Source organism: Aromatoleum sp. (assembly GCF_035254505.1).
Taxonomy (GTDB): domain Bacteria; phylum Pseudomonadota; class Gammaproteobacteria; order Burkholderiales; family Rhodocyclaceae; genus Aromatoleum.
This window is the reverse complement of sequence record NZ_DATFAO010000111.1, coordinates 1-57,671: the sequence shown is the minus strand read 5'-3', so window position 1 is coordinate 57,671 and position 57,671 is coordinate 1. Positions and strand designations below refer to the sequence as shown.

The 57,671-nt window shown below is 65.8% G+C and carries 47 protein-coding genes, 1 tRNA gene and 1 pseudogene (1 of these 49 running past the window's edge); 29 read left to right on the top strand and 20 right to left on the bottom strand.

The window, feature by feature from the left end:
* Positions 1-558 carry the 5' portion of a TetR/AcrR family transcriptional regulator gene (locus VJ673_RS24415; RefSeq protein ID WP_324128789.1) on the bottom strand. Its footprint begins 51 nt before the window's first position, so 558 of the gene's 609 nt are visible here — the first part of the coding sequence; it begins with the start codon at positions 556-558; its stop codon lies off the left edge, out of view.
* Positions 559-720: 162 nt separating this feature from the next.
* Between VJ673_RS24415 and VJ673_RS24410 the strand changes: the two genes are divergently transcribed.
* From VJ673_RS24410 to VJ673_RS24395, 4 genes are all read left to right on the top strand, one after another.
* Positions 721-1,929, top strand: a complete 1,209-nt coding sequence (locus VJ673_RS24410; protein ID WP_324128788.1) for an efflux RND transporter periplasmic adaptor subunit — start codon at positions 721-723, stop codon at positions 1,927-1,929.
* A gap of 10 nt (positions 1,930-1,939) precedes the next feature.
* Positions 1,940-5,104, top strand: a complete 3,165-nt coding sequence (locus VJ673_RS24405; RefSeq protein WP_324128787.1) for an efflux RND transporter permease subunit — start codon at positions 1,940-1,942, stop codon at positions 5,102-5,104.
* On the top strand, positions 5,104-6,510 hold the full coding sequence (adeC, locus tag VJ673_RS24400) for an AdeC/AdeK/OprM family multidrug efflux complex outer membrane factor (protein WP_324128786.1): 1,407 nt from the start codon (positions 5,104-5,106) through the stop codon (positions 6,508-6,510). The genes VJ673_RS24405 and adeC overlap by 1 nt, the downstream gene beginning before the upstream one ends.
* Positions 6,511-6,789: 279 nt before the next feature.
* Positions 6,790-7,962: a DesA family fatty acid desaturase gene (locus VJ673_RS24395; protein WP_414635689.1), complete on the top strand. Its 1,173-nt coding sequence runs from the start codon at positions 6,790-6,792 to the stop codon at positions 7,960-7,962.
* 40 nt (positions 7,963-8,002) lie between these two features.
* Here VJ673_RS24395 and VJ673_RS24390 read toward each other — a convergent pair whose 3' ends face one another.
* Complete coding sequence (locus VJ673_RS24390) at positions 8,003-9,274, bottom strand: ABC transporter substrate-binding protein (RefSeq protein ID WP_324128784.1); 1,272 nt, start codon at positions 9,272-9,274, stop codon at positions 8,003-8,005.
* Between the two features lie 121 nt (positions 9,275-9,395).
* Here VJ673_RS24390 and VJ673_RS24385 point away from each other — a divergent pair, with 121 nt between their 5' ends.
* From VJ673_RS24385 to VJ673_RS24370, 4 genes are all read left to right on the top strand, one after another.
* Entirely contained in the window at positions 9,396-11,948 is a 2,553-nt protein-coding gene (locus VJ673_RS24385) for a hybrid sensor histidine kinase/response regulator (protein ID WP_324128783.1), read from the top strand.
* A gap of 198 nt (positions 11,949-12,146) precedes the next feature.
* Positions 12,147-13,787: a sensor domain-containing diguanylate cyclase gene (locus VJ673_RS24380; RefSeq protein ID WP_324128782.1), complete on the top strand. Its 1,641-nt coding sequence runs from the start codon at positions 12,147-12,149 to the stop codon at positions 13,785-13,787.
* On the top strand, positions 13,784-14,185 hold the full coding sequence (locus VJ673_RS24375) for a c-type cytochrome (RefSeq protein WP_324128781.1): 402 nt from the start codon (positions 13,784-13,786) through the stop codon (positions 14,183-14,185). Before VJ673_RS24380 ends, VJ673_RS24375 begins: the two co-directional genes overlap by 4 nt.
* Positions 14,186-14,230: 45 nt before the next feature.
* A complete protein-coding gene (locus tag VJ673_RS24370) occupies positions 14,231-15,568 on the top strand; it encodes a cytochrome C (protein WP_324128780.1) in 1,338 nt (445 codons plus the stop codon).
* A gap of 61 nt (positions 15,569-15,629) precedes the next feature.
* Here the strand turns inward: VJ673_RS24370 and VJ673_RS24365 are convergent, their stop codons facing one another.
* Genes VJ673_RS24365 through VJ673_RS24355 form a run of 3 tightly spaced genes read right to left on the bottom strand, consistent with a single transcriptional unit; the run spans position 15,630 to position 20,324 of the window.
* On the bottom strand, positions 15,630-16,685 hold the full coding sequence (locus tag VJ673_RS24365) for a 2-oxoacid:ferredoxin oxidoreductase subunit beta (protein ID WP_324128779.1): 1,056 nt from the start codon (positions 16,683-16,685) through the stop codon (positions 15,630-15,632).
* A complete protein-coding gene (locus VJ673_RS24360; protein WP_324128778.1) occupies positions 16,682-18,538 on the bottom strand; it encodes a 2-oxoacid:acceptor oxidoreductase subunit alpha in 1,857 nt (618 codons plus the stop codon). Before VJ673_RS24360 ends, VJ673_RS24365 begins: the two co-directional genes overlap by 4 nt.
* A gap of 1 nt (position 18,539) precedes the next feature.
* A complete protein-coding gene (locus VJ673_RS24355; protein ID WP_324128777.1) occupies positions 18,540-20,324 on the bottom strand; it encodes an FAD-dependent oxidoreductase in 1,785 nt (594 codons plus the stop codon).
* A 212-nt stretch (positions 20,325-20,536) separates the two neighbouring features.
* Here VJ673_RS24355 and VJ673_RS24350 point away from each other — a divergent pair, with 212 nt between their 5' ends.
* The gene (locus VJ673_RS24350) at positions 20,537-20,809 is read left to right on the top strand and encodes a PepSY domain-containing protein (protein WP_324128776.1); all 273 of its coding nucleotides are present in this window, start codon (positions 20,537-20,539) and stop codon (positions 20,807-20,809) included.
* Positions 20,810-20,837: 28 nt separating this feature from the next.
* On the opposite strand, the gene VJ673_RS24345 is transcribed toward VJ673_RS24350, so the two are convergent.
* Genes VJ673_RS24345 through VJ673_RS24335 form a run of 3 tightly spaced genes read right to left on the bottom strand, consistent with a single transcriptional unit; the run spans position 20,838 to position 25,142 of the window.
* Positions 20,838-22,034 (bottom strand): efflux RND transporter periplasmic adaptor subunit, encoded by a 1,197-nt coding sequence (locus VJ673_RS24345; protein WP_324128775.1) that lies wholly within the window; start codon positions 22,032-22,034, stop codon positions 20,838-20,840.
* A gap of 4 nt (positions 22,035-22,038) precedes the next feature.
* On the bottom strand, positions 22,039-24,411 hold the full coding sequence (locus tag VJ673_RS24340; protein ID WP_324128774.1) for an ABC transporter permease: 2,373 nt from the start codon (positions 24,409-24,411) through the stop codon (positions 22,039-22,041).
* Complete coding sequence (locus VJ673_RS24335) at positions 24,405-25,142, bottom strand: ABC transporter ATP-binding protein (RefSeq protein WP_324128773.1); 738 nt, start codon at positions 25,140-25,142, stop codon at positions 24,405-24,407. The genes VJ673_RS24340 and VJ673_RS24335 overlap by 7 nt, the downstream gene beginning before the upstream one ends.
* 235 nt (positions 25,143-25,377) lie before the next feature.
* On the opposite strand from VJ673_RS24335, the gene VJ673_RS24330 reads away from it, so the two are divergent.
* The 3 genes from VJ673_RS24330 to VJ673_RS24320 are packed head-to-tail and all read left to right on the top strand — an operon-like array spanning position 25,378 to position 27,076.
* Complete coding sequence (locus VJ673_RS24330; protein ID WP_324128772.1) at positions 25,378-26,091, top strand: RNA polymerase sigma factor; 714 nt, start codon at positions 25,378-25,380, stop codon at positions 26,089-26,091.
* 14 nt (positions 26,092-26,105) lie between these two features.
* Positions 26,106-26,693, top strand: a complete 588-nt coding sequence (locus tag VJ673_RS24325) for a ferritin-like domain-containing protein (RefSeq protein WP_324128771.1) — start codon at positions 26,106-26,108, stop codon at positions 26,691-26,693.
* A complete protein-coding gene (locus tag VJ673_RS24320) occupies positions 26,690-27,076 on the top strand; it encodes a c-type cytochrome (protein ID WP_324128770.1) in 387 nt (128 codons plus the stop codon). Before VJ673_RS24325 ends, VJ673_RS24320 begins: the two co-directional genes overlap by 4 nt.
* On the opposite strand, the gene VJ673_RS24315 is transcribed toward VJ673_RS24320, so the two are convergent.
* Positions 27,073-30,171, bottom strand: coding sequence for an efflux RND transporter permease subunit (locus VJ673_RS24315; RefSeq protein ID WP_324128769.1), 3,099 nt, complete (start codon positions 30,169-30,171; stop codon positions 27,073-27,075). The genes VJ673_RS24320 and VJ673_RS24315 overlap by 4 nt on opposite strands.
* A gap of 10 nt (positions 30,172-30,181) precedes the next feature.
* On the bottom strand, positions 30,182-31,372 hold the full coding sequence (locus tag VJ673_RS24310) for an efflux RND transporter periplasmic adaptor subunit (RefSeq protein ID WP_324128768.1): 1,191 nt from the start codon (positions 31,370-31,372) through the stop codon (positions 30,182-30,184).
* Between the two features lie 147 nt (positions 31,373-31,519).
* On the opposite strand from VJ673_RS24310, the gene VJ673_RS24305 reads away from it, so the two are divergent.
* From VJ673_RS24305 to VJ673_RS24270, 8 genes are all read left to right on the top strand, one after another.
* A complete protein-coding gene (locus VJ673_RS24305) occupies positions 31,520-32,779 on the top strand; it encodes an Hsp70 family protein (RefSeq protein WP_324128767.1) in 1,260 nt (419 codons plus the stop codon).
* A 137-nt stretch (positions 32,780-32,916) separates the two neighbouring features.
* Positions 32,917-34,458: a DUF4118 domain-containing protein gene (locus VJ673_RS24300; RefSeq protein ID WP_324128766.1), complete on the top strand. Its 1,542-nt coding sequence runs from the start codon at positions 32,917-32,919 to the stop codon at positions 34,456-34,458.
* A complete protein-coding gene (locus tag VJ673_RS24295) occupies positions 34,455-35,162 on the top strand; it encodes a response regulator (protein ID WP_324128765.1) in 708 nt (235 codons plus the stop codon). The genes VJ673_RS24300 and VJ673_RS24295 overlap by 4 nt, the downstream gene beginning before the upstream one ends.
* Before the next feature lie 19 nt (positions 35,163-35,181).
* The gene (locus VJ673_RS24290) at positions 35,182-37,059 is read left to right on the top strand and encodes a potassium transporter Kup (RefSeq protein ID WP_324128764.1); all 1,878 of its coding nucleotides are present in this window, start codon (positions 35,182-35,184) and stop codon (positions 37,057-37,059) included.
* Positions 37,060-37,230: 171 nt separating this feature from the next.
* Entirely contained in the window at positions 37,231-39,453 is a 2,223-nt protein-coding gene (locus VJ673_RS24285) for a CheR family methyltransferase (protein ID WP_324128763.1), read from the top strand.
* Positions 39,454-39,528: 75 nt separating this feature from the next.
* Positions 39,529-39,666, top strand: a complete 138-nt coding sequence (locus VJ673_RS24280; RefSeq protein ID WP_324128762.1) for a hypothetical protein — start codon at positions 39,529-39,531, stop codon at positions 39,664-39,666.
* Positions 39,667-39,746: 80 nt separating this feature from the next.
* A complete protein-coding gene (locus tag VJ673_RS24275) occupies positions 39,747-40,118 on the top strand; it encodes a hypothetical protein (RefSeq protein ID WP_324128761.1) in 372 nt (123 codons plus the stop codon).
* A 109-nt stretch (positions 40,119-40,227) separates the two neighbouring features.
* A complete protein-coding gene (locus VJ673_RS24270) occupies positions 40,228-40,557 on the top strand; it encodes a hypothetical protein (RefSeq protein WP_324128760.1) in 330 nt (109 codons plus the stop codon).
* Positions 40,558-40,620: 63 nt separating this feature from the next.
* Here the strand turns inward: VJ673_RS24270 and VJ673_RS24265 are convergent.
* Positions 40,621-40,697: transfer RNA gene (locus tag VJ673_RS24265), tRNA-Met, on the bottom strand.
* 77 nt (positions 40,698-40,774) lie between these two features.
* Positions 40,775-41,692: a LysR substrate-binding domain-containing protein gene (locus VJ673_RS24260; protein ID WP_324128759.1), complete on the bottom strand. Its 918-nt coding sequence runs from the start codon at positions 41,690-41,692 to the stop codon at positions 40,775-40,777.
* A 127-nt stretch (positions 41,693-41,819) separates the two neighbouring features.
* Between VJ673_RS24260 and VJ673_RS24255 the strand changes: the two genes are divergently transcribed.
* Positions 41,820-43,064: an MFS transporter gene (locus VJ673_RS24255; RefSeq protein WP_324128758.1), complete on the top strand. Its 1,245-nt coding sequence runs from the start codon at positions 41,820-41,822 to the stop codon at positions 43,062-43,064.
* Here VJ673_RS24255 and VJ673_RS24250 read toward each other — a convergent pair.
* The 4 genes and pseudogenes from VJ673_RS24250 to VJ673_RS24240 form a co-directional block, all read right to left on the bottom strand.
* Entirely contained in the window at positions 42,987-43,847 is an 861-nt protein-coding gene (locus tag VJ673_RS24250; RefSeq protein WP_324128757.1) for an HPP family protein, read from the bottom strand. The genes VJ673_RS24255 and VJ673_RS24250 overlap by 78 nt on opposite strands.
* Positions 43,847-44,209 (bottom strand): CZB domain-containing protein, encoded by a 363-nt coding sequence (locus VJ673_RS24685; RefSeq protein WP_414635691.1) that lies wholly within the window; start codon positions 44,207-44,209, stop codon positions 43,847-43,849. The genes VJ673_RS24250 and VJ673_RS24685 overlap by 1 nt, the downstream gene beginning before the upstream one ends.
* Before the next feature lie 57 nt (positions 44,210-44,266).
* A pseudogene (locus VJ673_RS24680) lies at positions 44,267-44,614 on the bottom strand (methyl-accepting chemotaxis protein); the annotation flags it as partial.
* 447 nt (positions 44,615-45,061) lie between these two features.
* Entirely contained in the window at positions 45,062-45,517 is a 456-nt protein-coding gene (locus tag VJ673_RS24240; RefSeq protein WP_324128755.1) for an Rrf2 family transcriptional regulator, read from the bottom strand.
* Between the two features lie 192 nt (positions 45,518-45,709).
* Between VJ673_RS24240 and VJ673_RS24235 the strand changes: the two genes are divergently transcribed.
* Together VJ673_RS24235 and VJ673_RS24230 are read left to right on the top strand one after the other, a co-directional pair.
* A complete protein-coding gene (locus tag VJ673_RS24235; RefSeq protein WP_324128754.1) occupies positions 45,710-45,895 on the top strand; it encodes a hypothetical protein in 186 nt (61 codons plus the stop codon).
* A gap of 6 nt (positions 45,896-45,901) precedes the next feature.
* Complete coding sequence (locus VJ673_RS24230) at positions 45,902-47,101, top strand: NnrS family protein (RefSeq protein WP_324128753.1); 1,200 nt, start codon at positions 45,902-45,904, stop codon at positions 47,099-47,101.
* Between the two features lie 33 nt (positions 47,102-47,134).
* Here VJ673_RS24230 and lptG read toward each other — a convergent pair whose 3' ends face one another.
* Together lptG and lptF are read right to left on the bottom strand one after the other, a co-directional pair.
* A complete protein-coding gene (gene lptG, locus VJ673_RS24225) occupies positions 47,135-48,214 on the bottom strand; it encodes an LPS export ABC transporter permease LptG (RefSeq protein WP_324128752.1) in 1,080 nt (359 codons plus the stop codon).
* A complete protein-coding gene (lptF, locus tag VJ673_RS24220; protein WP_324128751.1) occupies positions 48,211-49,290 on the bottom strand; it encodes an LPS export ABC transporter permease LptF in 1,080 nt (359 codons plus the stop codon). The genes lptG and lptF overlap by 4 nt, the downstream gene beginning before the upstream one ends.
* A 109-nt stretch (positions 49,291-49,399) precedes the next feature.
* Here lptF and VJ673_RS24215 point away from each other — a divergent pair, with 109 nt between their 5' ends.
* The 4 genes from VJ673_RS24215 (at position 49,400) to VJ673_RS24200 (ending at position 54,913) form a co-directional block, all read left to right on the top strand.
* Entirely contained in the window at positions 49,400-50,899 is a 1,500-nt protein-coding gene (locus VJ673_RS24215; RefSeq protein WP_324128750.1) for a leucyl aminopeptidase, read from the top strand.
* A 17-nt stretch (positions 50,900-50,916) separates the two neighbouring features.
* On the top strand, positions 50,917-51,354 hold the full coding sequence (locus VJ673_RS24210; RefSeq protein ID WP_324128749.1) for a DNA polymerase III subunit chi: 438 nt from the start codon (positions 50,917-50,919) through the stop codon (positions 51,352-51,354).
* The gene (locus tag VJ673_RS24205; RefSeq protein WP_324128748.1) at positions 51,351-51,968 is read left to right on the top strand and encodes a hypothetical protein; all 618 of its coding nucleotides are present in this window, start codon (positions 51,351-51,353) and stop codon (positions 51,966-51,968) included. The genes VJ673_RS24210 and VJ673_RS24205 overlap by 4 nt, the downstream gene beginning before the upstream one ends.
* 98 nt (positions 51,969-52,066) lie before the next feature.
* On the top strand, positions 52,067-54,913 hold the full coding sequence (locus tag VJ673_RS24200) for a valine--tRNA ligase (protein ID WP_324128747.1): 2,847 nt from the start codon (positions 52,067-52,069) through the stop codon (positions 54,911-54,913).
* Between the two features lie 76 nt (positions 54,914-54,989).
* Here the strand turns inward: VJ673_RS24200 and VJ673_RS24195 are convergent, their stop codons facing one another.
* Both VJ673_RS24195 and VJ673_RS24190 read right to left on the bottom strand, forming a co-directional pair.
* On the bottom strand, positions 54,990-55,220 hold the full coding sequence (locus VJ673_RS24195; RefSeq protein WP_324128746.1) for a sulfurtransferase TusA family protein: 231 nt from the start codon (positions 55,218-55,220) through the stop codon (positions 54,990-54,992).
* 54 nt (positions 55,221-55,274) lie between these two features.
* On the bottom strand, positions 55,275-56,717 hold the full coding sequence (locus tag VJ673_RS24190) for a M48 family metalloprotease (RefSeq protein WP_324128745.1): 1,443 nt from the start codon (positions 56,715-56,717) through the stop codon (positions 55,275-55,277).
* Positions 56,718-56,798: 81 nt separating this feature from the next.
* Between VJ673_RS24190 and moaC the strand changes: the two genes are divergently transcribed.
* Together moaC and VJ673_RS24180 are read left to right on the top strand one after the other, a co-directional pair.
* Positions 56,799-57,299 carry a cyclic pyranopterin monophosphate synthase MoaC gene (moaC, locus tag VJ673_RS24185; protein ID WP_324128744.1) on the top strand — a complete coding sequence of 167 codons (501 nt, stop codon included), beginning with the start codon at positions 56,799-56,801 and terminating at the stop codon, positions 57,297-57,299.
* Between the two features lie 111 nt (positions 57,300-57,410).
* On the top strand, positions 57,411-57,671 hold a 261-nt coding region (locus tag VJ673_RS24180; protein ID WP_324128817.1), incomplete at its 3' end, for a transposase.

The following is a 57,671-nucleotide window of genomic DNA, read 5'->3' as shown; positions in this document are numbered from 1 at the left end:
CACCGTCGCCTTGTCGATTTCCGGATTGCGGATCGCGCGGCACATCAGCCCCTCGAACATCGCAGCGAGCACCTCGACCATCGCAGCGAGAGTGGCGTCATCGTCCTTGTGGCCGGTCGCCTGGCGCATGTGGCGCAAGGTCAGGCACAGGCTCTCGCGGCAGGCGACGTCCGCGTCGTGCACGATCTTCGCAACGCGCGGATTACGAGAAGCCTCCGCGACGATTTCGAGGTTCAGTCCCGCGTAATGCGGCTCGAGATTGTCCTCCACGCCCGTCGTCACGCACTCCAGCATCGCCTCCTTGAGGTTGCACGCGGATCTCATTTCCGCCGTCAGTGTCAACAAATGCTCAAGGTCGCGTGCGACGATGGCAGCGATGATCGCCTCCTTGTTCTCGAAGTAGTGGTAGATATGACCGGCGCTCATCCCTGCAGCCTTCGATATCTGCGAGATGCTTGCGCCGTGAAAGCCGTGAGACCGGAAACAGTCGGCCGCGGCGGACAGGATCTGTTCGCGGCGCGCTTCCGCGCGAGGCTGATCGACATGTTCTGCAGACATTGAAGCTATCTCCAAAGGAACGCAACGCGTCCTCACTTTCTGTTGCACTGCGAGGGAGCCTAACATAGAATGAGCGTTCAATCTAGAATGATCATTCTACCTTCGACACAGGCCGCGCCCATAAGACGTGCCGTCCGTGCCGACCCCAACTCGAGGCGATTTATGCAGATCCCCACCCTGCCCTCCAGAACGCTGGCCCTCTCGATCGCAAGCGCGCTGATCCTCGCCGCCTGCAGTGGCGACAAGCAAGCGGCGAACGCACAGGGCGCCGGTGGCCCGCCCCCCGCTCCGGCCGTCACTGTCGTCACCGTCCAGACCGAAGCCGTGCCGATGATGGCCGAGCTGCCCGGCCGCACGGCACCCTGGCTGATTGCCGAAGTCCGTCCGCAAGTGACCGGCCTCGTCAAGCAACGCGATTTCGTCGAGGGCAGCGAGGTGAAGGCCGGTCAGGTGCTGTACCAGATCGACCCGGCGACCTATCAGGCCGCCTACGACAGCGCCAAGGCGGCACTCGCACGCGCCGAAGCGAACCTCTACGCGGCGAAGATCAAGGCCGAACGCTACGCCGAGCTGGTGCAGATCGAGGCCGTCAGCAAGCAGGCCAACGACGACGCGGCCGCCGCGCTGAAGCAGGCGCAGGCGGACGTCGCGGGCGCCAAGGCCGCGGTCGACAAGGCGAAGGTCGATCTCGATTTCACGCGCGTCACCGCTCCGATCGCCGGCCGCATCGGCCGCTCCACCGTCACGCCGGGCGCACTCGTCACCGCGAATCAGGCCGCAGCCCTCGTGACCGTGCAGAAACTCGATCCGATCTACGTGGATGTCACACAGTCGAGCGCCGACCTGCTGCGCATGCGCGCCGACCTCGCTGCCGGCAAACTCAAGCGCACTGCGGGCGATACGGTTCCGGTCAAACTCGTGCTCGAGGACGGTTCGCAATACGGCGCCGAAGGCAAGCTCGCCTTCTCCGACGTCACCGTCGACCAGGGGACCGGCAGCGTGACCTTGCGCGCCGTCTTCCCTAACCCGAAGGGCGAACTCCTGCCCGGCATGTACGTGCGGGCGCGCCTCGCGCAAGGCGTGAACGCCGACGCCGTGCTCGTGCCGCACGCGGCGCTGAGTCGCGACCCGCGGGGCAACGCGCAGGTGATGGTCGTGAACGGCGAAGGCAAGGTCGAAGCCCGCACCGTCACGGCCGACCAGTCGCAAGGCGACAAATGGGTCGTCACGGCGGGCCTCGCGAGCGGCGAGCGCGTGATCGTCGAAGGCCTGCAGCGCGTGCGCCCGGGCGCCGCGGTCCAGGCGCAGGAAGCGGGAGCTCCGACCACGAACGCCACCAGCGGCGCCCAGCCTGCCCAGGCAAAGAACTGAGGAGGCGACCATGGCCCGTTTCTTCATCGATCGCCCCATCTTCGCGTGGGTCATCGCGATCGTCATCATGCTCGCCGGCGCGCTGTCGATCCTCAAGCTGCCGGTGTCCCAGTACCCGTCGATCGCGCCCCCGGCAGTCGCCATTAACGCGCGTTACCCCGGCGCGTCCGCGAAGGCAGTCGAGGACTCCGTCACGCAGGTCATCGAACAGAAGATGACCGGCCTCGACGGCCTGCTCTACATGGGATCGTCGAGCGACTCCTTCGGCAACGCCACGGTGACGCTGACCTTCAACGCCGGCACCAACCCCGACATCGCCCAGGTGCAGGTGCAGAACAAGCTGCAGCTCGCGCTGCCGCTGCTGCCGCAAGCCGTGCAGCAGCAAGGGGTTCAGGTCGCGAAGTCGGCGCGCAACTTCCTGATGGTGGTGGGCTTCGTCAACGACGGCGGCCAGCAAAGCGCGACCGACCTATCGGACTTCCTCGTCTCCAGCGTGCAGGACCCGCTGTCGCGCGTGCCCGGCGTCGGCGAAGTGACCGTGTTCGGCGCGCAGTACGCGATGCGGATCTGGCTCGATCCGGCGAAGTTGACCAACTTCCACCTCACGCCTTCGGACGTGCGCAACGCGATCCTGGCGCAGAACACGCAGGTGTCGGCCGGCCAGCTCGGCGGCACCCCGTCGCTACCGGGTCAGGGCTTCACCGCCAACATCACGGCCCAAAGCCGGCTGAAAAGCGTCGACGAATTCCAGGCGATCCTGCTCCGCACCTCGGCGCAGGGCGGCGAAGTCCGCCTCGGCGACGTCGCCCGTATCGAGATCGGCGCTGAGAACTACGGCACCGTCGCGCGCTACAACGGACAGCCCGCAGCCGGCATCGGCGTCAAGCTCGCGGCCGGCTCCAATGCGATTGCGACGGCAAGCGCCGTGCGCGCGAAGCTCGACGAAATGCAGCGCTTCTTCCCGCCCGGCGTGAAGGTCGTCGTCCCCTACGACACCACGCCCTTCGTGAAGATCTCGATCGAGGAAGTCGTCAAGACCCTGATCGAGGCGATCGCGCTGGTCTTCCTCGTGATGTTCCTCTTCCTGCAGAACATCCGCGCGACGCTGATCCCGACGATCGCCGTGCCGGTCGTGCTGCTCGGCACCTTCGGCGTGATGGCCGCGGCCGGCTTCTCGATCAACACGCTGACGATGTTCGGCGTGGTGCTCGCGATCGGCCTGCTGGTCGATGACGCGATCGTCGTCGTCGAGAACGTCGAACGCGTGATGACCGAGGAAGGCCTGTCGCCCAAGGCGGCAACGAAGAAGTCGATGGGGCAGATCACCGGCGCACTGGTCGGCATCGGCCTCGTGCTCGCCGCGGTGTTCGTGCCGATGGCCTTCTTCGGCGGCTCGACGGGCGTGATCTACCGCCAGTTCTCGATCACGATCGTCTCGGCGATGGCGCTCTCGGTGCTGGTCGCGATCGTCTTCACGCCCGCGCTATGCGCAACGATGCTCAAGCCCGTGCAGAAGGGTCACGAGCATGGCGAGGGCGGCCTGTTCGGCGGCTTCTTCCACTGGTTTAACACGATGTTCACGCGCAACACGCAGCGCTATGAATCGGCCGTCGGCCGCATCGTCCATCGCAGCGTGCGCTTCCTCGCGATCTACGTCGCGATCATCGCGGTGCTGGGCCTGCTCTTCCTGCGCCTGCCAACCTCCTTCCTGCCGGAAGAGGACCAGGGCTTCATGTTCAACCAGGTCATGCTGCCGGCTGGCGCGACGCAGGAGCGCACGCTCGAAGTGCTGAAGAAGGTCGAGCAGCACTTCATGGAGACCGAGAAGGACACGGTGAAGTCCCTCTTCACGGTCGCCGGCTTCAGCTTTGGCGGCAGCGGGCAGAACATGGGCATCGGCTTCGTCAACCTCAAGCCGTGGGACGAACGCAAGGGGCCGGGCATGAACGTCAAGGCGGTCGCCGGCCGCGCGATGGGCGCCTTCTCGCAGATCCGCGAAGCGATGGTGTTCGCCTTCGTGCCGCCCGCCGTCGTGGAGCTCGGCACCTCGAACGGCTTCGACGTCCAGCTGCAGGACCGCTCGGGCCTCGGCCACGACGCGCTGGTCGCCGCACGCAACCAGTTCCTCGGCATGGCCGCGCAGGACAAGCGTCTCGTCGGCGTGCGTCCGAACGGCCAGGAAGACATGCCCGAGTACCAGCTCGACATCGACCACGCAAAGGCCTCCGCGCTCGGCGTGTCGGTCGCCGACATCAACGACACGCTGTCGACGGCTTGGGGCGGCGCCTACATCAACGACTTCCTTGATCGCGGGCGCATCAAGAAGGTCTATCTGCAGGCCGACGCGAACGCGCGCATGAAGCCCGAGGACCTCGAAAAGTGGTACGCGCGCAACAGCCAAGGCCAGATGGTGCCGTTCTCCGCCTTCACGCACGCGAAGTGGACCTACGGTTCGCCGCGCCTGGAGCGCTACAACGGCCAGCCGTCGATCGAAGTGCTCGGCCAGGCGGCGCCGGGCCTGTCTTCGGGTGAAGCGATGGCGGCCGTCGAAGAAATCATCGCCAAGCTGCCTCCCGGCATCGGCTATGAATGGACCGGCACCTCATACGAGGAACGCCGCAGCGGTGCGCAGGCGCCGGCGCTCTATGCACTGTCGCTGCTCGTCGTGTTCCTGTGCCTGGCAGCGTTGTACGAGAGCTGGTCGGTGCCTTTCGCGGTCATGATGGTCGTGCCGCTCGGCGTGCTCGGCGCCCTGCTCGCGGCGACGGGCCGCGGCATGTCGAACGACGTGTATTTCCAGGTCGGCCTGCTCGCGACCATCGGGCTGTCATCGAAGAACGCGATCCTGATCGTCGAGTTCGCGAAGGCACAGATGGAAGAAGGCAAGGACCTCGTCACGGCGACCCTCGAAGCCGTGCGCATGCGGCTGCGTCCGATCCTGATGACCTCGCTCGCCTTCGGCCTCGGCGTGCTGCCGCTCGCGATCTCGACCGGCGCGGGCTCCGGCAGCCAGAACGCGATCGGCACCGGCGTGCTCGGCGGCACCATCGCCGCGACGGCGCTGGGCATCTTCTTCGTGCCGCTCTTCTACGTCGTGATCAAGCGCATCTTCAAGGACAAACCCGCGCAGGATGAGGGAGACCTCCCCGCGCCCGCTGCCCAGGAGGCCAGCTGATGACTTCGCTCCGTACCCTCACGGTCGCCCTGGCCGCGACGCTGGCCGGCGCCTGCACGCTGATCCCGGACTACCTGCGCCCGGCCGCACCGGTGCCGGCCGCCTTCCCCGATGCCGCAACGACGGCGCCGGTCGCCAACGCCCCCGCGGCGGGCGCGATTGCCTGGCGCGACTACTTCGCCGATTCGCGGCTGCGTGAGCTGATCGACCTCGCGCTGCAGAACAACCGCGACCTACGTGTCGCCGCCCTCAACATCGAGAAGGCGCGCGCCCAATACGGCATCCAGCGCGCAGATCTCTTCCCGTCGATCGGCGCCAGCGCAGGCGAGACCGCGCAACGCCTACCCGGTGACCTGAGCCGCAGCGGCGAGCCCACGACCTCGCGTCAGTTCAGCGCGACGGTCGGCTTCTCGGCCTACGAGCTCGACTTCTTCGGCCGCATCCGCAGCCTCAATGAGCAGGCGCTGGAGCAATATCTCGGCACCGAAGAGGCGCGGCGCAGCGCCCAGATCAGCCTCGTCGCCGAAGTCGCCACCGACTGGCTGCGGCTCGCCGCGGACCGCGACCGTCTCGCGCTTGCCCGCAGCACGCTTGGCACGCGACAGAAATCGCTCGACCTGACGCAGCGCAGCTTCGACGTCGGGGCGACCTCGGCGCTCGACCTGCGCCAGGCGCAGACGTTGTTCGAAAGCGCACGCGCCGACGTCGCCCGCTACACCGCCCTCGTCGCCCAAGACCAGAACGCGCTGGCCCTCGTCGTCGGCGCACCGCTGCCGCCGCAGCTGATGCCGGATGCGCTCGCAGACACAGTCGCCACCGTCGCAGAACTCCCTGCCGGCGTGCCGTCGGAAGTGCTGACCCGCCGCCCCGACGTGCTGCAGGCCGAACGCCAGCTGCGCGCCGCGAACGCCAACATCGGCGCCGCCCGCGCCGCCTTCTTCCCGCGCATCACGCTGACGGCATCCGCTGGCACCGCCAGCAGCACGCTCGACGGCCTGTTCCAGTCGGGCTCGGGCAGCTGGAGCTTCATCCCGCAGATCACGCTGCCGATCTTCGAGGCCGGCCGCCTGAACGCCAGCCTGGACGTGGCGAAGGTGCAACGCGACATCAACGTCGCGCAGTACGAAAAGGCCATCCAGTCCGCCTTCCGCGAAGTCGCCGACGCGCTCGCCGACCGTGCGACGCTGACCGAGCAGCTCGACGCGCGGCGCAAGCTCGTCGCGGCGACCGAAGAGAGCTTTCGGCTGTCGGAAGCCCGCTACAAGGCCGGCATCGACAGCTACCTCGGCCTGCTCGACGCGCAGCGCAACCTCTACAGCGCGCAGCTCGACCTGATCAGCGTCCGCCAGTCCGACGCCGCCAACCGCGTCACCCTCTACCGGGCGCTCGGCGGCGGCTGGCAGTAATCGTCCGACGCCGGCGGCATCGGCGTCGCATCCCGAAGCGCGAGAATCGACGCCACTGGCGCCTGTTCTCGCGCTTTTTTTCAGCGCCTCCGAACCGCCACAGCGCACGCCGTGCCGTTCCATTTGAACCGGGCGCCCCGCCAACACTCCAACGTGGCACGGCTCGTCCCTGGCTAAGTAGGGCCCGTCGATTGCATGCACGTTCGATCCGACGGGGATGCCCGGCCCCGAAAGCTTGACGACGGTCTTCCTCCCGGGCTACCTGACCAAGGATTGCGCATGGAACTCCTCGATCTCCCCTGGTGGGCTCTCGTACTGGTGCCGCTGGGACTGACCCATATCACCATCGCGGCGGTTACGATTTTTCTGCACCGGCACCAGGCGCACCGCGCCTTGAGCCTGCATCCCATCGTCAGCCACTTCTTCCGCTTCTGGCTGTGGCTCACCACCGGCATGGTCACCAAGGGATGGGTCGCGGTCCACCGCAAACACCACGCGAAGTGCGAGACGCAGGAAGACCCGCACAGCCCCCGGACCTTCGGCATCCGGACGGTCCTGTTACGTGGTGCCGAGCTGTACCGGGTGGAGGCGACGAACGCAGAGACGCTGGAGAAGTACGGTGTCGGCACGCCGGACGACTGGCTGGAGCGGCACCTCTATGGGAAGCGTCCGATGCTGGGCATCGCCATCCTGCTAGTGAGCGAACTGGCCCTCTTCGGCCCCATCGGCCTCACGATATGGGCCGTGCAGATGCTGTGGATTCCGCTGCTGGCCGCGGGCGTGATCAACGGGATCGGCCACTACTGGGGCTACCGCAGCTTCGCGACGCGCGACGCCTCGCGCAACATCCTGCCCTGGGGCATCCTGATCGGCGGCGAGGAATTGCACAACAACCACCACGCCTACAGCACCTCGGCCCGGCTTTCCAACCGCTGGTGGGAGTTCGACATCGGCTGGGCATACATCCGGTCGATGGAGATCGTGCGTCTCGCCAAGGTCCATCGCGTCGCCCCCAAGCTCCGCTTCGTCGCCGGCAAGGCGGCCTGCGACGTCCAGACCGTTCAGGCCGTGATCATGCACCGCTTCGACGTGCTCGCCCGCTTCGCGAAAACGCTGCGTCGCACCGCCGAAGCCGAACTGCGGCAGCTGCGGCTAAGCGACGGACGCGAATCCCGCTACGCGACGATGAAGAGGGCGGTGAAGCACTCCCTGCACATGCCGAGCGGAGAACTGCCGCCGCTCGAGCGCGAAGCCCTCGACCGCGCCTTGCTCTCCAGCCCCGTGCTTCAGACGATCTGCAGGATGCGTCAGGATCTCATGAGCCTGTGGGAGCGGTCTTCGGCCTCGAAGGAACAGCTGGTGAGCCAGTTGGAGGCGTGGTGCCAGCGCGCCGAAGCGAGTGGCATCGGCGCGCTCGGCGACTTCTCCAGAAAGCTCCGCTGTTACGGCTGATGGCGATCGGCGCTGCCGCCCTGCGCCGACCATCCGCCGTTCAGTGCTTGATCAACGGGCAGTCGCTCTCCGCCAGCGGCTTGAAGGCCTGCTCCGCGGGGATGGTCCTCAGGATGCGCAGGTAGTCCCACGGTTCCTTCACCTCGCCGGGCTTCTTCACCTCCAGCAAGTAGGTGTCGTGGACCATGCGACCGTCCTCGCGTAGGCGGGCGTTGCGCACAATCGGATCGCGGATCGGCAGTTCGCGCATCTTCGCGACGACGGTCGCTCCCTTGTCACTGCCGCTCGCGGCCACCGCCTTGAAGTAATGGGTGAGCGCGGAGTAGACACCCGCCTGGAGGTCGTTGGGCATCGCACCGGTACGCGCGTAAAAGCGTTCCGACCATGCGCGCGTCTCGGGATCGCGGTTCCAGTAGAACGAATGGGCGAGCTTGAGTCCCTGGGCGAGCTGCGGCTTCACCATGTGGACGTCGTTGAGCGTTGTCGCGACCGCCGCGAGCACCGTTCGGCCCTTGCTCACGCGTAGCAGGTCGTAGCTCTGGCGTACGGCGCGGATCAGGTCTTCGCCCGCATTGATCAGCGCGATGCCGTCCGCCCCCGACTCGGCGGCCTGGCGCAGGCGCCCGAAGAGTTGTTCTTCGCCGAGACGGTGACGCACCGTGCCGATGACTTCGCCGCCCGACGAGCGGATCACCTTCGCAAGATCGCCTTCGACGTTCGCCCCGAAGGCGTTGTCGACGCTGACGAAATACCATGAGTGGGCACCCGCACGCGTCAGTTCGCGGCCGATTGCCGTGGTGAAGGCGTAGCCGTCATACATCCAGTGGATCCCCGTAGGGGCGCAGCGCGCGCCGGTGATCGCCGACGTCATCACGCCGTTGTAGAACACGACGGCCCCCCGAGTGCGGTTGAGCTCCTGCACCGCCAGGGCGATCGGCGAACCGACCACGTCCGCGATGACGTCCACGCCCTCCTCGTCCAGCCAGCGGCGCGCGATATTCGTAGCGCGGTCGACATCGTTGGCGTGGTCGGCGACGAGCAGCCGGATCGGCTTGCCGGCGACCTTGCCCCCGACATCCTCGATCGCCATCTGCGCGGCCGCCTCCGATCCGCTGCCGGCGAGGTGCGCATAGATCGACTTCATGTCGAGCAGCAGACCGACGCGGATTTCGTCATCGGAAATTGCGGCACGCGTCGCGCCGGAAGCCAGAAAACCGGTGAGCCCCAACGCAAGCGCGGCAAGGCCCCGACGCCACGGGCTGCCCCGCTGAGCACTATGTCCGGGAAATTGACGGTGGCTGCTATTGTCCATCGATGCGTGTTGAGTGGAAAATGCCGAGGATCATAAGAGCGCCGCGGTCGGGCCACAAGCAAAGCCCGCACGGCCGAGAGGGGGAGTTTTGGTGACGGTCCAATCGAGGGTGGCTCGGCGCTTGCCCTTCATCATATATGCGATCGCAGTGCTCGCGGGCCTCGCACTGACGATCGGGTTTGCCCGTTTCAACACCCTGCACGAAGAATTCCTCGCCGCCAACTTCGATGCCGTACATGGCGCCCGCACCCTGCTCAAGGCCCGTTATTTTCTCGGACAGGCGGAGGAACGCCTCGAGCTCGCGCAGGAGGCCGCGAAGCGGCGCCTGCAACTGGATCACGCCGACGAAGAGCTCGCCCTCGCGGGAGACTACGCTGCCGAGGGCCAGGACGACGACCCGGCCACGCGTCGCGCCCTCGTGACCCGCATCGCTTCGATCCGCAGCGCGCTCGCCGCCATCGACGACACGACCCCCGCCGCGCAGGTCGCCAAGGTCTACGCTTCCGTGCACCTGCTGTCGTCGGATTTCGAGGCAGCGGAGCTCGACCGCTGGGGCATGTTGTCGTCGCTCAACGCCGAGCTTGCGCTACGCATGAACCGCATGCGCCAGTTCCTGTTCGCCATCGTCGGCGGTTTCGTCCTCCTCATGGCGATGCTGGGCTGGGCCCTGCTCCACGCGCGGCGCGCCGCGGCCGATCTGAAACGCGCCAAGGACGAACTGGAGGCGGTCCAGCAGACGACGCTCGACGCCGCGGCGGTCGGCATCGCCTACGTGAGCTCGAGCAACCCTGCCAACCGGCGCATTCTGCGCGCGAACGAGCAGATGGCGGCGATCTTCGGCTATCCGACGGCCGAGCTCATCGGTCTCAAGACGTCCGCGCTGTTCCCCAGCTCCGACAGTCAGCACCATCTCCACCACCACGTGCTGCCCCGCCTCGCTGCGGGCAAAGTCTTGCGCGCCGAAACGCAGATGCGGCGCCGTGACGGCGAGGTGTTCTGGTGCGCCCTGTCGGGCAAGGCGGTCGACCCCGACAATCTCAGCCGGGGCGTGGTATGGACCTTCGAGGACATCGGCGAGCGCAAGGCCGCCGAGGCCGAATTGCGTGTCGCACGCGAACGCGCGGAAGCGGCGAACCGGGCGAAGAGCGAGTTCCTCGCCAACATGAGCCACGAGATCCGAACACCGTTCACGGGCATCCTCGGCGTGCTGGACCTGCTGCGCCACACCGCCCTGACGGACAAGCAGAGCGACTACGTGCGCCTTGCCCACGACAGCGCGAGCCAGCTGCTGGGCATCGTCAACGACATCCTCGACATTTCCCGCATCGAGGCCGGCAAGCTCGTGATCCGGCCCGAAGGCTTTGCCCCGCGTGCGCTGTTCGACGACATCGCACAGGTCCACGCCACGGCCGCCGCGCGCAAGAATCTCTCCTTCGAGCCGTCGTGCGAGGGCGACATTCCGCTGCTGGTCCACGGCGACCCCGTGCGGCTGCGTCAGGTCGTGGACAACCTGCTGAGCAACGCGGTGAAGTTCACGGCGAGCGGCGGCATTCAGCTCAACGTCTGCTGGCAGGACCGGGGCGAGGGCCGTGGCCGTTTGCGGGTCGAAGTGCGCGACAGCGGCATCGGCATTCCGCCCGAACTCCAGGACAGGATCTTCGAGAAGTTCACGCAGGCCGACTCGTCGACGACGCGCCTCTTCGGCGGCAGCGGCCTCGGTCTGACCATCTGCCGCCAGCTGGTGGGCATGATGGGCGGCGAACTCGGGCTGGAAAGCGCTCCGGGCCAAGGCAGCCTCTTCTGGTTTGAGTTGCCGCTGGATGGCGCGAGCGCAGCCCCTTCCGGCGAAGCGGTTCCGCTTGCCTCGATCGCCAGGGTGCGGCTCGCAGGCGTACGCGTCCTGCTCGTCGACGACGTCGATATCAGCCAGATCGTGCTCGGCGAGTACCTGCGCGCCGCAGGCTGCGAAGTCCGGTCGGCTTGCAACGGCGAAGAGGCGATCACGCTGCTACAGGAGTGGTTGCCCGACCTCGTCCTGATGGACTGCCAGATGCCCGGCACCGACGGCTACGAAGCGACGCGGCGCATCCGCCTGCTCGAAGGGACGACGAAACGCACGCCGATCATCGCCCTGACCGCGTTCGCGATGAGCGGCGACCGCGACAAGTGCCTCGCGGCCGGGATGGACGACTACCTGTCGAAACCCGTCGACCGCAACACGTTGCTCGACAAGCTGGTCGAATGGCTGCCCGGCGGCAAGGAGAAGGCCAAGGGCTCGCCCGCAGGCGGCTTCGTCGGCCGCATCCTCCTCGTCGACGACGACCCGAGCATCCGCGAAGCGAGCCGCGGACTCCTCGAATCGCTGGGATGCGAAGTCCGCCTCGCGGCCTCCGGCCAGGAAGCGCTGGCGGTCGGCGCGGCCGACTCCGATCTTGACTTGGTGCTGATGGACTGCCGGATGCCGGGAATGGACGGCTGGACGACGAGCCGGGCGTGGCGCGAACGCGAACGCGCGCTCGGCCTGGCACCCACCGCGATCATCGCCCTCACCGCCGGCGAACGCGACGAAAGCGCGGATATGTGCCACGCGGCCGGCATGGACGACTTCCTCGGCAAGCCCTTTTCCCCCGCCCAGCTGAGCGGCTTGCTGTCGCGCTGGCTGGAGAAGGTCTGAGGGCGCAGACAGCTATTCCTTTGGTGAGATCGGCACGGCCCGCCGCTCGCCGAACGCCGCCGGATAAAACCATGATTGACTCATGGTCTATACGCCGAGATACTGCGCGGAATGCATGTTTGATTCCCATTCTTCATGGCCCTGCGCAGCATCGGACAAAAAATTCTACTGGTCGTCGGTCTTGCCGCGAGCATCGGCATGACGGTCAGCCTTTGGGCTTACTCCGTCGCCCAGGAAAAGGGCATGCGCGAGCAGAACGAACGCTCGATGACGCAGACCGTCGAATCGGTGATCAAGGGCTTGCAGAGCGTCATGCTCGCGGGCGACGCGGACATCGCGCAGGCCTTCTCCGATCGACTGAAGACCGTGGAGGGCGCACAGGACTTCCGCATCCTGCGCGTGGACGGCAGCGAGGCCTTTCGCGACAACCAGACCATCCGCGCCGTCAACAAATACAAGGGCGAAGACGCATTCTCCGAGCGGGACGAGGAGACGGTCGTTCCCGTTCTGCCGAAGGATTCGCCGGAGCTCCAGCGCGCCACGGCGGGCGAGAAAGCGATCCCCCTGTACACGAACGCCGGCCCCGACGGCAAGCCGTCGATGACGATGCTCGCGCCGATCATGACCACGCGGGGCTGCAAGAAATGTCATGGCGATGAAGCCAAGATGCTCGGTTTCATCAAGTTCTCGGTGACGCTCGCGGCCTTGGAGCGCGACATCGCCGCGGCAAACCAGCGCGCAGTCGGCCTAATCGCCGCGAGTTTGCTGCTCACGCTGATTTTCACCGCAGCCATTCTGCGCCATTCGGTATCGAAGCCGATTGCCCAGGTCACGGAGGCGATGCGCAAGGCGGCCGGCGGGGACCTGAACAGCCAAGCGATTGCCAGTGGCAACGACGAGGTCGCCCAGATGGCGGCGAGCTTCAACACGATGACGAGCTCGTTGAAACGGGCCTACGACGGCATGCAGCGCGAGCAGGACAAGCTCACGACCATCATCCGCTCGGCGAAGGAAGCCATCATCGTGGCGGATGCCACGGACAAAGTGACGCTGGTGAACCCATCGGCCGAAGTGCTGCTCGGCAAGACGATCCACGACATCAGCCATGCCAGCTTCGTCGACATCCTCGATGACCGCGAACTGATGGCGCGGCTGTTGAACGACCCGGAAGGCACCCCCGAGATCATCCGGCGCGGCGAGCTGATCCTGTCGGCACAAGCCTCGCGGATCAACGCCGATGACGGCCACCTCGCGGGCAGCGCCGCGCTGATCCGGGACATCACGATCGAGAAGAACCTCGAGGACGAGCTGCGCAAACTGTCGACGACCGACGGGCTGACCGGCCTCTTCAACCGCCGCTTCCTCGACGACACGCTGCGCAAGGAGCTCGCGCGCGCGCAGCGTTACGGACATGCGCTTTCGGTCCTGATGCTCGACGTCGACCACTTCAAGAAATTCAACGACCGGCACGGCCATGAAATGGGCGATCGTGTGCTCAAGGCGGTCGCCGGCGCGATGTACGCGACGCTGCGCCAGCAGGACTACCCGTGCAGGTACGGCGGCGAGGAGTTTCTCGCCATCCTCCCCGACACCGCCAGCGCCGGCGCACTGAACGCCGCGGAGAGGCTGCGTCACGCGATCTGCACGCTGTCCGTCGAGGGCCTGTCGGTGACCGCGTCGATCGGCTGCGCCTCGTTCCCCGAGCTCGAAGTCCAGACTGCCGACGAATTGGTCGAACAAGCCGATGGCGCCCTCTACCAAGCCAAGGAAGGCGGCAGAAACCGTTGCGTGCTGGCCCTCGGCGAACACGTCACGGACGCAGTCGATACCGCCAATTGAAGAAGCGCAGCATGCCGAATCCGATTTGCCGCACCGCCGTCGGCTGTGCCGTCCTCATTCTGATGTGTTCAGCGACCCTCGCGCGAGCCGCAGGCGACCCCACCGCCGGCGCAGCGCTGTTCGAAGAGGAATGCAGCGAATGCCACACGACGACCGGCAAGCACAAGAAAGGCCCCACCCTGCGCGGAATCATCGGTCGCAAGGCAGGCACAGCCACGGGTTACGAGGATTACTCCGACGCGGTCAAGAAGAGCGACCTGGTGTGGTCCGCCGAGGCGCTCGATCGCTACCTCACCAAACCCCAGCAGTTTTCCCCCAGCATCAAGATGAAATACACCGGTCTTGCGAGCGCGGCAGAGCGCGCCGACCTGATCGAGTTTCTGAAAACAAAAAAATAGCATCGACAGATGCGCGTCATCTTTATCCAAAAGGGGATCCTTGCAGTGTCCGGAAACATCGTTCCTTCACGCCCGCGCTGGCCTTCTCTCATCAAGCCGGCAATTGCCTGCGCCTTGCTCGCAGCCTCGCTGTCCGCCTCGGCGGTGCCCAGTTTTGCACGGCAAACCAAGCAGGAGTGCGCGACCTGCCACGTCGGCTCGCTCGGTCCGCAACTCACGCCCTACGGCATGCAGTTCAAGCTTGGCGGCTACACCGAGACCACGGGCGAAACCAGTCCGCTGCCGCTGTCGGCGATGCTGATTGCCGGTTTCACGCGCACCAAGGACGACCTCGCGGAAGCCCCTGAGCATTACCGCACGAACAACAACAGCGCGATCGGCGAGGCTTCGGTCTTCCTCGCGGGCAAGCTGTACGGGAATGTCGGCGCCTTCGTCCAGGCGACCTGGGAGGGCGTCTCGCGCCGCTGGGCGATGGACAGCATGGACGTGCGCTACGCGGGCAAGACCCGCATCGCCGACGAAGACGTGATCCTCGGCGCCTCGTTCAACAACCGCCCGACGGTGCAGGACCCGCTGAACACGACGCCGGTGTGGAGCTTCCCCTTCACGAGCGCGCCCGAAGACTTCGCGCCCGTACCCGAAGCGAGCCCGGTGATCGCGGGCGCGCTCGACGGCCGCGTCTTCGGCCTGACCGGCTACGTGTCGACCGGCAGCGGCCTTTATGCCGAGGCGGGAGGCTATCGCGCGGCGAGCCGCCGCTATCTGCTCGACAGCAATGCGATCGAAGACCGATCCGAGGCCGGACAGCAGCTCCAGGGCACCGCCCCGTACTGGCGGCTCGCGTATATCAAGGACCGCACGCGCGAAAAGAGCCGCGACATGTTCTCGGTCGGGCTATTCGGCATGAATTCGCGGCTGCGCGACTTCAATTCGAGCGGCCCCAATGACCGCTTCGACGACCTGGGGGTGGACGCCAACTACCAGTATATCGGCAACCGTACCCACGTCTTCACGGCCGGCGGCAGCTACATCAATGAGCGGCAAACGCTGCGCGAGACGCCCGCAGAACATCGCCATTTGACGCTGGACCAGTTCAAACTGACGACCTCGTACCACTACGACAAGACCTACGGCGCGACCCTGAGCCGGTTCGACACGCGGGGCTCATCCGACGACGTCCTGTACGCGAACCGCAAGCCGGACTCCAACGGCTGGATCGTGCAGTTCGACTGGACGCCCTTCGGCAAGGCGGACTCCTGGCTCGAACCCTGGATCAACCTGCGGGTCGGTCTGCAATACACGCATTACGGCAAGTTCGACGGGACCTCGGCTGGCGCATCCGGCAACGACAGCACCTATCTCTTCGCCTGGACGGCGTTCTGACGATTTGACGCAACGAGGCCGTCGCCGCAAACCGGCGACGGCCTCGCGTCGTTTACTTCGTCTATCGCAACAAGGCGTTCAACGCCTCCAGCGCCTTGCTCCCCGGGCACAGGTAGGCGTCGCCGAGCTGGTTGAGCGGCTTCTCGACCGTGTTCAGGTGCGTGTGCATGTCGTGGCCGCTGCTGTCGATATACAGCAGCCCGGTGACGATCTCGCCGAGGGCTTGGCGGCCCTGCAGGTAGTGGATCGCGCCGATGCGGTCCGACGGATCGTAATCGTCGCCGAGCTTTCGCAGGTGCAGGATCGAGCCGTCATGTTGCACGATGCGCCGTAGCGAGCCGGGCGGATACGAGGTTTCGATCGGCGCGCGGGGCAGGATCACGTCGACGCTGTTGATCGAGGCGTTGTGCTCGCGCACGTAGTCGTAGCTCTTCGTCGATCCCGTGTGATTGTTGAAGGTGACGCAGGGGCTGATGACGTCGATGAAGGCCGGTCCGCCGTGGCACAGCGCGCCCTTGATGAGGGGCACGAGCTGTTCCTTGTCGCCCGAGAAGCTTCTCGCGACGTAGGTCGCGCCGAGCTGCAGCGCGAGCGCGGCGAGGTCGATCGGGCTGTCGTTGTTGGTGACGCCCTTCTTGCTCTTCGTGCCCCTGTCGGCGGTTGCCGAGAACTGCCCTTTCGTCAGGCCATAGACGCCGTTGTTCTCGACGATGTAGGTCATGCTGACGCCGCGCCGCATCGCATGCGCGAACTGTCCGATGCCGATCGAGGCCGAATCGCCGTCGCCCGACACGCCGAGGTAGAGCAGGCTCCGGTTGGCGAGTTGGGCGCCCGTCAGCACCGAGGGCATGCGCCCATGCACGCTGTTGAAGCCGTGCGAGTTGCCGAGGAAGTAGTCCGGCGTCTTCGACGAGCAGCCGATGCCCGACATCTTGGCGACGCGGTGCGGTTCGATGTCGAGGTCGAAGCAGGCCTGCACGACGGCCGCGCTGATCGAGTCGTGGCCGCAGCCGGCGCAGAGCGTCGAGATCGCCCCCTCGTAGTCGCGGCGCGTATAGCCGAGCGCGTTGCGTGGCGCATCGGCGGCATGGAGTTTCGGTTTCGGCAGATAGGTCATGGCGCCACCTTGCGCAGCGGGGTTCCAATGGGACTGATCTTGCGCTCGGCGAGCGCATCGACGATACGGCGCACAACGAAGCGCGCGGTGATCGGCGAGCCGTCGTAGTGCAGCACACGCACGAGCTTCTTCGGATCGATCTCGCCTTCGTTGATCAGCAGCGAACGCAGTTGCGCGCTCTCGTTCTGCTCGACGACGAAGACATAATCGTGCTCGGCGATGAAGCGCATCACCTCGCGGCTGAACGGGAAGGCGCGGACGCGCAGCGTATCGACGTGGATGCCGTCGGCTTCGAGCAGCGCGCTCGCCTCGGCCATCGCGGGGCTCGTCGAGCCGAAGTAGATCGCGCCGATGTGGGTCGCCTGCGCGGCATTCTTCACGATCGGCGCGGGTGCGAGTTCCTTCGCGGTGTCGAACTTCCGCCGCAGCCGCTCCATGTTGTAGATGTAGTCGGCGCCGGTCTCACTGTACTTGGCGTAAGGGTTGCGGGTCGTGCCGCGCGTGAAATAGGCGCCCTTGGTCGGGTGCGTGCCCGGAATGGTGCGATAGGGAATGCCGTCCCCGTCGACGTCCAGGTAGCGGCCGAAGGTCTTGCCGGCCTCGAGATCGTCAAAGCTCATCAGCTTGCCGCGATCGTAGCGGCGGCTGTCGTCCCAGTCGAAAGGCGCGCACAGGCGCTCATTCATGCCGATGTCGAGATCGGACATGACGAACACCGGGGTCTGCAGCCGCTCGGCGAGGTCGAAGGCCTGGGCCGTGAACGTGAAGCATTCGTACGGGTCTTCGGGGAAGAGCAGCACGTGGCGCGTGTCGCCGTGCGAGGCATAGGCGCAGGAAAGCAGGTCGGACTGCTGGGTGCGCGTCGGCATGCCGGTCGAGGGACTGCCGCGCTGCACGTCGACAATCACGGCCGGGATCTCGGCAAAGTAGGCGAGGCCGAAAAACTCCTGCATCAGCGAGATGCCCGGCCCCGAGGTCGCCGTGAAGGCGCGCGCGCCGTTCCAGCCGGCGCCGATCACCATGCCGATCGACGCAAGCTCGTCCTCCGCCTGCACGATCGCGTAGCGGGCACGACCGTTGTCGGGGTCGGTGCGGTACTTGCGGCAGTAACCCGCGAAGGACTCGATGACCGAGGTCGAGGGGGTGATCGGATACCAGCCCGCGACGGTCGCGCCGCCATACACCGCGCCCAGCCCGCAGGCGCTGTTGCCGTCGATGAAGATGCGGTCCCCCACCGCATCCGCGCGGCGCACGGTGAGACCGATCGGGCATGGCAGGTTCGCCTTCACGTAGTCGTAGCCGATGCGCAGCGCATTGACGTTCGCCTGGATCAACTGGTCCTTGCCACGGTAGCGATCGACGATCAGCTTCTCGGTTGCGGCGAACTCCATGTCGAGCAGCGCGATCAGCGCGCCGACGTACATCACGTTCTTGAAGAGCTGGCGCTGGCGCGCGTCGGTGTATTCGCGGTTGCACAGCGCGGTGAGCGGCACACCAAGCACCGTCACGTCCTCGCGGAACTTCGAGGCCGGCATCGGCTTCGTCGAGTCGTAGAAGAGATAGCCGCCGGAGTCGATCGCCGCGAGGTCGCGGTCCCAGGTCTGCGGGTTCATCGCGACCATCATGTCGCAGCCCGCGCTCGCGCCGAGCCAGCCGGCTTCGGACACGCGCACCTCGTACCAGGTCGGCAGGCCCTGGATGTTCGACGGGAAGATGTTGCGCGGCGCGACCGGCACGCCCATGCGGATGATCGAGCGCGCGAAGAGCTCGTTCGCCGACGAGGAGCCCGAGCCGTTGACGTTCGCGAACTTGATGACGAAGTCGTTGCAACGTTGGATTCTGGGTAGTGTCATCTCAAGCCTCTGCTCCCGCCTGCGGCAGGTTCAACATGAATTTCTGCATGTCCCACGCGCCGGTCGGACAGCGTTCCGCGCACATGCCGCAGTGCAGGCACACGTTCTCGTCCTTGACCATCGCGCGTCCGGTCTTGAGGCCCTCGGCGAGGTACAGGTCCTGATCGTGGTTGTGCGCCGGGGCCTTGAGCCGGCCGCGCAACTCGTCCTCGTCGCCGTTGCGCGTGAAGGTGATGCATTCGGTCGGACAGATGTCGACACAGGCATCGCATTCGATGCAGAGCTTGGGCGTGAAGACGGTGGCGATGTCGCAGTTGAGGCAGCGCTGGGTTTCGCCGCAGGCGAGCTGTACGTCGTAGCCGAGCTCGAATTCGGTCTTGATGTTCTTCAGCGCCTCTTCGAGCGACTTCACCGGCACCTTGTAGCGCAGGTCCTCCGAGACCTTGTTGTCGTAGCTCCACTCGTGGATGCCCATCTTCTGGCTGACGAGGTTCATCGTCGGCGCCGGGCGCTTCGTGAGTGCTTCGCCGCGGCAGAACAGGTCGATCGAGATCGCGGCGGTGTGGCCCTGGGCGACGGCGGTGATGATGTTCTTAGGGCCGAGCGCAGCGTCGCCGCCGAAGAAGACGCGCGGCAGCGTCGATTGCAGCGTCGCGGCGTCGAGAACCGGCATGCCGTGACGGTCGAACTCGATGCCGATGTCGCGCTCGATCCATGGGAAGGAGTTCTCCTGGCCGATCGCGAGCAGCACCTCGTCGCATTCCATATGCTCGTCCGGCTCGCCGGTCGGCACGAGCTGGCGCCGTCCGTCCGCATCGTACTCGGCGCGCACCTTCTCGAAGAGCACCCCGGTGAGCTTGCCGTCGTCGTGGGTGAAGGCCTTCTGCACGAGGTAGTTGTGGATCGGGATGCCCTCGTGCAGCGCGTCCTCCTTCTCCCACGGCGACGCCTTCATCTCGTCGAAGCCGCTGCGGACGACGACGCGCACGTCCTCGCCGCCGAGGCGGCGCGCCGAGCGGCAACAGTCCATCGCGGTGTTGCCGCCGCCGAGCACGATCACGCGCTTCGCGATCTTGTCGATATGGCCGAAGGCGACGCTGGAGAGCCAATCGATGCCGACGTGGATGTGGGCGGCTGCCTCCTTGCGCCCGGGCAGGTCGACGTCGCGCCCCCGCGGCGCCCCGGTGCCGACGAAGACCGCGTCCCACTCGCCGGCGAGCATCGCAGCGAGGCTCGTCACCCAATGATCCTGGCGCAATTCGACGTCGAGCCCGGCGATGTAGCCGCACTCCTCGTCGATGACGCGGTCCGGGAGGCGGAATTTCGGGATCTGGCTACGCATCATGCCGCCCGCCGATGAGCCCCCGTCGAACACGGTGACCTCGTAGCCGATCACGGCGAGGTCGCGCGCGACGGTCAGCGACGCCGGCCCGGCGCCGATACAGGCGATGCGCTTGCCGTTCTTCGCTTCCGGGGGCTGCGGCAGACGTGCGCGGATGTCGTCCTTGAAGTCGGCTGCGACGCGCTTCAGGCGGCAGATCGCGACCGGCTCCTCGTCGACACGCCCGCGCCGGCAAGCCGGCTCACAGGGTCGGTCGCACACACGGCCGAGAATGCCGGGGAAAACGTTCGATTGCCAGTTCGTGAGGTAGGCCGATGAAAAATCGCCGGCGGCAATCTGGCGAATGTACTCCGGCACAGGGGTATGAGCCGGGCACGCCCATTGGCAGTCGACCACCTTGTGCAGATAGTCGGGATTTCGGATATCAGTCGATTTCACGGGCATCCTTCCTGGATCGGAAAAAGCAAGTGTCTGAACACCTGTCAAACATGCATCATTGTGCACTATAGGCAACAAATTGCACGCTGCACCGCAGCAAAATCTTGCTCGAGCCTCTGCCTCGATCGGCCCGGCCCGTTCAGGATCGGTTAACGATCCTGATCAGAGAATGTATCCCATGCCAGCCCGGCATGCATGGACAGACAGAGGAGACCGCCATGAATACCCGCTACATGATCTTCGCCGCAATCGGCCTGCTGAGTGGAACGGCTGCATTCGCCGAACCCCAATGCACGATGCCGCAGGACACCGCAGCCGTCGCGAAGACGATGCGCGCGCTGGTCGACGCCGGCCACAGCTTCTCGCGCATGGAGTTCACGAAGAGCAAGTGCTACGAGTTGCGCGGCACCGACAAGGAGGGCCGCAAGTTCGAGATCTACGTCAATCCGGCCGACGGCAGCGCGACGAAGTCCGACAACAAGCGGACCTGATGCGGTTGCCAAGGGCGCGCGTCACGCACTATCCCGCCGTGACGCGCGCGCCGTCGCGCAGCCGATCGTCCGGGTGCACGACCACGCGCTCGCCTTCCTTCACACCTGAAAGAACCTGCGCGCTCAGCCCGTTGCGCTGCCCCGGCTCGACGCTCCGTTTCACCGCCCTGCCCTCCTCGACGACGAAGGCCGCCCAGCCGTCGCCGTCGCGGAAGAGCGCGCTGGCCGGAATCTGCAACACATCCTTGTCTTCCCAGACCACGAAGCTCGCCTCGACGCGATAGCCATCGCCCAGGCGCTGCCATTGCGCGGGCGGCGACGTGAAATTCACGATGACCCACACGCGCTGCTCCTCGACGCCCAACGCCGAGACCTTCGTGAAGCCCGCGGGCTCGACGACGCGCACGACGCCTTCAAGCGCGCCTTCGCCGCCCCAGCGCTCGAAGAGCACGCGCGTGCCGGGCGCGATGCGCACGGCGTCGGCCGACAGCACGTCGACCTCGATTTCGAGGCTCCGTGGATCGCCGATGTCGAGCAGCCCCTGCCCCACTGCGACGGCGCCTTCGCTCTTGCGCGGGATCTTCAACACCTGGCCGGCAACCGGCGAGCGGACGACGATGGGGGCGCCCTTCCCGCCCACGGCGGCGTAACCCAGCGCCGTGCGCGCCGCTTCGATCTCATGACGCGCCGTCGACACGGCGAACTGCGACGAGCGCAGCTCCGACGTAGCACGGTCGGTTTCGGCGACCGCGCGATCCTCGGCCTCGGCGCTGACGTGTCCGGCGCTACGCAGCAGGCGCACCCGGCGCAGATCCTTGTCCGCGAGGTCGGCGCCCGCCTGCGCGGCGCGCATGCGCTGCTCGACGGCGCTGGCGTTGGCGAAGGCCGCCGCGACCCGCGCCTCAGCCTCGGCGCGGCGCCGCGCATCGAGCACCTCGGCGCGCTGGGGTTCGAGCTCGACGAGCGGCTGGCCGGCCTGCACCGCGTCGCCGACGTCCAGTTCGATGCGTCGCGCGTAGGCGGCGACAGGGGCCGCGACGACATAGCGGTCGACGACGCGGGTGCGCCCCTCCTGCTCGACCACGACCCGCATCGGCCCGCGTTCGACCGCGCGCGCATCGACGACGAGCGGCTGCGGCCGGAAGCCGTGGTAGAGGCCCCAGCCGATCGCGACGGCAATCGCCGCCAGCACGATCCGCCTGCGCCACTGCACCTTGGTCATCATTGTTTCACTCCGGAGTTTTCAGCACCGCGATCAGGTCCAGCCGATCGAGCCGTCGCCGCACCGCCAGTCCCGACAGCACGGACGACACGAGCACGACGGTCACGGCAAACGCATAGGTCCGCGGTTCGAGCACGACTGGGACACGAAAGAGATCGCTCTGCAGCGTACGCGCGATGTAGTAGCACATGCCTTCACCCAACCACAGGCCGAGCGGGATCGCGACGAGCGTCAGCAGGCCGAGCTCGCCGAGCAGGATGTAGGCGATCTCGGCGCGCGTGAAGCCCAGCACGCGCAGGCTCGCCAGCTCTCGGCTGCGCTCGGTCAGCGCAATCCGCGCGCTGTTGTAGATCACGCCGAAGGCGATCACGACGGCGAAGGCTGTGGCGACATAGGTAAAGAACAGCATCGTCTCGTCCATCATGCGGTTGAAGTTGCGGATCTCCTGCACCCGCTCCGCGACTCCGGCGACGCGCGGCGTGTCCGTCAGCCGCGCATACAGCGTCCCGATCTGCGCGCGGTCGATCGACAGGTAGGCGCCGGAGATCGTCGGCCCCTCGTGCATGAAGCGGTTCAAGGCGGTGAGGTCCATGTAGGCGGAAACGCCGAGGTACTCCTTCACGACGCCGACCACGGTCGCCTCGCGCCGCGGCCGGTTGCCTTCGAGCACCTCGACGACGATGCGATCGCCGGGGCGGACGTCGAGGATCTGAGCAAGGTAATCAGTCAACAGCATGCCATCCGGCGGGAGGGCCACGGGGCGAAGTTCCGCGTCGAGCAGCCGCTGGATGTCGCCGCCGGGCTCAACGCCACGGATCCCAGTGCGGTACTCCAGATGGCCGTGCCGCAGTCGCACCGGCACCGCGCGGTACACCTCGACGTGCTCGATGCCTGGCATCCCGAGAAGGTCGTAACGCGCGCTATAGGCCGTCGGATCGGTGAAACTCAGCGACAAGTCCTCGCGCTGCGACATGTCGTATTGCACGTTCAGCATGTAGCCGACGGTGTCGCGCTGGAAGAGCCCGGTCAGGATGATGCCGCACGCGAGCGCAATGCCCAGCACGCTGACGGCGGACTGCAAGGCGCGGCGGCGAATGTGGCGCACGATCATGCGCGTCGGCTGCGATAGCCAGCGCTTGAGGCCCAGTTTTTCGAGCCCGGTCTCGTGGTAGCGCGCCGGCGGTTCGGGGCGCATCGCCTGGGCGGGCGACAGACTCGCCGCGCGCCACACCGCCATCACCGTGCCGGCCCCGGCCGCCAGCAGGCTTGCGATCGCGGCCTCGACAACGGTCATCGGTTCAAGACTGAACCTCAGGAAGGGGAAGTAGTAGAACTCCATGTAGATCGCCGACAGCGCTTTCCCCAACCAGACGCCGAGCGCCGTTCCGCTGATCACCCCGGCGCCGGCGATCACGGCGACGAACTTCAGGTAATGCCACAGCACGGCCAGATTGCCGTAGCCAAAGGCCTTCAGCGTCGCGATCTGTTCGCGCTGCATCGCCACGAGCCGGCCCATCACGACGTTGAGCAGGAAGGCCGAGACACTCATGAAGATCGTTGGGAAGAGCCCCGCCAATGTGCCGAGTTGCTGCAATTCCTGCATCAGAAAGCGGTGAGAACGCTGGTCGACACGTGCGTAGGCGCCGAGACCGCCGTAGGGGTTGATGAGTTCGTCGACACGCTCGATCACGTCCTGCTCGTCGGCGCCGGGCCGCAAGCTCAGCGCGAGGTCGTTGAAGGCGCCATCGAGTTCGTAGGCTTGCCCCAGCGCGCGCCGCTCCATCCACATGACGCCGTAGCGTTTCGGGTCGGGGAAGGCCGAACCGGGACGCAGTTGCTGGATGAATTCGGGCGACAAGGCGGTGCCGACGACCCGCAGCGTCTGCCTCCGGCCCTTCAGGATCGCATCGAAGCGGTCGCCGGGATGCAGCCCGTGGGCCTTTGCGAACGGGGTGCTGACGACTACCTCGTCGGGCCGCGCCGGCAGTGGCAAACGCCCTTCTCGCAGATGCAGCGCATTGAGCCCGTGCTGGCCGACGTCGGACAGCGACACCATCAGGGCCGTCACCGGCTCGGGGAAATCCGGCATCTCGAGCCGTACCTGCGCGACGACGCGCGTATCGACGACCTCGACACCCGGAATCGCCGCGATGCGCTGGCGCAGCGATTCCGGCGCGCGCTTGAGCGTCGCGAACACCTCGGCGAAGCGGTATTCGCGGTAGTAGCTGTCCTGCGTCGTGCGCAAGGACGCCAATGTCGAGATGAACATCACGTAGGTGCCGACGCCGCACATCACGACCAGCGCGATCGCGAAAGCCTGGCCGCGCATGTGCCACAGATCGCGCCACAGCTTCCGGTCGAGTGCGGAGAGTCTCACCATTGCAGCTCGGCCGCCGGCCTGCGTTCGGCGTTGCGCTCGATCCGCTGCACGCGGCCGTCGCCGAAGTAGACGACGCGGTCAGCCATCGCGGCGATGACGGCGTTGTGCGTGATGACGACCGTCGTCGTGCCGAGATCGCGATTCACGCGCGCGATCACGTCGAGCACCAGCACGCCGGTCTGCGCGTCGAGCGCGCCCGTGGGTTCGTCGCACAACAGCACCTGCGGTCGCTTCGCCACCGCGCGCGCGATCGCCACGCGCTGCTGTTCGCCGCCCGACATCTGGCTCGGGAAGTGGTCCATCCGCTGCGCGAGGCCGACCAGCGTGAGCGCCTCCTCGGGCGACATCGGCTTGTCGGCGATCTCGGTGACGAGCGCCACGTTCTCGCGGGCCGTCAGGCTGGGGATCAGGTTGTAGAACTGGAAGACGAAGCCGACGTGCTCGCGGCGGTATTGCGTCATCGCCGCATCGTCGTCGATGGTGAGGTCGTGCTCGCCGTAGCGCACCGTGCCGGCCGTCGGCACGTCGAGCCCGCCGAGGATGTTCAGCAGCGTCGACTTGCCGCTGCCGGAAGGGCCGAGCAGCACGACGAGTTCGCCCGGATACAGGTCGAGGTCGACACCGCGCAGCGCCTCAACGCGCACCTCGCCCATGTCGTAGACCTTCGTCAGTCCGCGCGCCTCGAAGACGGGGCGCGGCGGCGCGGCGCTCTGTTCATTCCGATCCGTCATGGACGATCCGTTCGGTCTCTTCCCCGCAGATAGCCCGGCCCTGCGCGAAGGCAAGCGAGTTTGCAGCACAGCCCGGACGTTCCCATCGGCCGCCGACGGCCTCGCTCGGCGGCTTTCCCATTATATCTCCGGGGCATAGCTGAGGCCCGACAATCGCGATGACGTTCGAAATCGGAGGACCGTTGTAACCTTTCTCCACGGGCCTTCATCTAATGGGCAACAACAGGAGACCAGCATGTCGCCCTCTGACGCAGCGATCGCACAAACAGAACCCGGGACGGACACCGCCCTCGTCGACCGCATCCTCGCCGGCGACGTCCTCGCCTTCGAACGGATGATGCGCCTGCATAACCGCCGCCTGTTCCGGGTCGCCCGCAGCATCCTGCGCGACGATGCCGAAGCCGAGGATGCGGTGCAGGACGGCTACATCGAGGCACATCGCGCGCTCGCCGGTTTCCGCGGCGAAGCGAAGCTCTCCACCTGGCTCACGCGCATCATCGTCAACCAGGCCTTGGCACGTCGCCGCCGCCCACACATGCCAGTCGCCACAGAAGAAGAACTCGACACGCTGGCTAAAGGCGACGGCGACGTCCCTCCCGAGACGCCGGAAACGCTCGCGATGCGCGCCGAACTGCGCCGCCTGATCGAAGCCTCGATCGACGGCCTACCGGACGCCTACCGCACCGTCTTCATGCTGCGCGCCGTCGAAGGCCTCAGCGTCGAGGAGACGGCCGCGACCCTCGGCATCTCGTCCGGCAACACGAAGGTGCGCTTCCTGCGCGCCCGCGGCCAGCTTCGCAACGCACTGGGCGCGCGCCTCGGATCGCTGCTCGAAGATGTGTTCGCCTTCGACGGCGCGCGATGCGACCGCATCGTCGCGCAGGTCTGCGCCCGCCTCGGCCTTCCCGCCCCCTCGCTCCCCGCCGTCGGGGAGTCCAACCCCACGTGACCAAGGAGCCCATCATGATCGTCCGCGTCGATCCCTTCTCTGCCCTGCGAACCCTCAACCGCCGCCGTTTCCTGACCGGAACGGGGGCCATGCTCTCGGCCGGCACCGTCGCGCTGCTCGCCGGCCGCCCCGCGCTCGCCGCCAACTACGGCAAGAAGCAGACGGACATGTCGGAGGACGTCCGCATCCTCAACACCGCGCTCGGCGCGGAGCTGGAAGCCATCGCCGCCTATGGCGTGGGGGCCGCCAGCGGCCTGCTGCAGAAACCCGTGCTGGACCTCGCCGTGCAGTTCCAGGGCCAGCATAAGGAACATGCCGACGTGCTCGCCTCGACCGTGAAGAAGCTCGGTGGCAAGCCGGTGGAAGCGAAGAGCCACTATGATTTCCCGACGGACAAGCTGAAAACGCAGAACGACGTGCTGAGCTTCGCGGCCGGCCTCGAAAAAGGCGCGGTCAGTGCCTACCTGGGTGCCGTCCCCTTGTTCCAGGACCGCGACCTTGCCAAGGCCGCCGCCAGCATCCTCGGCGACGAGGCGATGCACTGGGCGGTGCTGCGCCAGGCGCTCGGCGACAATCCGGTGCCGACGGCCTTCGTGGCATGAAGGCAATCGCCGCCATCGCGCTCGCGGCCCTCTTCGCCGCTCCGGCCGGGGCGGCGACCACGACCGGCGACCCGGCACGCGGCAAGGAAATCTACGACCGCTGCCTCGCCTGCCACGCGCTCGCCTACAACCGCACCGGGCCGAAGCACTGCGGCCTCTTCGGCCGCCGCGCCGGCAGCGTGCCGGATTTCGAGTATTCGCCGGCGATGGCGCACTCGAAGATCGTGTGGAACGCGAAGACGCTCGACCGCTTCCTCACGAACCCGACACGCATGGTGCCGGGCACGGCGATGGGTTACGCGGGCATTCCCGATCCGCAGGAGCGCGCCGACCTGATCGCATGGCTGCGACAGGCGGGCAGCTCCGAGGAGTGCCGGCGCTAGGGCACCGCCGCTTCGGGCGCGGGCTCCGCGGCGTTCCCGCTCTTCGAGAAGCGGTCGAGGTAGAGATAGACGACCGGCGTCAGATACAGCGTCAGGAGCTGCGACACGACGAGCCCGCCAACCACCGCAAGGCCCAGCGGACGCCGCACCTCTGCGCCCGCGCCGATCCCGAGCGCGATCGGCAGCGTGCCGACCAGCGCCGCCATCGTCGTCATCATGATCGGGCGGAAACGGACGAGGCAAGCCTGGAAGATCGCGTCGGCCGCCGCCATGCCTTCGTTCCTGCGCCGCTCCAGCGCAAAGTCGATCATCATGATCGCGTTCTTCTTCACGATGCCGATCAGCATGATGACGCCGACGAAGGCGTAGAGGCTGAGGTCGACGCCGAAGAGCAGTAGCGTCAGCAGCGCCCCGAGGCCCGCCGATGGCAGGCCGGAGAGGATCGTCAGCGGGTGGATGAAGCTCTCGTAGAGCACGCCGAGCACGAGATACACGACGAGCACCGCGACGAGCAGCAGCATCCCGAGCCCTTGCAGCGAGGCCTGGAAAGCCTGCGCGGTGCCCTGGAGGCTGGTGTTGAGCGACACCGGAATCCCCGCCTCCTGCTCCAGCGTCTTGATCCGCGCGACCGCATCGCCGAGCGAAGTGCCCGGCAGCAGGTTGAAGGAGATCGTCACCGACGGCAGCTGACCGAGGTGGTTCACGGTCAGCGCCTGGTTCTTGCGGCTGAAGCGCGCGACAGCATCGAGCGGCACGAGCGTGCCCGCGCTGTTCCTCACGTGCAGACGCGGCAACGTCTCCGGTCCAGCCTGGAACTGGGGTGCGAGCTCGAGAATCACCTGATACTGATTGGTCGAACCGTAAATCGTCGACACCTGCCGCGCCGAGAAGGCGCTCTGCAGCGCGTCCTCGACCTGCCCGTAGGTCAGGCCCAGCGTCGCGAGCTTGTCGCGATCGATGTCGAGCGCGACGACCGGGCTCAGGTTGTTGAGGTTGTTGTTCACGTCGACGAAGCCCGGCAGCTGGCGGATCTTCTCGGTCAGCGTGCCCGTCCACTGGTACAGCTCGTCGAGGTCGATGTCCTGCAGCGTGTATTGGTACTGCGCCGACGTGACCTGACCGCCGATGCGGATGGCCGGCGGGTTCTGCATCGACACCTTGATCCCCGGGACCGCGCCCACCTTCGGGCGCAGTCGCTGGATGATCTCGTCCGGCGTCGATTTGCGCTCGTCGTTCGGCTTCAGCGTGATGAAGAGCGTGCCGGTGTTCGCCGTCGGGCGCGCACCGCCCGCACCCACCGAGGACATGAAGGTCGCGATATCCGGGTCCTGCGCCACGATCTCCGCGACGGCGCGCTGATGCTCGACCATTGCCGCGAAGGACGCGTCCTGCGCGGCTTCGGTGAAGGCGATGATCTGGCCCGAATCGCCGCTCGGCAGGAAGTCCTTCGGCACGTTGGTGAAGAGCAGGCCCGTCACCAGCAAGGTCGCGAAGAAGCTCGCGAGCACCGCGCGCGGATGGCTCATCGCGAAGCGCAGCGTGCGCTCGTAACCCGCCAGCAACGCCGCGAAGAAGCGCTCGAAGAGCAGGAACACGCGACCGTGCGATTCCGGCTCCGCGTGCTTGATGTAGCGGCTGCAGAGCATCGGCGTCAACGTCAGTGACACGATGCCGGACACGAGGATCGCCGCGCAGATCGTCACCGCGAACTCGTGCAGCAGCCGCCCGACGATGCCGCGCATGAACATCACCGGGATGAACACTGCCGTCAGCGACAGCGTCATCGAAATGATCGTGAAGCCGATCTCGCGCGCGCCCTTGATCGCCGCCTCGAAGGGCCGCTCGCCCGCCTCGACGTGGCGCACGATGTTCTCCAGCATCACGATCGCGTCATCGACGACGAAACCGACCGACAGCGTCAGCGCGAGCAAGGACAGGTTGTCCAGGCTGTAGCCCAACGCCGCCATCGCGCCGAAGGTGCCGACGACGGAGATCGGCAGTGCGAGCGCCGGGATCAGCGTCGCGGACAGGTTGCGCAGGAAGAGCAGGATCACGAGGATCACCAGGAAACCCGCCAGGATCAGCGTGAACTGCACGTCGTCAATGGCGTGGCGGATCGTGACGCTGCGGTCGAACAGCACCTTCATTTCGATTGCGGCCGGCAGCTTCGCCTGGAAGGACGGCAGCACGCGCTTGATCGCATCGACCGTCTCGACCGTGTTCGCCCCCGGCTGGCGCTGGATCGCGAGCACGATCGCGCGCTTGTCGACGTTCCAGCTCGCAATCCGGGCGTTCTCGACGCCGTCGATCGGATTGGCCACTTCCTCCAGCCGCACCGGCGCCCCGTTCTTCCACGCGACGATCAGCGGCCGGTAGGCGGCGGCGGTCGTGAGCTGCCCCGCGTCCTTGATCGCGAGCGACTGGCGGCTGCCGTCGAGCTGGCCGACCGGCTGGTTCACGTTGTTCTGCGTCAGCGCCTGCCTCAGCTCGTCGATGCCGATGCCGCGGCTCGCGAGCTGATCAGGGTTAGCCTGCACGCGCACGGCGAACTTCTGCGAGCCGAAGACCTGCACCTGGGCGACGCCGGGGATCGTCGACAGGCGCTGCGCGAGCTGCGTCTCGGCGTATTCGTCGACCACCGGCAACGGCAGCGTCTGCGACGACATCGTGATGTAGAAGACCGCCGCGTCCGCCGGATTGACCTTGCGGAAGGACGGCGGCGTCGGCATGTTCGGCGGGAGCTTGCGCAGCGCGGTCGAGATCGCCGACTGCACATCCAGCGCCGCGGCGTCGATGTTACGGTCGAGCGAAAACTGCAGCGTGATCGAGGTCGTCCCCTGCGCGCTCGTCGAGGTCATCGAATCGAGGCCGGAGATCGTTGAGAACTGACCTTCCAGCGGCGTCGCGACCGAAGCGGCCATCGTTTCGGGCGACGCCCCGGGCAAGGCGGCCGTCACCGAGATCGTCGGGAAGTCCACCGACGGCAATTCGGCCACCGGCAGCGCGCGGTAGCCGATCACACCGAAAATCAGGAACGCCGCCATCAGCAGCGTCGTCATCACCGGCCGGCGGATACACAATTCGGGCAGATTCATGCGGCAGCTCTCAGTTGCGCGACGCCGTGGGTTCCGCGGCAGCGGGCGCAGGCTGCCCCGCCGCCTTGCCGCTGGCGTCCGCCCCTTCGCCCTTCACCTTCACGCGTGCACCCGGCGTCAGCCGCAATTGTCCATCGGTGACGACCTTCTCGCCCGCCGCCAGCCCCTTCGCAATCGCCGCACGGCCTTCGAACATCGTCTCGACCTCGACCTTGCGCGGCGCGACCTTGTCCTCTTCGCCGATCACGTACAGGAAGTTGCCGTCAGGCCCCTGCTGCACCGCCTCGGTCGGCACGACGATTGCGCCGCCGAGCGTCGCGAGCCGGAGGCTGATGTTCACGAACTGCCCCGGCAGCAGCTTTTCATCCTGGTTATCGAGCACGGCCTTCATCTGGATCGTGCCCGTCGTCGTATCCACGGCGTTGTCGAGGAAGCGCACGATGCCTTCGACCGGCGGGTCTCCGCCGCCGGGCACCTTGATCGCCGCCTTCATGCGCCCTGCCGCCATCGCCTCGCGCAACCGCGGCAGATGCTTTTCGGACACGTCGAAGCTCACGAACAGCGGCTTCACGCGGTTCACGACCGCCAGCGCGGTGTCGTTCACCTTCACCGCCGACCCCGGGAACACCAGCCGCGCCCCGACCACACCGTCGAAAGGCGCACGCACCGTCGTGTAGGAGAGCTGCAGCCGCGCGAACTCGACGGCCGCCTTGTCGGCCTTCACCGTCGCCTGCGCCGCCGCCTCGTCGGTGTGGACCTCGTTCACCTTCTCGTCCGAGACGAAACCCCGCCCCTTCAGCGCGACGTAGCGCTCGACATCCGCCCGCGCCTTCGCGACCTGCGCCTCGTCGCCCGCGACGTTGGCTTCGGCCTGGCGCAAGCGCGCCTCGTAGTCCGCCGGATCGAGCCGCAGCAGCACGTCGCCCTGACGGACGTGCTGGCCCTCCGTATAAACGACCGACGCGACCTGCCCGTCGAGCCGCGACTTCACGGTCACGCTTTCGTACGCCTCGGCGCGTCCAATGACTTCCAACAGCACCGGCACGTCGCTCACTGCCGCCACCGCCGCAGTCACCGGCACCAGCGGCGGCGCCTTCGCCGCAACCGGCGCGCTGGCCACACGCGACGTGTAATACCAATACCCTCCCCCGACAGCCGCAACCGCCACGACCGCTGCCACCAACATTCTGGATCTTGTCATTTGCCCTGACCACGACGAGCGAAAAACCAGAATATACCGGACGGCGGGCCCGTTGATGACCGACCTACAATACGATACGGGACCTAAACTGGCCCGCCGCTGCCCACTCGGGTAGCATCCCGTGCCCCGCCCTTCGCCCACATCCTCATGAATCAGCCCGCCCGCGCCTGCGGCATCGACTTCGGCACCTCCAATTCCACCGCTGGCTGGCTGCGTCCCGGCGCCCCGACGCTGCTCGCGCTTGAAGACGGCAAACCCACGCTGCCGTCCGCCGTGTTCTTCAACGCCGACGAGGAAACCACCGCCTTCGGCCGCGCCGCGCTTGCGGAATATCTCGACGGCTACGAAGGCCGATTGATGCGCGCGCTGAAAAGCCTGCTCGGCAGCAGCCTGATCGACGGCCAGACCGAAGTGCACGGCCGCGCGCTGCGCTTCCGCGATCTCCTCGCGAGCTTCATCAGCGAGATCAAGCAACGCGCTGAAACCCAGGCCGGACGTAGCTTCGAACAGGCGGTGTTCGGCCGTCCCGTGCATTTCGTCGACGACGACGCCGCCGCCGACCGTAAGGCACAGGACACGCTCGAAGAGATCGCGCACCAAGTGGGTTTCCGCGACGTCAGCTTCCAGTTCGAACCGATCGGCGCAGCGTTGCACTACGAAACCTCGCTCACGCGCGAGGAGCTCGTGCTGATCGCCGACATCGGCGGCGGCACCGCGGACTTCTCGCTCGTGCGCCTCGCGCCCGACCGCGCCGGGCGCGACGACCGCCGCGAAGACCTCCTCGGCAACGCCGGCATCCACATCGGCGGCACCGACTTCGACCGTGCGCTGAGCCTCGAATGCGTGATGCCGCTGCTCGGCTACCGCGGGCGCATGAAGAGCGGCGCCGAGATCCCTTCGAGCATCTTCTTCCAGCTCGCGACCTGGCACACGATCAACTTCGCCTACACCCGCCAGGTGTGGGCCGACCTGCAGCACATCTACCGCGACGCCGACGCCCGTGAGGAACTCGATCGTCTCTCGAGGCTCGTCAGCCGACGCGAAGGGCACTGGCTCGCGCTGCAAGTCGAACAGGCCAAGATCGACCTGTCGGCGGCGGAAGCCGCGACGCTGCAACTCGACCGCCTCGCCCCCGGCCTCACGCACACGATCACCCGCGAAGACTTCACGCGGGCCACGCTCAACCTCGTCGATCGCGTCGGCGCCTGTGTCGGCACCCTGCTCGACGACGTCGGCCTGCGCCGCGACCAGGTCGACACCATCTACTTCACCGGCGGCGCGAGCGGCGTGCCGCAACTGCGCGCGCGCATCGCAGCCGAACTGCCGGCTGCCCGCGCCGTCGAGGGCGACCTGTACGGCAGCATCGGTGCGGGTCTAGCCGTCGAAGCCGCCCGCCGCTACGGCTGATCTTGGCCGCTTTGTTACCGATTGCTGCGTAACAGCATTTACACCATTTTTATCCGGCACATTCCAGAATAGGCTCGTCATCAAGAGCCGCGCTCGTCACCACCGATGGCCGGTGCGGCGGGGAAACGACGCAGATCATGGAAACCGATAGCCTGGAACGCTTTTCACCGGTCGCGCGCCATCTGCTCGCGGTGCTCGCGTGCGCGCTCATGACGGCCATCTGCCTGCTGCTGCGCGGCGTGTTCGACATCACGAACATCGCGATGCTGATGCTGCTCCCGGTCGTCTTCGTCGCGGCTCGCCTCGGGCGCGGTCCGGCGATCCTCGCAAGCTTCGTCACCGTCGGGCTGTTCGACTTCTTCTTCGTCCCGCCGCAACTCTCCTTCGCCGTCAGCGACGTGCAGTACCTGGTGATCTTCGCCGTGATGCTCGCGGTGTCGCTCTTCATCAGCCACCTCACCGCGAGCCTCAAGGCCAGCGCGCGTGACGCCCGGCAGCGCGAACAGCGCTCGCAGGCCCTTTACAGCCTCGCCCGCACGCTCGCCGGCACGATGAGCGCCGACGAAGCGGTCGCCGCGGTCGTGCGCTTCGTGCGCGAACAAGCGGGCGGCGAGGCACGCCTCTTTGTGCCGGACGTCGACGACAAGGTCCGCGAATTTCCGCGCAACACGGGGCCGCTGTCGATGGACAGATTCCTGACCATCGAGGCGGTCTATCTCGGCGGGGACGCGGTCGGTGCCAGCGCGACGGTCAATCTCGACGGTTCCTGCCTCGTGCTGCCGCTCGTCGGATCGACCCGCCGGCGCGGCGTGCTGTTCGTCGCCGCCCACGCCGGAGACGACCACCTCTACGAACTGCGCTCGATGCTCGAAGCGGTCGCCTCACTCACGGCCATCGCGCTGGAGCGCCTGCACTTCGTCGATATCGCGCAGGCAAGCCAGCTCGAAACCGAAGCCGAGCGGCTGCGCAGTTCCATCCTGTCGTCGATCTCGCACGACATTCGTACGCCCCTCACCGTGCTCTTCGGCCAGGCCGACGCGCTCGCGCTCGCCGGCAGCCACCTCGACGACCAGGAGCGCGAAGCCGCCCGGGCCATCCGCGACCAGGCGGGGCGCCTGCACGAGATGGTCGACAAGCTCCTCGACATGGCCCGCCTGCAGGCCGGCAAGGTGAATCTGAGGAAGGAATGGCAGCCGATCGACGAGGTGATCGGGGCCAGCATCCAGCTCCTCGGCGACGCGCTGCGCGAGCACCCGGTCACCGTCACGCTCGCGCCGGAACTGCCGCTCGTCGCGATCGACGCGGTGCTGATGGAACGCGTCTGCTGCAACCTGCTCGAAAACGCCGCGAAATACTCGCCGCCGGCCACGCCAATCACGGTCACCATCACGAATGCCGCGCCATCCCTCGTCGTGGAAGTCCGCGACCAGGGCCCCGGCTTCCCACCGGGTGGCCTGAAGCGCGTCTTCCATCTCTTCGAACGCGGCACGGCCGAATCGAGCGCGCCCGGCGTCGGCCTCGGCCTTGCCATCTGCCGCGCGATTGTAGAAGCGCACGGCGGCACGATCGACGCCTCGAATCCGCCCGAAGGCGGCGCCTGCGTGCGCTTCTCGCTGCTCTGCGGACAGGCGCCGCAGCTCGAACCCGAACCCTCCGATCCCGCGGAGGCGCAGCCATGAACGACGCGAAGTCCACCGTGCTCGTCGTCGAAGATGACCTACAGATCCGCCGCTTCGTGTGCCAGACGCTCGAACGCGCCGACTACCGCGTCACCGAAGCCTGCACGATGCAGGCGGCGCAGGACGAAGCCGGTGCGCGCCCGCCCGATCTCGTCGTGTTGGACCTCGGCCTGCCCGACGGCAACGGCGTCGACTTCGTCCGGGTCATGCGCGACTGGTCGCGCATGCCGATCTTGATCCTGTCGGCGCGTTCGGCCGAAGCCGACAAGATCGATGCGCTCGACGCCGGGGCCGACGATTACCTCACCAAGCCCTTCTCGGTCGGCGAACTCCTTGCCCGCGTACGCGCGCTGCTGCGCCGCGCCGACCCCGATTCCAGTCCAGGCACGCCGCTCGTACGCTTTGGCGACGTCGAGGTTGATCTCGTGCGGCGAAGCGTGCAGCGTGCCGGCGAACCCGTGCATCTGACGGCAATCGAATACCGCCTGCTGGTCGTACTCATCGCCAACGCCGGCAAGGTGCTGACGCACCGCCACCTGCTGCGCGAAGTGTGGGGCGCGGGCTACGCGGAAAGCACGCATTACCTGCGCATCTACATCAGTCATCTGCGACAAAAGCTCGAGGCGGACCCGACCCAACCGGCGCACCTGCGCACCGAGATCGGCGTCGGCTACCGCTTCGACACCCAGGCTCCAAACGCTTAGCGATATTCGAGGAATCAGCATGTCCGCACATGAACACGGTTCGCGAAGCAATCTGGCCGGACTCGCCCTGGCGGCACTCGGGGTCGTCTATGGCGACATCGGCACGAGCCCGCTGTATGCGTTCAAGGAAGCCTTCACCGGCCCACACGGGCTCGCCGTGAGCGAAACGAACGTGCTCGCTGCGCTGTCGGCCTTCTTCTGGGCGCTGATGCTGATCGTGTCGCTGAAATACGTCTGGATCGTGCTCAAGTACGACAACGACGGCGAAGGCGGCGTGCTCGCATTGACCGCGCTGGCGCATCGCACGGCGTCGCGCAGAGCCCGGCTTGCCGCGCTCGTGATCGCCGCCGGCATCTTCGCCGCCGCGCTCTTCTACGGTGACGCCATCATCACCCCCGCGATCTCGGTGCTGTCGGCGATGGAAGGCCTCTCGGTCGCGGAGCCCCAGTTCCACGCGCTGATCGTGCCGATCACGATCGCCGTGCTGGTCAGCCTGTTCCTGATCCAGCGGCACGGCACGACCCGCGTCGGCCGGCTCTTCGGGCCGGTCACGCTGGTGTGGTTCGCGACCCTCGCCGCGCTCGGCGCCCGCTCGATCGCCGAGACGCCGCAAGTGCTCGCCGCAATCAACCCCGCCCACGCCATCGACTTCGCGATCCACCACACGCACGCTGCCTTCCTGCTGCTGTCCGCCGTCTTCCTCGCACTGACCGGGGGCGAAGCGCTCTACGCTGACATGGGCCACTTCGGCGCGAAGGCCGTGCGCATCGCGTGGTACGGCCTCGTGTGCCCGGCGCTGCTGATCAACTACTTCGGACAGGGCGCACTCGTGCTGCGCGACCCGACCGCGGTCGAGAACCCCTTCTACCTCCTCGCGCCGGACTGGGCCGTGTTGCCGCTCGTCGTCCTTGCCACGGCCGCCACCGTGATCGCGTCGCAGGCCACCATCACCGGCGCCTTCTCAATGACGCTGCAGGCCTCGCTGCTCGGCTACCTGCCGCGCGTGCGCGTGCTCCACACCTCGGACAGCGAACGCGGTCAAATTTACATTCCTAGTGTCAATTGGCTCATGCTGATCGCAGTCGTGCTGCTGGTGCTCGAATTCCGCTCCTCGAACGCACTGGCCGCCGCATACGGCATCGCGGTGTCCGGCACGATGATCATCACGACGGTGCTCACGGTGTTCATCACCCTCGCCACACCGACCCGCTTCCGCCTGCCGGTGCTCGCCGGGCTCGCCCTCTTCGCACTGCTCGAATGCGCCTTCTTCGCCTCCAACCTGACCAAAGTCGCCGCCGGCGGCTGGTTCCCGATGATGCTCGGCGCCGTCATCTTCATCGCGCTGACGACCTGGAAGGAAGGCTCGGGCCACGTCGCGGCGCAGCGGCGCAAGATCGACGTGCCGATGGACGGTTTCATTCGCACCCCGCACACCGATGTGCCGAAAGTCCCCGGTACCGCCGTGTATCTCACGTCCGATACCAGCGTCGTCCCCAGCGCGCTCTTCCACAACCTCAAGCATTACAAGGTGATGCACGAACAGACCGTGTTCCTGCACGTCATCAACGAGGAAATCCCCTACATCTCCGATCAGGACCGCCTGCGCCTGACGAAACTCGCGCCTGACACCTGGCAGCTCGACGTCCATCTCGGCTTCCGCGAGGAGCCCGACCTGCCGAAGGCGCTCGAAGGCGCCGACCGCGTCGGTCTGAAGCTCGACCCGATGCTCACCACCTACTTCGTCGCCCGCTCGGTGATCGTCGACGGTCCCGGCGCACTGAGCGGCTGGCGCTGCGCGCTCTATTCGTGGATGACGCGCCAGGCCGAAGGCGCCGCCACCTACTTCCGCCTCCCCGCCAACCAGGTCGTCGAGCTCGGCACGCAGGTCATGCTGTAAGTTCCCATTCGACACTCCTCGGATCGACTCTTCGGGAACGCAAATTGCATGTTTTTTTCATGATGTTCGCCCTGGAAATCTTTGCTCACAGCGCCCATCTCTTGAAATGGTAGGGTAGGGGAACACCGAAATAACGCGCGCCTCTGCCGAGTACAATTGGCGGCGAGCGCCGTGCTTATCCCGAAGACAGGGCTACGGACCAATAAACGTCATATGCGCGTGCATTCTGCACGCCTCGGGCACGTAGGCCGGTGTACGCTAGTGGCATTTTTCGAGAGCCTGGAGCAAATGCATATTTCATGCATCTTTGCTGCGCAACGGCTCGGGTCTTGGCCCTGCGATCACGAGGCACCTAAACTGAATAAGCGAGACGACCCTCACGATGGCAGCGCCGCCCCGGCGGCGGAACTGACCCCAACGCCACTGCCCTGCCAAGGATTCTTCCGTGATTCATTGGTCTGGACGACGCTCAAAGCTGCCGTGCTCCCCAGCTTGCGCGAAGCGCGCGCCACCAACCGTCCTCTGCGCGCGTGGATCCTCGGATGTGGCCATGGCGAAGAGGTCTATTCTCTCCTGATGACACTGTGCGAAGCGCTCGACGAGGTCAATCTGAGCGAACTCGTCACCTTGCGCGTCTTCGCCACCGACTCCGATCACGGGGCGATCGTCACCGCCCGACGCGGCTGGTACCCCGCAGGGATTGCTACCGAGGTGTCACCGGAACGGCTGGCCCGCTTCTTCGTCAGCGAAACCGGGGGATACCGGATCAAGGGCGAAATTCGCGACATGGTGACCTTCGCCGCCCATGACCTGCGGCTTGCCCCACCACTGACCAGGCTCGATCTGGTCTTTTGCCGCCACGGGCAGGGAACCGCGCAATCGGTCCCGCCCGAAGTGCTCGTCCCACTCTTCCATTGCTGCCTGATCGGCGGCGGCCTGCTCGTTCTCGACTCGCCACGGGCGGCCGACGGCAACGAAGACCTGTTTTCGGCGGTCAACGAGCTGGCGCCGATCTACCAGCGGTTGCCAGGCCCGCCACGGATGACCGTTCGGGAATTCACGGCACGATCGGCGCCGTTCGCGAATCTCCCGCAGTTGCCCGAGGAACGTCCCTCGCTGAGGACGCTTGTCGACACGGCACTTCTAAAACATTTTTCGCCACCGGCAGTGCTTGTCAACGAGGCGGGGGACATCCTCTGCTTCAGCGGCCGTACCGGCGATTTTCTCGACACACCGCCGAAGTCGAGTGGCTGGAACATCCATGGGGCGATCGGCTCGATCCAGTTGCGCGGGATACTACCGGATGCCATCGTGAAGGCGATACGCGAGCGTGCCTCGGTTGTTTTGCCGGCGGTGGAAATCGCGACATCCGGCGCCCCCCGGCGCGTCCAGATCACCGTTCGGCCCATCAAGGCCCAGGGGCAACGCACCGCATTGATCGTCTTCAACGAGGAACACGACGGATTCGATGCCGCCCCCGTCACATCGCCAAGTCCTTCCCGCGACGCGATGCTGCAGCGCCAGCTCTACGACTTGAACCTCGAAAACCTCCAGCTCGCGCAGCGGATGAACGAGCTGCGCGAAAAACTCGGCACTGCGAACGAGGAGCTGCAGTCGATCAACGAAGAGCTGATGGCGACCAACGAAGACCTTCGCCTGTCGAATGGCCAAGTCCAGAAAATCAACGACCGGCTCGTGCGCTCGCTCGCACAACGGGAGGAAGCGCGCCGCCGCATCGAAGCGCTGTCGCACCGGCTGGTCAGTATCCAGGAGTTGGAACGGCGTCGCCTCTCCGCCGAACTGCACGACCGGACCAGTCCCAACCTCGCGACCATGGACATCCTGCTGAAGTCACTCTCCCCCGCGCTTCCCAGCGACGTCGGAAAGGAGCTCAGCCACCTGTTCGACGACCTCTCCGCCCTGCTCGAGGACACGACCGCCAGCATCCGCGAGATCTGCACCGAGTTGCGACCGCCGGTGCTCGACTATGCCGGCCTGCTGCCGGCGCTCGAAAGTTACGCACAGGTGTTTTCGGTGCGCACCGGCATCGTGGTCGACGCGCATGCCGGCGACGAGGTCCCGCGACTCAGTCCCGAGCATCAGTCGCTGCTCTTCCGCATTGCGCAGGAGGCGCTGACCAACTGCGCAAAGCATGCCAAAGCCTCACGGATCGGTATCAAGCTCGCCAGACGCGACGGCCATGCCGTGCTGATCATCGCCGACAATGGCGTCGGCTTCACGCCCGATACGCTGACCGATCCGGAGCACCCCCCTGGCCTGGGACTGCTCACGATGCGCGAACGCTCGGAATTCGCCGGAGGTCTGTTCAGCGTGGTGTCTCGTCCGGGCAAGGGAACGAAGATCACCGTCGAAATCGCCGAAGACGCAAGCTGAATCGCGATCCGCTCGCCCGCCCCTCGCCCTACACCTGTCCGGTCACAGGAAGAACGCGCAATACTCGCGCGACGCATGATCGACCGCACGGATCTGCTGAATCTCGATTCGTTGCGGCAACGTTTCCGCGACCGGGAACAGGAATCCGAGCATCATGCCACGGTACTGCGGCAGCTGCTGTCGGGACCGGCGGCGCCCGAACCCGAAGAATAGGAAACCAACGCAACTCGCCGGGCGCGAGGCGCGCAGCACCCTTACAATGTCGGATCGCCACCCTGCGGGCTCCGCGCTCCATGCCTCAGTCGCCCTTTCCCCCAGCCACCACCGAACGCGGGATCCGCGTCGCCTTGATCTTCGCACTCACGGCGGAACGGCTGACGGGCTTCTACGAGCACGGCGGATGGCTCACCGAAGCTCGGGGCGCCACCCTCGCCGCCGACTGGCTGCGGCGTTCGAAGCGTGCCATGGAACTCACTGAACGGCGCAAGCTTTCCGCGCTCAGCGACACGCTTGCCCGCCAGATCCAGTCCTCGGTCTCGCGCGAAGCGGGCCTCTATATCGCGCACGAGATGACCGAAGCACTCGACCCGAACTACGTATCGGAAGTCGCGCAGTCGATGATGACCGAGTGCGAGCGGCTGCTGGACGAGACGCCCGCGGACTGATTCGCCTCCTGCAACGAGGACACGGTCGTCCAGTACGTCAACCTCACGCAGACCTGGTTGGGGCCGATCAACGGCGACCTGAACCGCGTCAGCTCGAGCTACGACAGGAATGCGATACCCGCCTCGTTCGGCTCGTTCACAGCTCCCATGTCGGTCCCTTCCCGCCACTGCGGATCATCGCCATCGACAGCGACGCCACCTCCCCGGACCTCAACTCGCGCTCGCGCACGGCGGCAGCGTCGCCACGCGCGAGAAGAATGGCCAGCAGATCCCGGAACACGGAGCCTACCGCCTGACCCTCGCGGTCGAGGGGGCTCCCCGCGAACTTGCCCGGCAGAGCTGGCGCGGACGCGTCGTCATCGCCGGCGCGTCGGAACCGCCGGCCCTCGCCTTCGTCCGCTCGGCGCTCGCCGTGCTGTGGCGAGAGGCCGGCTTCTAGCGAACGACCGGCACCAAAACAAAAAAGCCAACCACGAAAACGTGATTGGCTTTCTTGCGACATTGGTTGCGGGGGCAGGATTTGAACCTGCGACCTTCGGGTTATGAGCCCGACGAGCTGCCAGACTGCTCCACCCCGCGTCGGAGAAACAACACTTTAGACGATCCACACATCAGAGTCAACAAAATCGCGTGGCTCGTCGCAAAATCCTGCAGCTTCAAGCCTCACCGCCATCGGTGCTGTGACCGGCAATGACCTGTCCCACGAGATCCAGAAACTGCGTCAGGAGCACTCCGCCCCCTTCCGCCGGATGGGCCAGCGCCAGCGCGAGAACCGCGCCCTCGTCGCTGACGGGCAAATAACGCACCCGAGGCAGCTGCACACATTCGAGCGGCGCCGGAAGCAAGGCCACTCCCAAACCTGCCGCAACCAGTGCAATCTGGGTCGTAGCCTCCCGCGCAAACTGCACGATGCGTGGCTCGAAACCTGCCGCGCGACACAGGCTGCGAAACATCGCCGGCAGACCGATATTGATTTCCGGCGGATAGGCAATGAAGCCGTCGCTTTCGAACTCGGCGAGTGCGACCTCGGACCGTTCCGCCAGTGGATGCGCCGAATTGACGACGAGCCTCAAGGGATGGCGCCCGATCTCGCGCGTCACGATGCCCGGCGGCACTTCCATCGACCCGTGACGTACGAAGCCGACATCGATTTCGCGCCTGAGCATCGCCGGGAACTGGTCCGACGAAAACATCTCCCGCAGTTGCAGATCGACCTTCGGAAAACGCTGGCGATAAGCGTAAAGGACGTCGGTGAGGATCGAGGTATAAGGCAGCGACGCCGTAAACCCGATGCGCAACAACCCCAACTCGCCGCGCCCCGCCCGCCGCGCCTCCTCCATCGCTTCGTTCGAACGAGCCAGGATGTCTCGCGCGTGATCGAGAAAGCGCCTGCCCGCCTCGCTCAGCTCGACGCGCCGCCGCGAACGATCGAACAAGGACGTCCCGAGCTCCGCCTCCAGATCGCGGATCTGCATCGACAGCGGCGGCTGGCCGATGTGCAGGCGCTCGGCCGCGCGCGTGAAGTTGAGTTCTTCGGCGACGGCGACGAAATAGCGCAAATGCCTGAGTTCCATCGATACCTTTTACAGATCAAATCACGCACTTAAATATATTGGACATATACATCCGTCGCAACCTAGCATTTCAGGACACGAAAAGACCGGTCGATCGAGCCGGCACCCCACGAGAGAGAGTTCTGCGATGCAAACCGCCTGTCCCGCCCAGGACCGCCCGCAATTGATCGAGGCCAACACCCCCGCCTTCGTCCGCACCAGCCTGGCCATGTTCGCCGGTGGATTCGCCACCTTCGCAATGCTGTACGCCACGCAGCCCGTATTGCCGAAACTGGCCGCGGAATTCGCCGTCGCTCCCGCCAAGGTCAGCCTCTCCGTCTCGCTCGGCACCGCCGCCCTAGCGATGATGCTTATCCCCGCCAGCGTCCTGTCGGATCGCATCGGCCGGCGCTGGGTGATGCGCATCTCGCTCGCACTCGCCACGCTCGCGGCCGCGGGCTCGGCGATCGTCACCGATTTCACGCAGATGCTCGTCTTGCGGATGCTGCTCGGCGCGGTCCTCGCAGGGCTGCCCGCCTCCGCCCTCGCATACCTCGGCGAAGAAGTCGCCCCCGGCACGCTGGGGCGCTCAGTCGGACTTTACATCGGCGGCAATGCGCTCGGCGGCATGAGCGGACGCTTCCTCGTCGCGTGGCTGACCGACCTCAGCTCATGGCGCATCGCCTTCGCTGCGACCGGCGTGTTGGGCCTCATCGCAACCGTCGTCTTCTGGCTCTGCCTGCCCGAGTCGCGCCACTTCCGCACCCGCCGCGGCGGGCCCGTTCAGGTCCTGCGCAACATCACACAACTCTTCGCGGATACCGGTCTGCGCAGCCTGTTCGTGATCGGATTCCTGCTGATGGGCACCTTCACCAGCCTTTACAACTATCTCGGCTTCCGCCTTCACCTGCCGCCCTTCTCGCTCGGACAAACCGCGATCGGAGGCGTCTTCCTGCTCTATCTCGTCGGCAGCTTCTCTTCGGCGTGGACAGGCCAGCTCGTCGACCGCCTCGGGCGGCGACAGGTCCTGTGGGTCATGATTCTCGGCTGCGGCATCGGACTCATGGTTACCCTCGCAGACAATCTCGCCGCCGTTATTTCCGGCGTCGCGATCTTCACCTTCGGCTATTTCGGCGCCCACACCACGGCGAGCGGCTGGGTGAGCCGGCGCGCTGGCGACCGCCGCGCCTTGGCCACGGCCGTCTACCTCACCGGCTACTACCTGGGCGGCAGTGTCATCGGCACCTTGTCAGGCTTCGCCTGGCAGCATGACACCTGGCCGGGCGTTGCGACTGCGATCGGGCTGTGCGTGGTCCTAGCCCTGATCGGCGCCTTGCGCCTCCGCCATCTCCTTCCGATCGGCAACGGGGTCCCTGCCACGTCCGCCGCCTGACGGCACGTCCTCGGCCTCGTCGCCCACTACCAGGTCGCTACAGCCGATCTGGCCCAACCAGCGGCGATAGGCACGCAACTCGGCCGCCATGAAGATCTCCTCGAGATCGTCATTGCTGACGTCGATCAGTTCGCCCCGCACCCGCAGCACCTCATTCAGGTCGTCGAGGGTTACGCCCAGTTGCGGACTCGCTATCGGTTCGGCAGGCTGAACGACATGCTTCGGATCGCTCGCGAGCACATGGGGATGCGCACGATGCGGATAACGGCGTCCCATCGCCACGTTGAACAGGATCGCCGCGGTGACGAGCACCAGCGAATCGATCGCGACCGGCCACAGCGCGAAACGGTAGCCGAACTGCATCACTCCCGGACCGCCGAGCACACTCATCAGCGCGACCGCCCCGCCCGGCGGATGCAGGCACTTGAACTGGAACATCACGCCGATCGCGATACCGACGGCCAAAGCCGCTGCCAGCCCGGGATGGGTGACGAGCTTCGCACAGGTTACCCCGACCAGCGCCGCCATGACATTGCCGCCGACAATGGCCCAGGGCTGAGCGAGCGGACTCGACGGCACCGCAAACAGCAGCACTGCCGACGCTCCCATCGGCGCAATGAACCAGGGTGTCGCTTCACCCAGCGCCTGACGGCAGATCCACTCCGCGAGTAACAAGCCCACGATCGCGCCGGCGCAGCTGAAAAAGCGCTCACGCCGGCTGACCGTCTGGGAAACCGGCGCAAACGAACGCAGCCACGACAGCAGGTCGCCCATCGTCTGCATCAGAACCTCGCCGGCGACGTCTGCTCCAGCATGCGCGCCATGCCAGCCATCACGCTGAGGTTGGCCTCTTCCATTGACGAGAGGGCCGCCAGCGCCGGCCCGAACTGCCCGGCGTAATACAAGGCCACGGCCCGCCGCGCGTGCTCGTGCACCGCACGATGGGGCTTCTCCAGTGCAGCATAACCGGGCAGACGTCCATACACCGCCTTGCCGTCGCCGTCGTAATACCACTTGCCGAGGCGGCACTGCGTCTCGTCCGGGAGTTCCTCCGGACGCAGCTTCGAAAGCCCGAGGAAGACTTTGTATACCTCAAGCTTCAGCGTCAGCTCCTCGATGTTGGCGAGTTCGACGTTCGCCAACATTGCCGAAGAGGTGACTGCAGCCTCCATCTGCTGCGACAGCCCGATCAGGTGCCGCATGCTCTCGACAGCGTTCTCGCTCTCCCGCGAGTAGCGCGCCGCGTCCTCGGCGCCAACCTGCATGATCGACCGCGCCGTCTCGGTCTCCGCGCGTATCGTCGCCACGAGCTCGGTAATGTCGGCGGTGGCCTGTCCCGTCCTTTCGGCGAGCTTCCGCACCTCATCGGCCACGACTGCAAAGCCCCGTCCGGCCTCGCCCGCCCGCGCCGCTTCGATGGCCGCATTCAGCGCCAGCAGGTTCGTTTGGTCAGCCACCTCGCGGATCAGTTTCACGATGCCGCCGATCTCCCCGGCCCGCTGGTACAGCCCCTCGATGTTCTGCGACGCGTTGCCGATCGTGCCGTACATCCGCTTCAGATTGTCCGCGATACCCTCGAAGGCCACGCGGCTGCTATCCGAGCGACTTGCAGCCTCGGCAGCCGACACCCGCTCGCTGTTGAGGGTCGTCGCCAAGCCGAGAAAGGATCGGCTCACGCCGTCGAGCGATTGACCGAAGGTGCCGAGGTTACGAAACACCCCCTCGAGCGTCTCGCGCTCGGCGCGCATCCGATCGGCTTCCGCCGCCAACTCGTCACGTTCGGCAACCAGTCCTGCAAGCCTCTCGCGCAGTTCCGCATTCTCCGACCTGAGCACCGCCTGCTGTGCCTCGGCCTCCTGCAAGGCCCGTTTCCGACCGCTCAAAAACATCCGAATTCTCCTGCTGCCAGCGGGGTTATTAGCCGAGTATTTTACTCGACTACTTGAACGCTGACACTTGACCGCACTCAACTTCAAAAATTGCCGGGGTTCGAACGACTAGCGTTCGACGGGCATCTGCGCTTCGCGGGACACGAATTGCAGCAGGCTGCGCTGCGGCGCATCCAGCAGATCGGCCAGCGAGTACCCATCCAGCGTCGCCAGGAATGCCTCCAATGCCTTGCCGAGCACCCCCTTCAACCTGCAATTCGGGGTCAGCAGGCAGTGGCTCTCGCCCCCGAAGCATTCGACCAGTTCCATGCCGCGCTCCATGCAGCGCACCACCTCGCCGATGTTGATCTTGCCCGGAGCCCGCCCAAGCCGTAGCCCCCCTCCCTTGCCCCGCAGTCCCTCGACGAAGCCGTCGCGCACCAATTGGTTCGCGACCTTCATCAGATGGCTGCGCGAGACGTCGAAGCGCTCCGACACCTCGGCGATCGTCACCAGTCGATCGGCGTTCGCCCCCAGGTAGATCAGCATTCGCAGGGCGTAATCGGTGTGCTGGGTGAGATGCATGTGAACTCCTGACCCGCCGCGACTCGCAGCGTCAACGACCGGATTATAGGGAAAAAATCTTAAAGATTCATTTTTGTTGACTCTTTTAAAGCGTCATTTTAAATTCATCTTAACCAAACGACTCGCTCGGGTGCGATCATGTCCGCCAAATCCCTTACTGCAAGACAAACCCTCACCTTGGGAAGAACGGCGATGCTCGTCTCCCTCCTCGTCATGATCGGCGCGATCCTGGTGGCCTATCCCTTCGCCAGCCATTTCGGCCTGCTCATGCAGATCGTCGGCCACATCGCCTTGCCCGTTGCGGCCGCGTTCTTCAAACTGGGCTACGTCGCGCGGCTCGCCGCGCATCACGCTCTCGGCAATCTCAGCGCAGGCTAACGCACAATGGTCGCAATCATCCGCATCGAAGAACCCTTCAAACGCCCGCGCGGGCCCCAGCCTCCGACATGGAAAGCCTTCCTGTCGATGGCCTTCCGCCCCTTCTATCTGCTCGCCGCACTCCAAGGCGCCATCGCCGTCCTCTTCTGGGCCTTCGGCTTCGGAGGCACCGAAGCCCTTCCCGGCTACCTGTGGCACGGACATGAAATGATCTGGGGCTACGCTGGCGCAGTCATCGTCGGTTTCCTCCTCACCGCCGCAGCGACCTGGACGGGCCAGCCGCCGATACGGGGACGAACGTTGGCCCTTCTCGTCGCCCTGTGGCTCGCCGCGCGCATCGTGCTGCTTGCCGTACCGACTTCCAACCTCTGGGGCGGCGCCCTGTCGGTGCTGTTCTTCGTCGGGGCAGCACTCAGCCTGGCGGTCCCTGTGGCGCGCAGCCGCAATCGGCGCAATTACGGCGTGCCTCCGCTCCTACTCGCATTCGCTGCCGGAAACCTCGCCTTTCATCTGGGGGCCGCCGGCCTCATCGACATCGACCCGCGCCACATGCTGCACGTCGGCCTGCTGATCGTCGCGACGGTGATCTTCTTCATGGGCCTGCGTGTGATCGCGTTCTTCACCAGCAAGGCTTTGAACATTCCGCAAGTCACCCACGCTCCCTGGATCGGCTTCGCTGCGACCGGGGCACCGCTCGTGATGGCGCTGACGGTCGCCGCAAACGGGCCTGCCGCCCTGACGTGCGCTGCAGGGCTTGTCGGGGCCGCGATAAACCTGCGCCAACTCATGCGCTGGTGGCATCCGCGAGTGCTCGGCCAACCCCTGTTATGGGTGCTGTTCGCCGGCTACCTATGCACGGCCCTCGGCGTCGGCCTCTACGGCCTTGCGACATTTGCCGCGCCGACGCTCACGAGCGCCGCGCTGCATAGTATCGCCGTCGGAGGAGTCGGTCTGCTGACGCTCGGAATGATGAGTCGCACGGCGCTCGGACACACCGGACGCCCGCTGGAATTGCCGCAACCGATGCCGGCCGCGTTCGGCTGCCTGCTCGCCGCAACGGTATTGCGCCTCGCAGCCGCGCTCGCCGTTCCGTTCGCACACGCCGTATTGATCGCCAGTGCCCTGTGCTTTGCCGCCGGCTTCGGGCTCTTCGCCTATCGGTTCGGCCCCTGGCTCATTCGACCCCGCGCGGACGGCCGCCCCTGACAGCAGGAATGGGGCTCACGAGCCCCAGGCCGATCAGCGACGCTCCACCCAGAACAACATCCCCGCCGCCGCAAACAGGAATAGCGCGCTGGGCGTCAGCGCAGCCATTGGCGGCGACCAGCCGTTGATGACGCCGAGGTTCGAGAACAGCCCGTTGAGCAGGTGAAAGCCGATCCCCAGCATCACGCCGAGGAATACCTTCACGCTGACGCCCCCCATGCGATCGTGCGTCAGCGCGAATGGCAGCGCGAGCGCCATCATCACGAGCGCGGCAAAGGGATAGACCAGCTTCTTCCACAGCGCGATCTCGTAACGCTCGGCGTTCTGCTTGTTCTCGCGCAAGTGATTGATGTAAGCGAAAAGCGTCGTCACCGACATCCGCTCCGGCATCACCATCAGCACGCTCAACACTTCGGGCGTCAGCTCCGACGACCATTGCAGTTCCGGCAGATCCACGACCTCCGTGCGATCGCCGAGGAAACGGGTCTGGCGAACGCTGCCCAGCACCCACGCCTGCTGGTGGTTCTTGTAACGCCCGGTCTGCGCATCGCTGATCGAACGCAGACCGTGCTGTTCGTCGAATTCGTAGATGCGCACGTCCTGCATGCTGCGATCGGGCAGCAAGGTCTGCACGTTGATGAAACGCGGACCGTCCTTGACCCACAGTCCCGAGCGCAAATGGCTCGACACCGTCGAATTCGTCGCGACCAGCCGCCATTGCTGCGCCGCACGCTCGGCCGGAGGCGCGATGTACTCCCCGAACACGAAGATCGCGACGACGAAGATCACGCCGATCCCCATCAGCACGCGCAGCATCCGGACCGTCGACATCCCCGAGACCCGCATCACCGTGATCTCGCTATGCCGGGCAAGCGTGGTCAACGCGTAAAGCGTGCCGATCAGCACCGCGACCGGCAGCAGTTCGTACACCCGGCCCGGAATGATCATCACGACATAGATGACTGCCTGGTAAAGCTCGTAGCCATCCTTGCCGATCGAGTCGAGTTCGTTGAGGAAATCGAAGAACGCGAACAGCCCCAGGAAGGCCAGCAGGACCGTTCCCGACGCACTAAGAATTTCCCGCGTCAGATAGCGGGTCAGCACGGACCTCATGGGCGCGTCCTCCAGAACGGGAAGATCGCCAGCCGACGGTAGAACATCAGCGCGAGGACTCCCAGCACCACGACGTGGGGCAGCCAGACGGCTAGCTCGAAGCGCACGCGCCCCTGCGACACCCAGGCCTGAAACAAACCAATCGCGTTGCTATAAACGAGGTAGGTCAACAGCGCGATGATCACATTGTTCGTCCGCCCCGCCCTCGGATTGACGAAGGACAGCGGGATGGCCATCAGCGCCAGCAGCAGGGCCGCCACCGGCACGCCGATCCGCCCGAGGAACTCACCGAGGTTTCGCGTGTTGGGCGACTGCAGCAGTTCCAGCGTAGTCATCCCCCGCGCCTTCCCCGCCTGACCGGCCACCTTGTGTTCCTCGATCAGCACCGAATACCGGTCGAACTCCATCACGCGGTATTCCGGCGACCCCGGCTCGCCGTCATAGCGGCGCCCGTGCTCCAGCACGACGTAACGGTCGCCGTTCGGCTCCGTGTACAGCGACCCCTCGGCCGAGACGATCACGCCGATGCGCCCCTCCTGCTCCGAGCTGACGAACACGTTGCGCACCTTGCCGTCTTCCCCCGACCCCATTTCGACGAAGAACACGCGCTGCGCGCCGGCCGACTCCCGGAAGACGCCCGGGGCCACGCGTGCAGCATCGTCCCGCGAATCGAGCTTCGCCTGGAACTCGGCGCTCTTCATCTGCGCCCAAGGCGCCAGGAACAGCGTCACCGCGCCGATCGCTAGCACCAGCGGCACCGCAAAGCGCAACACCGGGCGGATGAAAGCCGTGAGCGGCAAACCCGACGCAAACCAAACCACCATTTCCGAATCGCGGTACGAGCGCGACAAGGGCATCAGCACCGCGATGAACAAGGTCAGCGACAGCACGATCGGCAACTGGGTCAATGCGCCGAACCCGATCAGCGCGAGCACGGCATCCGAGGGCACCCGTCCGCCCGCGGCCTGCCCTAGCAGCCGGATCAGGACGGTCGTAATCAGAACGGCGAACAGCGCAACGAATACGCCGGCCGCCGACTGGGCAAATTCACGCTGGAGGGCGCGGCTGAAAATCATCGCGCTAGATGGATTCGATATGCGTTGGGGGAAGCCTTTTTGACGCGTCAGCCGCTGGGAGCCATAATCGGCGGCAATCGGAACGACGAGTCTTGATAAGGAGCTGGACGTGGAATTTACCATAAAGACCGGTGCCCCGGAAAAACTCAAGACGGGCAGCCTGGTCGTGGGCGCCTTCGCCGGCGGAATACTCACCGAGGCCGCCGCCGCCCTCGACAAGGCCTCCAAGGGCAAGCTCGCGGCGATCCTCGCCCGCGGCGACCTCGACGACAAGGCTGGCTCGCAACTCACGCTCCACGACCTCCCAGGCAGCAACGCCGAACGTATCGTCGTCGTCAGCCTCGGGAAGCAGGACGAGTTCGGCGACCGCGCCTGGCGCGACGCAACCAACACCACCGCCAAGGTCCTCGCGGCCTCCCCGTCGCACGATGCAGGCGTATGCCTCGGCGACGTCGCCGTCCCGGGCCGCGACAATGAATGGGCTCTGCAGCAACTCTCCCGCGCGATCGCTGACGGCGCCTATCGCTTCGACGCGACGAAGGGGAAGAGCAAGGACACCAAGCGCCGCGGCGCGCGCAAGATCGTTCTCCTCACGGGCAACATGATCACTGCCGACATGGAAGTGTCCGTCAAGCGCGGCCAAGCCATCGCCGAAGGCATGGCGCTCGCCAAAGACCTCGGCAACCTGCCCGGCAACGTTTGCACGCCGACGCATCTCGCCGAAACGGCGCTGGAGCTCGGCAAACAGTACAAGCTGAAGGTCGAAGTGCTCGAACGCGAGGACATGGAAAAGCTCGGCATGGGCTCGCTGCTTTCCGTCGCCCGCGGCAGCCACGAACCGCCTAAGTTCGTCGTCCTCCACTACAAGGGCGGCAAATCCAAGGACAAGCCGGTCGTCCTCGTCGGCAAGGGCATTACCTTCGATACCGGCGGCATCTCGTTGAAGCCCGGCGCCGAGATGGACGAGATGAAGTTCGACATGTGCGGCGCGGCAAGCGTGCTCGGCACCTTCAAGGCGATTGCGAGGATGGCGCTGCCGATCAACGTCGTCGGCATCGTCCCGACCACCGAGAACATGCCCGGCGGCGCAGCGACCAAACCGGGCGACGTCGTGACCTCGATGAGCGGACAGACGATCGAGATCCTGAATACCGACGCCGAAGGCCGTCTGATCCTCTGCGACGCGCTGACCTATGCCGAGCGCTTCAAGCCGGACTGCGTCATCGACATCGCCACCCTTACGGGCGCCTGCGTTGTGGCCCTCGGCAAGATCCCCAGCGGCCTGCTCGCCAACGACGAGACCCTCGCGAGGGAACTCGTCGACTGCGGCACCGCCTCGGGCGACCGCGCCTGGCAACTCCCGCTGTGGGACGAATATCAGGAACTCCTCAAGAGCAACTTCGCGGACATGGCCAACATCGGCGGTCGCTACGGCGGCACGATCACGGCAGCCTGCTTCCTCGCCCGCTTCACCAAAGCCTATAAGTGGGCGCACCTGGACATCGCCGGCACCGCCTGGGTGTCGGGCGACGCGAAGGGCGCGACGGGCCGGCCCGTGCCCCTGCTCACCGAGTTCCTGATCGCCCGCAGCAAGGGCGGACAGGCCTAGTCGGAACCGACCGTTCCATGCCGCGCGTGCAGTTCTACCACAACGCCGAAAACCCGCTCGCACTCGCATGCGAACTGGCCGAGCGGGCCTTCGCGGGTGGGCGCAAGGTGGCGCTGCGCGTCCCCGACGGCTCGGCAGCGCGGCAACTCGACCAACTTCTGTGGAGCTTCCACCAGCTCGCGTTCATCCCGCACGTAATGGCCGGCACGCCCCTCGCGCCCGAGACTCCCGTGATCATCGGTCGCGCGGATGCCCCGGCGGAGTGGCCACACCACGAGATTCTGTTCAATCTGGCGGATGACGTTCCGCCCGAGATCGAGCAGTTCCGCATGCTGATCGAAATCATCGGCCAGGACGAAGCGCAGAAAGGACCGGCCAGGGCCCGCTGGAAACACTACAAGAACCTCGATCTGCCCCTCCAAGCATTCGACGCCGTGCGCCGGGAGGCAATATGAGCAACTGGTCGCGCCCGCGCGGCGACGAAACCGACGAAGAACTGAAGGCCGCAGACATGCTTCTCGACAAGGCCGATGCCCTCCTGCGGCGGCATCGCGGAATGGAACCGCATCACGACTCGCAACCCGAAGCAGACGTCTTCATCTCGCTCGAAGAGGACGACCTCCCGCTGCTCACCGAAGTCGTCGACCCATCCGAACTGACGGCCGCTCCGCAGCCGAGCGCCCCCATTGCGGTTTTGACGCCCCCCTCCGTTCCCTCTCCACCTTCTGCCGCGCCTCCCGCGCCTGCAGCCACACCATCTGCGCCGGTCGCAGCACCTGCGCCACCTGCCACGCCTGTCCCACCTGCGCCGCTCCCGCCCGCGGCAGCCCTGCATGCACAGCCCGTCTCGGAACTCGCCGAACAGCTCATCAGCCTCGACACCGAGATCGCCCGCGCCGTCGAGTCCTGGTTCGCCATCGAGCTCCCCCAACTGCTACACCGCGAACTCGACAAGCTTTCCGCCCGCCTGCAGGAAGAGGCCCTCGCCCACCTGCGCGCCACGCTTCTCCCGACGCTATCCGAACACATCTCGCGCAGCCTCGAGAAAAACACGGACATTACCGACTGACCCGGCACGGGCCAGCCATCGACGCGCCATCCCGGCCAAGGGATGAGCGCGTCCATCCGCTATAATTCGCCTTTTGCCCTCAAGCCCCTGAGCACACCATGGAACTGGCCAAGAGTTTTGAGCCGGCGGACATTGAAGCCCGCTGGTATCCGGAATGGGAATCGCGCGGTTACTTCGACGCCGGCCTCGACAAGTCGAACCCCGACGCCTTCTGCATCCTGCTGCCGCCGCCGAACGTCACCGGCACGCTGCATATGGGCCACGGATTCAACCAGACCATCATGGACGCGCTCACCCGCTACCACCGCATGCTGGGCGTGAACACCTTGTGGCAACCAGGCACGGACCACGCCGGCATCGCGACACAGATCGTCGTCGAACGCCAGCTCGACGCGAAGGGCATCTCCCGTCACGATCTCGGCCGCGAGAAATTCCTCGAAAAGGTCTGGGAGTGGAAGGAATACTCGGGCGGCACCATCACCCGCCAGATGCGCCGCATGGGCACCTCGCCCGACTGGAAGCGCGAACGCTTCACAATGGACGCAGGCCTCTCCAAGATCGTCACCGAAACCTTCGTCCGCCTCTACAACGAAGGCCTGATCTACCGCGGCAAGCGCCTCGTCAACTGGGACCCGAAGCTCGGCACCGCCGTGTCCGACCTCGAAGTCGTCTCCGAGGAAGAAGACGGCTTCCTGTGGCATATCACCTACCCCTTCAGCGAAGGCCCGATCGGTGATCTCAAGGGCCTCACCGTCGCGACGACGCGCCCGGAGACCATGCTCGGCGACGTCGCCGTGATGGTCCATCCGGAAGACGAACGCTACGCCCACCTGATCGGCAAGACCGTCCGGCTGCCGCTCTGCGATCGCGACATCCCGATCATCGCCGACGAATACGTCGATCGCGAATTCGGCACTGGCTGCGTCAAGGTCACGCCCGCGCATGACTTCAACGACTACGCGGTCGGCCTGCGCCACAAACTGCCGATGATCAGCATCCTGCGCCTCGACGCCCACGTCAGCGACGACGCACCCGAAAAATACCGCGGCCTCGACCGCTTCGTCGCGCGCGAAGTCATCGTGCAGGACCTCGAAGCCCTGGGCCTGCTCGCTGAAATCAAGCCGCACAAGCTGATGGTCCCGCGCGGCGACCGCACCAGCGCCGTCATCGAGCCGATGCTCACCGACCAGTGGTTCGTCGCGATGTCGAAGCCCGGCGCGGACGGCAAAAGCATCACCGAGAAAGCGCTCGACTGCGTCGCCTCGGGCGAGATCCGCTTCTACCCCGAGAATTGGGTCAACACCTACAACCAGTGGCTCAACAACATCCAGGACTGGTGCATCTCGCGCCAGCTGTGGTGGGGCCACCAGATCCCCGCGTGGTACGCCGATGTCGAAGGCGACGCCCGGGTGTGGGTCGCGCAGAACGAAGCCGAGGCGCAGGCGCTCGCCGCCAAGGACGGCTACACCGGGAAGCTGCGCCGTGACGAGGATGTCCTCGACACCTGGTATTCCTCCGCGCTGTGGCCCTTCTCCACGCTCGACTGGACGCCGGAGTGGCCCGCCAAGTCGAACGACGCGCTCGACCTCTACCTGCCGTCGTCGGTCCTCGTCACCGGCTTCGACATCATCTTCTTCTGGGTCGCCCGCATGGTCATGATGACCAAGCACATCACGGGCAAGATCCCCTTCCGCGACGTCTACGTCCACGGCCTCATTCGCGACGCCGAAGGCCAGAAGATGTCGAAATCGAAGGGCAACGTCCTCGACCCGATCGACCTCATCGACGGCATCGCCGTCGATGAACTCGTCAAGAAGCGCACGTTCGGCCTGATGAACCCCAAGCAGGCGCAGAGCATCGAGAAGAAGACGCGCAAGGAATTCCCGGAGGGCATCGCCGCTTTCGGCACCGACGCGCTGCGCTTCACCTTCGCCTCGCTTGCCACGCCGGGCCGCGACATCAAGTTCGACCTCTCGCGCTGCGAAGGCTACCGCAACTTCTGCAACAAGTTGTGGAACGCCACCCGCTTCGTGCTGATGAACTGCGAAGGCCAGGACTGCGGCATCGACGCGTCCGTCGGCACGGCGGCCTGCAATGCCGAAACGCTCGATTTCTCCTTCGTCGATCGCTGGATCGTCTCGCGCGTGCAGCGCGCCGAAGCCGACATCGCCCAGCACTTCAAGGACTACCGCTTCGACCTCGTCGCCAAGGCGCTCTACGAGTTCGTGTGGGACGAATACTGTGACTGGTACCTCGAACTCGCGAAAGTCCAGATCCAGAACGGGACGCCGGCCCAGCAGCGCGCAACCCGCCGCACGCTCCTGCGCGTGCTCGAGACCGTGCTGCGCCTCGCCCACCCGCTGATCCCCTTCATCACCGAAGAGCTGTGGCAGACCGTCGCCCCCCTCGCCGGCCGCAAGGACGCGGAAAGCATCATGCGGGTCCGTTATCCCCAGGCCGACCTCGGTCGACTCGACGAAGCGAGCGAAGCGAAAATCGCCGAGCTCAAGGCGATCATCGGCACCTGCCGCAACCTGCGCAGCGAAATGGGCATCTCCCCGGCCCAGCGCATGCCGCTCGTCGCCGCCGGCAAGGCCGAAACGCTGTCCACCTACGCCCCCTACATCGCGGGCCTAGCACGTCTGTCGGACGTCGAGGTCGTGGCCGACATCGGCAACGACGAGCTCGCGCCGGTTTCAATCGCGGGCGAGTTCAAGCTGATGCTGCGTGTCGAAATCGACGTCGCGGCGGAACGTGAGCGCATCTCGAAGGAAATCGCGCGCCTCGAAGGCGAGATCAGCAAAGCCCAAAACCAACTCGGTAACGCCGGTTTCGTCCAACGCGCCCCGGCCGCCGTGGTGCAGCAGATGCGCGAACGTCTCACGGCCTTCAGCGCGTCCCTGGAGAAACTCCGACCCCAACTGGAAAAGCTCGCGAATCGCTGACCGCTTCGCAGCCCCAAAAAGTAGCAAGGGGCGCTCGCCATACGGCGCGCGCCCCTTTTCATCGCGGCATGTCCAACTACTTGCGCTTCAGGAAAAACTCGAAGGCGTTATCCACCGTCTCGCCCTGACGAAGCAGTTCGTTCCCAGTCTGGCGCGCAAATGCCTGGAAATCCTTCACTGAACCCGGGTCTGTCGCCAGCACCCGCACCACCTGCCCGGTAATCATCTCCGCAAGCATCTTCTTGGCACGCAAGATCGGCAGCGGACAGTTCAATCCGCGCGCATCGACTTCCTTGTCAAATTCCATTGTCACGTATCCGTAATTACACTTGAATCGATTCTACCCTACCGCCGCCAGTCGTCAGCGACCGCTTCGCTGCCGCTCCAGCTTCTCGTCCCTGGCTTTTTCCTTCAACTCGCGCATCCGCGCGTCTATGGCCGACGACTCATAGAAATCCGCATCACCCGCGCGCCGAGCCAGATCCAACTGCTCGATCGCCGCAGGCAAGGTTCCGCGCAACACGTAGACTTCCGCCTGCGCCCGGTGCTGCCCCGCGCGGTGCCCCTGCGCCGCTTCCGCCCGCGCTACATACGCCCACATGCGCGGATCATCGGCCTTGCTCTGCACACCGGCGCGAGCAATCGCCCCCGCCTCGGCTCCTCTTCCGGCCTGCAGCAAAGTCTCAATCAGCGAATAGCGCACCGATCGACTCTCCGGGAATCTATTCTGAGCCGTCTGCAGGATCTTCACCGCGCCCTCGCGATCACTCACCGCGGCACGCTGTTCGGCGGCCAGCGAGTCAACGAACATCGACGGTTTTACCGACACTCTGAGCGGCTCGAGCGTTCGACCCGCATCCTCTGCTCGCCCGGCCGACAGCAAGGCTCTGGCGAGTCCGTAACGCGCCGCCGCGTCGTTGGGCTGCTTCGCCAACAACCCCTCGAACTCGCGAACAGCGTCGGCGGCCGGCTCGCCGGCGACTCGCAGCTTCGCCTTCATGAACGCGAAGTCCTGCGAATCGACCACCTGCCGATAATGCATCTGCCCGACACGGTTCTCCATGTCCGCGATCCGCTCGCCGGTCAGCGGGTGCGTCCGCAAATAGCTGGGCGCATTGTTCTCGTAGAGGCGGCTCGCGCGCTGCAGGCGCTCGAAGAACGCGGGCATTCCACGGACGTCGTAGCCGGCCCCCTCGACAATCTGCAGTCCGATCCGATCGGCCTCGCGCTCGAAGTCGCGCGTATACGCAAGCTGTGACTGTATCGCTCCCGCCTGCCCTGCGACGATCGCCGCCTCGCTGACCTGAGAACTGCTCCGCGCGGCCAACACCGCCACCAGCAGCGAGGCAAGCATCATCATGCTGGTCTGCCCCTGCTTGCCGAACATTTGTGCGATGTGTCGTTGGGCCACGTGAGCAATTTCGTGCCCCAACACCGACGCCAGTTCCGACTCTGACTCTGCGGCCAGCAGCAGCCCCGTATGGACCCCGATAAAACCGCCCGGCAGCGCGAACGCATTGAGCGTCGTGTCACGAATGACGAAGAAATCGAAATCCTGCTGTGACGCAGGACTGTGTGCAACGAGCCGGCGTCCTATGGTCACGACGTAATCCTCGACTTCGGGGTCGTCCAGGTAAGCGGGATCTCGCCATCGCAAATCGCGCACGATCGACTCCCCAAGCTTGCGCTCGGCAAGCGGAGAAAGATCGGAAGCCGATACGTCGCCCAAGTCTGGCAGATCCGCCGCATTCAAGCGCGGAATCAGCGCAAACACCAATAGAAGGGTAAGGAGTCGTCTAAGCATCGGATGCTATGATACCCACGACCAGCCAACCATTCAGCGTGGAATGTATCCGCCTGTAGTTCTCGTCGAGAAAACTGCCAGATGACCAGCCCAACCGCCCCCTCCGCAACCCTCACGCATTTCGATTCCCAGGGCCAGGCGCACATGGTGGACGTCGGCGGCAAAGCGGAAACGCGCCGTGTCGCCGTTGCAACGGGCCGCATCAGCATGAAGCCCGAGACGTTCGCGATGGTGCAGTCGGGCACCGCCAAGAAAGGCGACGTCCTCGGCATCGCCCGCATCGCCGCGATCCAGGCATCGAAACGCACCAGCGAACTCATCCCGCTCTGCCACCCGATCCCCCTGACCCGCGTGGCGGTCGACTTTGCTCTCGATGACGCGTCCCATTGCATCACCTGTACCGTCACTGCCGAGACCGTCGGTCGAACGGGCGTTGAAATGGAAGCCTTGACCGCCTTGAATGTCAGCCTGCTGACGATCTATGACATGTGCAAGGCCGTCGATCGCGGCATGCGGATGGACGGAATTCAACTCGTCGAAAAACTCGGCGGAAAATCCGGTCACTGGACGGCTACTCCGTGAGGACTCGAAATCGAGGCACGCAGCCTCACGGTAAGCGCCCGGCGAACCCACCTTCTCCCGTTGCCTTGGCCCATTGAAGATAGTGTCCACGAACGTTCGATCGTGGACACTATGGAGGTCGTCATCCCGCGCCGAGGCCGGCGTACTCACAGCGAAGCATTCAAGCAGTCGGTGATCTCGGCCTGCCGCGAGCCGGGCGTCTCGGTGGCCGGCGTCGCCTTGGCCAACGGCCTGAACGCAAACCAAGTGCATCGCTGGATGCGCGAGCGGGGTATCCAGCCGCCGAGCCGTCGCACGCCCGACGCCGTTGATATGACGGGGCGGGTCGAGGCGGGTTTCGTGCCGGTGCAGATTTCCGCTGCCGTCGAGCCA

Coding starts and splice junctions, on each gene's coding strand:
- VJ673_RS24410 (WP_324128788.1), top strand. CDS start 721: ATGCAGATCCCCACCCTGCCCTCCAGAACGCTGGCCCTCTCGATCGCA.
- VJ673_RS24405 (WP_324128787.1), top strand. CDS start 1,940: ATGGCCCGTTTCTTCATCGATCGCCCCATCTTCGCGTGGGTCATCGCG.
- adeC (WP_324128786.1), top strand. CDS start 5,104: ATGACTTCGCTCCGTACCCTCACGGTCGCCCTGGCCGCGACGCTGGCC.
- VJ673_RS24395 (WP_414635689.1), top strand. CDS start 6,790: ATGGAACTCCTCGATCTCCCCTGGTGGGCTCTCGTACTGGTGCCGCTG.
- VJ673_RS24390 (WP_324128784.1), bottom strand. CDS start 9,274: ATGGACAATAGCAGCCACCGTCAATTTCCCGGACATAGTGCTCAGCGG.
- VJ673_RS24380 (WP_324128782.1), top strand. CDS start 12,147: ATGACGGTCAGCCTTTGGGCTTACTCCGTCGCCCAGGAAAAGGGCATG.
- VJ673_RS24365 (WP_324128779.1), bottom strand. CDS start 16,685: ATGACCTATCTGCCGAAACCGAAACTCCATGCCGCCGATGCGCCACGC.
- VJ673_RS24360 (WP_324128778.1), bottom strand. CDS start 18,538: ATGACACTACCCAGAATCCAACGTTGCAACGACTTCGTCATCAAGTTC.
- VJ673_RS24355 (WP_324128777.1), bottom strand. CDS start 20,324: ATGCCCGTGAAATCGACTGATATCCGAAATCCCGACTATCTGCACAAG.
- VJ673_RS24350 (WP_324128776.1), top strand. CDS start 20,537: ATGAATACCCGCTACATGATCTTCGCCGCAATCGGCCTGCTGAGTGGA.
- VJ673_RS24345 (WP_324128775.1), bottom strand. CDS start 22,034: ATGATGACCAAGGTGCAGTGGCGCAGGCGGATCGTGCTGGCGGCGATT.
- VJ673_RS24340 (WP_324128774.1), bottom strand. CDS start 24,411: ATGGTGAGACTCTCCGCACTCGACCGGAAGCTGTGGCGCGATCTGTGG.
- VJ673_RS24335 (WP_324128773.1), bottom strand. CDS start 25,142: ATGACGGATCGGAATGAACAGAGCGCCGCGCCGCCGCGCCCCGTCTTC.
- VJ673_RS24330 (WP_324128772.1), top strand. CDS start 25,378: ATGTCGCCCTCTGACGCAGCGATCGCACAAACAGAACCCGGGACGGAC.
- VJ673_RS24325 (WP_324128771.1), top strand. CDS start 26,106: ATGATCGTCCGCGTCGATCCCTTCTCTGCCCTGCGAACCCTCAACCGC.
- VJ673_RS24320 (WP_324128770.1), top strand. CDS start 26,690: ATGAAGGCAATCGCCGCCATCGCGCTCGCGGCCCTCTTCGCCGCTCCG.
- VJ673_RS24315 (WP_324128769.1), bottom strand. CDS start 30,171: ATGAATCTGCCCGAATTGTGTATCCGCCGGCCGGTGATGACGACGCTG.
- VJ673_RS24310 (WP_324128768.1), bottom strand. CDS start 31,372: ATGACAAGATCCAGAATGTTGGTGGCAGCGGTCGTGGCGGTTGCGGCT.
- VJ673_RS24305 (WP_324128767.1), top strand. CDS start 31,520: ATGAATCAGCCCGCCCGCGCCTGCGGCATCGACTTCGGCACCTCCAAT.
- VJ673_RS24300 (WP_324128766.1), top strand. CDS start 32,917: ATGGAAACCGATAGCCTGGAACGCTTTTCACCGGTCGCGCGCCATCTG.
- VJ673_RS24295 (WP_324128765.1), top strand. CDS start 34,455: ATGAACGACGCGAAGTCCACCGTGCTCGTCGTCGAAGATGACCTACAG.
- VJ673_RS24290 (WP_324128764.1), top strand. CDS start 35,182: ATGTCCGCACATGAACACGGTTCGCGAAGCAATCTGGCCGGACTCGCC.
- VJ673_RS24280 (WP_324128762.1), top strand. CDS start 39,529: ATGATCGACCGCACGGATCTGCTGAATCTCGATTCGTTGCGGCAACGT.
- VJ673_RS24275 (WP_324128761.1), top strand. CDS start 39,747: ATGCCTCAGTCGCCCTTTCCCCCAGCCACCACCGAACGCGGGATCCGC.
- VJ673_RS24270 (WP_324128760.1), top strand. CDS start 40,228: ATGCGATACCCGCCTCGTTCGGCTCGTTCACAGCTCCCATGTCGGTCC.
- VJ673_RS24260 (WP_324128759.1), bottom strand. CDS start 41,692: ATGGAACTCAGGCATTTGCGCTATTTCGTCGCCGTCGCCGAAGAACTC.
- VJ673_RS24255 (WP_324128758.1), top strand. CDS start 41,820: ATGCAAACCGCCTGTCCCGCCCAGGACCGCCCGCAATTGATCGAGGCC.
- VJ673_RS24250 (WP_324128757.1), bottom strand. CDS start 43,847: ATGCAGACGATGGGCGACCTGCTGTCGTGGCTGCGTTCGTTTGCGCCG.
- VJ673_RS24685 (WP_414635691.1), bottom strand. CDS start 44,209: ATGTTGGCGAACGTCGAACTCGCCAACATCGAGGAGCTGACGCTGAAG.
- VJ673_RS24240 (WP_324128755.1), bottom strand. CDS start 45,517: ATGCATCTCACCCAGCACACCGATTACGCCCTGCGAATGCTGATCTAC.
- VJ673_RS24235 (WP_324128754.1), top strand. CDS start 45,710: ATGCTCGTCTCCCTCCTCGTCATGATCGGCGCGATCCTGGTGGCCTAT.
- VJ673_RS24230 (WP_324128753.1), top strand. CDS start 45,902: ATGGTCGCAATCATCCGCATCGAAGAACCCTTCAAACGCCCGCGCGGG.
- lptG (WP_324128752.1), bottom strand. CDS start 48,214: ATGAGGTCCGTGCTGACCCGCTATCTGACGCGGGAAATTCTTAGTGCG.
- lptF (WP_324128751.1), bottom strand. CDS start 49,290: ATGATTTTCAGCCGCGCCCTCCAGCGTGAATTTGCCCAGTCGGCGGCC.
- VJ673_RS24210 (WP_324128749.1), top strand. CDS start 50,917: ATGCCGCGCGTGCAGTTCTACCACAACGCCGAAAACCCGCTCGCACTC.
- VJ673_RS24205 (WP_324128748.1), top strand. CDS start 51,351: ATGAGCAACTGGTCGCGCCCGCGCGGCGACGAAACCGACGAAGAACTG.
- VJ673_RS24200 (WP_324128747.1), top strand. CDS start 52,067: ATGGAACTGGCCAAGAGTTTTGAGCCGGCGGACATTGAAGCCCGCTGG.
- VJ673_RS24195 (WP_324128746.1), bottom strand. CDS start 55,220: ATGGAATTTGACAAGGAAGTCGATGCGCGCGGATTGAACTGTCCGCTG.
- VJ673_RS24190 (WP_324128745.1), bottom strand. CDS start 56,717: ATGCTTAGACGACTCCTTACCCTTCTATTGGTGTTTGCGCTGATTCCG.
- moaC (WP_324128744.1), top strand. CDS start 56,799: ATGACCAGCCCAACCGCCCCCTCCGCAACCCTCACGCATTTCGATTCC.